This is a genomic window from Pseudarthrobacter sp. YAF2, from assembly GCF_052113345.1.
Classification (GTDB): domain Bacteria; phylum Actinomycetota; class Actinomycetes; order Actinomycetales; family Micrococcaceae; genus Arthrobacter.
Map to the genome: position 1 here is coordinate 1 of NZ_JBFRDA010000024.1, position 49,477 is coordinate 49,477.

General features: G+C 64.8%; 47 protein-coding genes and 1 pseudogene. 25 read left to right on the forward strand and 23 right to left on the reverse strand.

Going from position 1 to position 49,477, the window contains the following annotated elements; translation table 11 throughout:
* Positions 1-272: aldolase/citrate lyase family protein (locus AB4Y79_RS19900; RefSeq protein WP_441865566.1), on the forward strand; the 272-nt coding region annotated here is incomplete at its 5' end.
* Positions 273-297: 25 nt separating this feature from the next.
* The gene (locus AB4Y79_RS19905; RefSeq protein WP_441865569.1) at positions 298-1,806 is read left to right on the forward strand and encodes an NAD-dependent succinate-semialdehyde dehydrogenase; all 1,509 of its coding nucleotides are present in this window, start codon (positions 298-300) and stop codon (positions 1,804-1,806) included.
* A 609-nt stretch (positions 1,807-2,415) separates the two neighbouring features.
* Here the strand turns inward: AB4Y79_RS19905 and AB4Y79_RS19910 are convergent.
* Entirely contained in the window at positions 2,416-3,009 is a 594-nt protein-coding gene (locus AB4Y79_RS19910) for a TetR/AcrR family transcriptional regulator (protein WP_441865572.1), read from the reverse strand.
* A gap of 385 nt (positions 3,010-3,394) precedes the next feature.
* Here AB4Y79_RS19910 and AB4Y79_RS19915 point away from each other — a divergent pair, with 385 nt between their 5' ends.
* The 3 genes from AB4Y79_RS19915 to AB4Y79_RS19925 are packed head-to-tail and all read left to right on the forward strand — an operon-like array spanning position 3,395 to position 6,510.
* Positions 3,395-3,730, forward strand: coding sequence for a cupin domain-containing protein (locus tag AB4Y79_RS19915; RefSeq protein ID WP_441865575.1), 336 nt, complete (start codon positions 3,395-3,397; stop codon positions 3,728-3,730).
* Between the two features lie 23 nt (positions 3,731-3,753).
* Entirely contained in the window at positions 3,754-5,049 is a 1,296-nt protein-coding gene (locus tag AB4Y79_RS19920) for a flavin monoamine oxidase family protein (protein WP_441865577.1), read from the forward strand.
* A gap of 51 nt (positions 5,050-5,100) precedes the next feature.
* Complete coding sequence (locus AB4Y79_RS19925) at positions 5,101-6,510, forward strand: aldehyde dehydrogenase family protein (RefSeq protein ID WP_441865580.1); 1,410 nt, start codon at positions 5,101-5,103, stop codon at positions 6,508-6,510.
* Between the two features lie 1,684 nt (positions 6,511-8,194).
* On the opposite strand, the gene AB4Y79_RS19930 is transcribed toward AB4Y79_RS19925, so the two are convergent.
* Genes AB4Y79_RS19930 through AB4Y79_RS19940 form a run of 3 tightly spaced genes read right to left on the reverse strand, consistent with a single transcriptional unit; the run spans position 8,195 to position 10,687 of the window.
* A complete protein-coding gene (locus AB4Y79_RS19930) occupies positions 8,195-9,088 on the reverse strand; it encodes a TrmH family RNA methyltransferase (RefSeq protein ID WP_441865583.1) in 894 nt (297 codons plus the stop codon).
* 7 nt (positions 9,089-9,095) lie between these two features.
* Positions 9,096-9,881, reverse strand: a complete 786-nt coding sequence (locus tag AB4Y79_RS19935) for a sulfite exporter TauE/SafE family protein (RefSeq protein WP_441865585.1) — start codon at positions 9,879-9,881, stop codon at positions 9,096-9,098.
* A gap of 20 nt (positions 9,882-9,901) precedes the next feature.
* Positions 9,902-10,687, reverse strand: coding sequence for an ABC transporter ATP-binding protein (locus tag AB4Y79_RS19940; RefSeq protein WP_441865588.1), 786 nt, complete (start codon positions 10,685-10,687; stop codon positions 9,902-9,904).
* Between the two features lie 125 nt (positions 10,688-10,812).
* Here AB4Y79_RS19940 and serB point away from each other — a divergent pair, with 125 nt between their 5' ends.
* The gene (gene serB / locus AB4Y79_RS19945) at positions 10,813-11,706 is read left to right on the forward strand and encodes a phosphoserine phosphatase SerB (protein WP_441865592.1); all 894 of its coding nucleotides are present in this window, start codon (positions 10,813-10,815) and stop codon (positions 11,704-11,706) included.
* Between the two features lie 73 nt (positions 11,707-11,779).
* On the opposite strand, the gene AB4Y79_RS19950 is transcribed toward serB, so the two are convergent.
* Positions 11,780-12,532, reverse strand: a complete 753-nt coding sequence (locus AB4Y79_RS19950; protein WP_441865595.1) for an SDR family oxidoreductase — start codon at positions 12,530-12,532, stop codon at positions 11,780-11,782.
* A gap of 140 nt (positions 12,533-12,672) precedes the next feature.
* On the reverse strand, positions 12,673-13,398 hold the full coding sequence (locus AB4Y79_RS19955) for a beta-ketoacyl-ACP reductase (protein ID WP_308930987.1): 726 nt from the start codon (positions 13,396-13,398) through the stop codon (positions 12,673-12,675).
* A gap of 153 nt (positions 13,399-13,551) precedes the next feature.
* Between AB4Y79_RS19955 and AB4Y79_RS19960 the strand changes: the two genes are divergently transcribed.
* From AB4Y79_RS19960 to AB4Y79_RS19970, 3 genes are read left to right on the forward strand one after another with little or no spacing between them, the layout of a single operon-like run.
* Positions 13,552-13,986, forward strand: coding sequence for a DUF3099 domain-containing protein (locus tag AB4Y79_RS19960; RefSeq protein ID WP_441865598.1), 435 nt, complete (start codon positions 13,552-13,554; stop codon positions 13,984-13,986).
* Positions 13,983-14,243, forward strand: coding sequence for a hypothetical protein (locus tag AB4Y79_RS19965; RefSeq protein ID WP_441865600.1), 261 nt, complete (start codon positions 13,983-13,985; stop codon positions 14,241-14,243). The genes AB4Y79_RS19960 and AB4Y79_RS19965 overlap by 4 nt, the downstream gene beginning before the upstream one ends.
* Positions 14,244-15,122 carry an SURF1 family cytochrome oxidase biogenesis protein gene (locus tag AB4Y79_RS19970; protein WP_308930990.1) on the forward strand — a complete coding sequence of 293 codons (879 nt, stop codon included), beginning with the start codon at positions 14,244-14,246 and terminating at the stop codon, positions 15,120-15,122.
* A gap of 38 nt (positions 15,123-15,160) precedes the next feature.
* On the opposite strand, the gene AB4Y79_RS19975 is transcribed toward AB4Y79_RS19970, so the two are convergent.
* The 5 genes from AB4Y79_RS19975 to AB4Y79_RS19995 all read right to left on the reverse strand — a co-directional run bounded on the left by AB4Y79_RS19975 (position 15,161) and on the right by AB4Y79_RS19995 (position 21,350).
* Positions 15,161-16,759, reverse strand: a complete 1,599-nt coding sequence (locus AB4Y79_RS19975; protein WP_308930991.1) for an ABC-F family ATP-binding cassette domain-containing protein — start codon at positions 16,757-16,759, stop codon at positions 15,161-15,163.
* Positions 16,760-16,945: 186 nt separating this feature from the next.
* Positions 16,946-17,950, reverse strand: a complete 1,005-nt coding sequence (locus tag AB4Y79_RS19980; protein ID WP_441865605.1) for a DUF808 domain-containing protein — start codon at positions 17,948-17,950, stop codon at positions 16,946-16,948.
* Between the two features lie 96 nt (positions 17,951-18,046).
* Positions 18,047-18,484 (reverse strand): VOC family protein, encoded by a 438-nt coding sequence (locus AB4Y79_RS19985; RefSeq protein WP_441865607.1) that lies wholly within the window; start codon positions 18,482-18,484, stop codon positions 18,047-18,049.
* Between the two features lie 1,150 nt (positions 18,485-19,634).
* On the reverse strand, positions 19,635-20,111 hold the full coding sequence (locus tag AB4Y79_RS19990) for a MepB family protein (protein ID WP_441865609.1): 477 nt from the start codon (positions 20,109-20,111) through the stop codon (positions 19,635-19,637).
* Positions 20,112-20,180: 69 nt separating this feature from the next.
* Entirely contained in the window at positions 20,181-21,350 is a 1,170-nt protein-coding gene (locus AB4Y79_RS19995; protein WP_441865611.1) for an IS30 family transposase, read from the reverse strand.
* A 92-nt stretch (positions 21,351-21,442) separates the two neighbouring features.
* Between AB4Y79_RS19995 and AB4Y79_RS20000 the strand changes: the two genes are divergently transcribed.
* From AB4Y79_RS20000 to AB4Y79_RS20010, 3 genes are all read left to right on the forward strand, one after another.
* Positions 21,443-22,183 carry a helix-turn-helix transcriptional regulator gene (locus AB4Y79_RS20000; protein WP_441865614.1) on the forward strand — a complete coding sequence of 247 codons (741 nt, stop codon included), beginning with the start codon at positions 21,443-21,445 and terminating at the stop codon, positions 22,181-22,183.
* Between the two features lie 43 nt (positions 22,184-22,226).
* Complete coding sequence (locus AB4Y79_RS20005) at positions 22,227-22,601, forward strand: VOC family protein (RefSeq protein ID WP_441865617.1); 375 nt, start codon at positions 22,227-22,229, stop codon at positions 22,599-22,601.
* Positions 22,602-22,724: 123 nt separating this feature from the next.
* Complete coding sequence (locus tag AB4Y79_RS20010) at positions 22,725-23,180, forward strand: GNAT family N-acetyltransferase (RefSeq protein WP_441865620.1); 456 nt, start codon at positions 22,725-22,727, stop codon at positions 23,178-23,180.
* Between the two features lie 492 nt (positions 23,181-23,672).
* Here AB4Y79_RS20010 and AB4Y79_RS20015 read toward each other — a convergent pair whose 3' ends face one another.
* Positions 23,673-24,248, reverse strand: a complete 576-nt coding sequence (locus tag AB4Y79_RS20015) for a dihydrofolate reductase family protein (RefSeq protein WP_441865622.1) — start codon at positions 24,246-24,248, stop codon at positions 23,673-23,675.
* A gap of 292 nt (positions 24,249-24,540) precedes the next feature.
* Between AB4Y79_RS20015 and AB4Y79_RS20020 the strand changes: the two genes are divergently transcribed.
* On the forward strand, positions 24,541-24,702 hold the full coding sequence (locus AB4Y79_RS20020; protein WP_441865624.1) for a hypothetical protein: 162 nt from the start codon (positions 24,541-24,543) through the stop codon (positions 24,700-24,702).
* A gap of 80 nt (positions 24,703-24,782) precedes the next feature.
* On the opposite strand, the gene AB4Y79_RS20025 is transcribed toward AB4Y79_RS20020, so the two are convergent.
* Positions 24,783-25,715 carry an NADP-dependent oxidoreductase gene (locus AB4Y79_RS20025; protein WP_441865626.1) on the reverse strand — a complete coding sequence of 311 codons (933 nt, stop codon included), beginning with the start codon at positions 25,713-25,715 and terminating at the stop codon, positions 24,783-24,785.
* Between the two features lie 91 nt (positions 25,716-25,806).
* Between AB4Y79_RS20025 and AB4Y79_RS20030 the strand changes: the two genes are divergently transcribed.
* The 4 genes from AB4Y79_RS20030 (at position 25,807) to AB4Y79_RS20045 (ending at position 28,448) form a co-directional block, all read left to right on the forward strand.
* A complete protein-coding gene (locus tag AB4Y79_RS20030) occupies positions 25,807-26,307 on the forward strand; it encodes a MarR family winged helix-turn-helix transcriptional regulator (RefSeq protein ID WP_441865629.1) in 501 nt (166 codons plus the stop codon).
* Between the two features lie 133 nt (positions 26,308-26,440).
* Positions 26,441-27,085, forward strand: a complete 645-nt coding sequence (locus AB4Y79_RS20035; RefSeq protein WP_441865632.1) for a biotin transporter BioY — start codon at positions 26,441-26,443, stop codon at positions 27,083-27,085.
* Positions 27,086-27,096: 11 nt separating this feature from the next.
* A complete protein-coding gene (locus AB4Y79_RS20040; RefSeq protein WP_441865635.1) occupies positions 27,097-27,828 on the forward strand; it encodes an energy-coupling factor ABC transporter ATP-binding protein in 732 nt (243 codons plus the stop codon).
* Positions 27,825-28,448, forward strand: a complete 624-nt coding sequence (locus AB4Y79_RS20045; RefSeq protein WP_441865638.1) for an energy-coupling factor transporter transmembrane component T family protein — start codon at positions 27,825-27,827, stop codon at positions 28,446-28,448. Before AB4Y79_RS20040 ends, AB4Y79_RS20045 begins: the two co-directional genes overlap by 4 nt.
* A 21-nt stretch (positions 28,449-28,469) precedes the next feature.
* On the opposite strand, the gene AB4Y79_RS20050 is transcribed toward AB4Y79_RS20045, so the two are convergent.
* Together AB4Y79_RS20050 and AB4Y79_RS20055 are read right to left on the reverse strand one after the other, a co-directional pair.
* Positions 28,470-29,654, reverse strand: coding sequence for a thiolase family protein (locus AB4Y79_RS20050; protein WP_441865641.1), 1,185 nt, complete (start codon positions 29,652-29,654; stop codon positions 28,470-28,472).
* Positions 29,644-31,050: a class I adenylate-forming enzyme family protein gene (locus tag AB4Y79_RS20055; RefSeq protein WP_441865644.1), complete on the reverse strand. Its 1,407-nt coding sequence runs from the start codon at positions 31,048-31,050 to the stop codon at positions 29,644-29,646. Before AB4Y79_RS20055 ends, AB4Y79_RS20050 begins: the two co-directional genes overlap by 11 nt.
* Before the next feature lie 58 nt (positions 31,051-31,108).
* Between AB4Y79_RS20055 and ypfJ the strand changes: the two genes are divergently transcribed.
* The gene (gene ypfJ / locus AB4Y79_RS20060) at positions 31,109-31,990 is read left to right on the forward strand and encodes a KPN_02809 family neutral zinc metallopeptidase (protein ID WP_441865647.1); all 882 of its coding nucleotides are present in this window, start codon (positions 31,109-31,111) and stop codon (positions 31,988-31,990) included.
* A gap of 176 nt (positions 31,991-32,166) precedes the next feature.
* Here the strand turns inward: ypfJ and AB4Y79_RS20065 are convergent, their stop codons facing one another.
* Genes AB4Y79_RS20065 through AB4Y79_RS20090 form a run of 6 tightly spaced genes read right to left on the reverse strand, consistent with a single transcriptional unit; the run spans position 32,167 to position 37,220 of the window.
* The gene (locus tag AB4Y79_RS20065; protein ID WP_018761278.1) at positions 32,167-32,499 is read right to left on the reverse strand and encodes a metal-sulfur cluster assembly factor; all 333 of its coding nucleotides are present in this window, start codon (positions 32,497-32,499) and stop codon (positions 32,167-32,169) included.
* A 12-nt stretch (positions 32,500-32,511) separates the two neighbouring features.
* Positions 32,512-33,306 (reverse strand): Fe-S cluster assembly ATPase SufC, encoded by a 795-nt coding sequence (gene sufC / locus AB4Y79_RS20070; RefSeq protein ID WP_441865650.1) that lies wholly within the window; start codon positions 33,304-33,306, stop codon positions 32,512-32,514.
* 42 nt (positions 33,307-33,348) lie between these two features.
* Positions 33,349-33,705, reverse strand: a complete 357-nt coding sequence (locus tag AB4Y79_RS20075) for a non-heme iron oxygenase ferredoxin subunit (protein ID WP_441865653.1) — start codon at positions 33,703-33,705, stop codon at positions 33,349-33,351.
* 19 nt (positions 33,706-33,724) lie between these two features.
* Positions 33,725-34,966, reverse strand: a complete 1,242-nt coding sequence (gene sufD, locus AB4Y79_RS20080; protein ID WP_441865656.1) for a Fe-S cluster assembly protein SufD — start codon at positions 34,964-34,966, stop codon at positions 33,725-33,727.
* Positions 34,966-36,429, reverse strand: a complete 1,464-nt coding sequence (gene sufB, locus AB4Y79_RS20085; RefSeq protein ID WP_441865659.1) for a Fe-S cluster assembly protein SufB — start codon at positions 36,427-36,429, stop codon at positions 34,966-34,968. The genes sufD and sufB overlap by 1 nt, the downstream gene beginning before the upstream one ends.
* On the reverse strand, positions 36,429-37,220 hold the full coding sequence (locus tag AB4Y79_RS20090) for a helix-turn-helix transcriptional regulator (RefSeq protein WP_441865662.1): 792 nt from the start codon (positions 37,218-37,220) through the stop codon (positions 36,429-36,431). Before AB4Y79_RS20090 ends, sufB begins: the two co-directional genes overlap by 1 nt.
* Positions 37,221-37,374: 154 nt before the next feature.
* Here AB4Y79_RS20090 and AB4Y79_RS20095 point away from each other — a divergent pair, with 154 nt between their 5' ends.
* From AB4Y79_RS20095 to AB4Y79_RS20105, 3 genes are read left to right on the forward strand one after another with little or no spacing between them, the layout of a single operon-like run.
* On the forward strand, positions 37,375-38,343 hold the full coding sequence (locus tag AB4Y79_RS20095) for an ABC transporter ATP-binding protein (protein WP_441865665.1): 969 nt from the start codon (positions 37,375-37,377) through the stop codon (positions 38,341-38,343).
* Positions 38,340-39,107 carry an ABC transporter permease gene (locus tag AB4Y79_RS20100; protein WP_308931012.1) on the forward strand — a complete coding sequence of 256 codons (768 nt, stop codon included), beginning with the start codon at positions 38,340-38,342 and terminating at the stop codon, positions 39,105-39,107. Before AB4Y79_RS20095 ends, AB4Y79_RS20100 begins: the two co-directional genes overlap by 4 nt.
* A 7-nt stretch (positions 39,108-39,114) precedes the next feature.
* Complete coding sequence (locus AB4Y79_RS20105) at positions 39,115-40,059, forward strand: COX15/CtaA family protein (protein WP_441865669.1); 945 nt, start codon at positions 39,115-39,117, stop codon at positions 40,057-40,059.
* A gap of 88 nt (positions 40,060-40,147) precedes the next feature.
* On the opposite strand, the gene AB4Y79_RS20110 is transcribed toward AB4Y79_RS20105, so the two are convergent.
* Positions 40,148-42,415: a SulP family inorganic anion transporter gene (locus tag AB4Y79_RS20110; RefSeq protein ID WP_441865671.1), complete on the reverse strand. Its 2,268-nt coding sequence runs from the start codon at positions 42,413-42,415 to the stop codon at positions 40,148-40,150.
* A gap of 212 nt (positions 42,416-42,627) precedes the next feature.
* A complete protein-coding gene (locus tag AB4Y79_RS20115) occupies positions 42,628-43,587 on the reverse strand; it encodes a heme o synthase (RefSeq protein WP_441865674.1) in 960 nt (319 codons plus the stop codon).
* Between the two features lie 515 nt (positions 43,588-44,102).
* Between AB4Y79_RS20115 and tkt the strand changes: the two genes are divergently transcribed.
* The 4 genes and pseudogenes from tkt to AB4Y79_RS20135 all read left to right on the forward strand — a co-directional run.
* Positions 44,103-46,220 (forward strand): transketolase, encoded by a 2,118-nt coding sequence (gene tkt / locus AB4Y79_RS20120; protein WP_441865683.1) that lies wholly within the window; start codon positions 44,103-44,105, stop codon positions 46,218-46,220.
* Between the two features lie 26 nt (positions 46,221-46,246).
* A complete protein-coding gene (tal, locus tag AB4Y79_RS20125; RefSeq protein ID WP_441865677.1) occupies positions 46,247-47,362 on the forward strand; it encodes a transaldolase in 1,116 nt (371 codons plus the stop codon).
* A 6-nt stretch (positions 47,363-47,368) separates the two neighbouring features.
* Complete coding sequence (locus tag AB4Y79_RS20130; RefSeq protein ID WP_441865680.1) at positions 47,369-49,000, forward strand: glucose-6-phosphate isomerase; 1,632 nt, start codon at positions 47,369-47,371, stop codon at positions 48,998-49,000.
* 15 nt (positions 49,001-49,015) lie between these two features.
* A pseudogene (locus tag AB4Y79_RS20135) lies at positions 49,016-49,477 on the forward strand (glucose-6-phosphate dehydrogenase); the annotation flags it as partial.

The following is a 49,477-nucleotide window of genomic DNA, read 5'->3' on the forward strand; positions in this document are numbered from 1 at the left end:
CGTCCATGGGCCTGCTGGGACAGCAGGAACACCCCGAAGTGCGCGCCGCCGTCGAACACTGCCTGTCCGCCGCCAAAGCGGCCGGCAAGCCCGCCGGCGTCAACGCCTTCAACCCGGACACCGCCCAGCACTACCTCGCGAACGGCGCCAACTTCATCCTGGTGGGCGCCGACGTCGCCCTCCTGGCCCGCTCCTCAGAAGCCCTCGCCGTCCAATACACCAAGGCCAGCGGCATCCAGCCATCCCACGGCGGCACCCCCGCCAGCTACTGAAACACACTCTTTTAGGACTCTTCTTATGACTGCTACATCTGCTGCGATCACCTCGTCCGCCTCGCCTCAGCTTGAAGCGGCGCTGCTTGCTTCCGTGCCGACCGGCCTGTTGATTGGCGGGCAGTGGCGTGAGGCTTCTGACGGCGGTACGTTCGACGTGCACGATCCCGCCACCGGCAAGGTGATTGCCACCCTGGCCTCGGCGACCAGTGAAGATGCGGTTGCTGCGCTCGACGCCGCAGACGCCGTGCAAGCTTCGTGGGCGCGGACCCCACCCCGGGTGCGGGCAGAGATCCTGCGACGGGGCTTCGACCTGGTCACTGCGCGTGCCGAGGACTTTGCCCTGCTGATGACCTTGGAAATGGGCAAGCCGTTGGCTGAAGCCCGCGGCGAGGTCGCCTACGGGGCGGAGTTCCTGCGCTGGTTCTCGGAAGAAACCGTCAGGGACTACGGCCGCTACCTCACCTCCCCGGAAGGGAAGAACAAGATCCTGGTCCAGCACAAACCGGTGGGACCGTGTCTGCTCATCACCCCCTGGAACTTCCCGCTGGCGATGGCCACCCGCAAGGTCGCACCCGCCGTCGCGGCCGGTTGCACCATGGTCCTCAAGCCCGCGAAGCTGACACCACTAACGTCCCAGTTGTTCGCACAGACGATGATGGAGGCCGGGCTTCCCGCCGGCGTCCTTAACGTCGTATCCTCCTCCAGCGCTTCCGGGATCTCCGGGCCGCTGCTGAAGGACTCCCGGCTGCGGAAGGTTTCCTTCACCGGCTCCACCCCGGTGGGTAAGCGGCTTATGGCAGACGCGGCGCAGAATGTGCTGCGGACCTCGATGGAGCTGGGCGGGAACGCGCCGTTCATCGTCTTTGAGGACGCGGACCTGGACCGAGCAGTTGAGGGGGCCATGGCAGCCAAGATGCGGAACATGGGCGAAGCCTGCACCGCAGCCAACCGGTTCCTGGTCCAGGAATCCGTAGTTGCAGAGTTCACCGAAAAGTTCGCTAGCGCCATGGCCGCTCTGACCACCGGTAGGGGCACAGAGCCCACCACTCAAGTAGGTCCGCTTATTGACGCCGGAGCCCGCGACGACGTCCACGCACTGGTAAGTGCCGCCGTCGACGCCGGGGCCGTTGCCGTGACCGGCGGCGGACCTGTTGACGGGCCCGGCTACTTCTACCAGCCAACGGTGCTGGGCAACGTGCCAAACGGTGCCGCGATCCTGGGTCAGGAAATCTTCGGACCCGTCGCCCCGGTGACAACCTTCGCCACAGAGGCGGATGCGATCCGCCTGGCTAATGCCAGCGAGTACGGCCTGGCTTCCTACGTCTACAGCCGCGACTTCAACCGCCTCCTGCGCGTGGCCGAGCAGATCGAATTCGGCATGGTCGGCTTCAACGCCGGCGTCATCTCCAACGCCGCAGCCCCCTTCGGCGGGGTCAAGCAGTCCGGACTCGGCCGCGAAGGCGGCACCGAAGGCATCGCCGAATACACCACCACCCAATACATCGGCATCGCGGACCCCTACGCACGCTGATTCAGGCGACGAGGCCGCTGCCTGGGTGAGGGTTCATGGGGACGGGCGGCTGGCTCGTCCCCATGAACGAAGCCACAAGTGCCGGCCTGTCGGCAAGCTACTGCGTCGTCCCCGACAGACAACGACGCAAGAACAATTGGAGGACTACATGGCCCGTGGCCGACCACTGTTGAAGTCCCCCGTACAGGCTAAAGCGGAGGATCAACAGTTGAATTTCTTACCCCCAAATTACGCTGAGTACGTTCGCGACTGGACAATCCTGGCAGCAGGAGAAGAGGTCTCTATCGTTCAGGAGAGCGGTGCGGAATTGTCTGGGCGGGTTGATGCTGTGACAGCGGACGGGGCAATCCTCTGGGTGCACTTGGCGGGAGGCGCCGGACGGAGATTATTTACCCGCTCGGAAAGCGCCTACGTTTGGCGTGTCCCGGCGGGCGCTGACTGATCTGGACGATTCGGCGGTGGTAATGCATGCCGGATGTATGCGCCATCGAGCTTCGCAGAAGCAGTTTCTTAAGCTCAAGAGCACACATGCAGGATCGCGTTGCTGAAGAAGCAGCACTTTGGGCGACGGGCTGTCGTCGATTGTTTCCTTGCAGTAGAGGTCTAAACCTACTGAGACGGAAGGGGCGTCAGAGTCCGGGTATTAGCGGGCTGGGCCAGAATGCCCCACAGCGTGCGAATGGCGCGTTCAACTGCCTGCTCGTCCACGCCGGCGATAAGTTGGAGTACCAGCCCGTCGAGGGCAGCGAAGGCAGCCTGCGCTAATCCAGGTTCAGAGGAGAATCCAAGGCTGTCCAGCCCGGCGGCAAGCGTGGAAATGTAACTTTCATAAAGGTTCTTGACGGCACCGGCAAGTTCCGGCCGTCGTCTGGCCTCCAGAATCATCTCGTACTGGAACGTCTGCATGTCCGGGTTGTCACGAATCAAAGCCATGATGCTGCGGCAGAAGTCGTCCTCGCCAGCAGGCAGGTTTTGCAGCCCCGACAAACCTATTGACTGAGCTACTGACCACTGCAGCGCAGCCTCGATCAGGGCGTCCCGCGTGCCGAAGTGGTGGGCCACCAGAGTGTTATTGACACCTGCAACCTCAGCAACTGCGCGATAGGTCATACCACGCAATCCTTTGCGGGCCACTACGTGTACGGTGGCCGCGAGCAGCGCTTCCCGGCCTGTCCCATATCCGCTATGTGCAAAATCCATCATGTGCTGAGTTTAGTGGTTCAGACTTCCCGCAGGCGGACGGTTCGTGTCAGTCTCACTTCACTCGAAGTAAGACTTGACGAAAAAACTAAGCAGGTGCATAGTTGTCTATACGTGTTCCACTTCACAGCCTCCGCGTCCTAGACGCCATCGTTTTTTTCCTTTGAAAGGTTGCTCAGATGGCTGCTTCCACCTCAGCTGCCATCGCGGCACCGGCGCCGGAGTGCACACAACTCAATAAGACCCTGCACTGGCAGAGCTCCCTCGCCGTCCGGGGCAGGCCGGCCAGCCATGACCCCCTCCCCCACGCCGGTTCTGGTCGTCTGCTGGCACTGACGACTCTGCTCCAACCCACCAGTAACCCGAATCAATTCCCCTAGGAGAACCCATGAACGCAAACGTCTTCCACGGCCACCACAACGCAGCCAGTTATGAACCGTTCGAGGTCGGTCAAGTTCAGTGGCTGCGCCGCAACGGCGACGGCGGCAACGAGGCCCTTGCCTCCGGCGTCTGGTCGGTCACCCCCGACGACGCTCCCGAACCCTTCGACTTGACCAGCGAAGAAGACGAGACCATTTACATCGTCTCCGGGCACCTTCGGATCGAGGTGCTGGACGGTGAAACCCTCAACCTTGTTGCGGGTTCCATGGCGTCCTTCTCCAAAGGCGCTAAGACCCGTTGGACGGTCATTGAGCCAACCATCGAATTCTTCGTCTACAGCTAATCACCGGAAAGAATAAAACGATCATGACCACCGACAACGACGTCATCGTCATAGGCGCCGGCTTCGCCGGCCTGACAGCTGCCCGGGAACTGACAGCGAAAGGACACAGCGTACGGATCCTGGAAGCCCGTGACCGCATTGCCGGCCGAACCTGGCTCGACAACAGGATGGGACGCAACCTCGAACTCGGTGGGACCTGGGTCCACTGGGTGCAGCCGCATGTCTGGGCTGAAATGTCCCGTTACGGCATCGGAGTCGTCCCCGGACCTGAGTTTCAGACGGCCTACTGGTGGGCAGATGGGCAGCGTCATCAGGGTCCGGCCGAGAAGATCCTGGAAATTCTCGACGAACCAAACAAGTTGCTGCTGGGGCAGGCACGGGAACTCATACCCCTTCCCTATCAGCCTCTAAGCAATCCGGCCGTCAAAGGCGTGGACCACGAGAGCGTCTCAACCCGCATCGACCAACTCGGATTGGACGAAGAAACGCGACAGTTGCTGCGCACGTTCTGGTCCTTGAATTTCAACGGCCGCATCGAGGAAGCTGCTTTCACGCAGGCCTTGAGGTGGTGCTCTGCTGCCAGCGGTGACTGGATGCTGATGTTCGAAGCGTGCGCTACATACAAAATCCAAGGCGGAACTTCCGCTCTTGCCGAGGCCATGCTGACTGACAGCAAAGCGGAAGTGGAACTCAATTGCGTGGTCAAAAGGATCGACCATCACGAAGGGGGCGTCACCGTCACGACGGATGACGGAACCACATACGACGCCAAGGCTGTGATCGTCACCCTGCCACTAAATGCCCTGAACTCGATCGAATTTTCACCCGCCCTCTCGGAAAGCAAACAAGCTGCCGCGTCCCGCGGCCAGGCCGGACTCGGCGCCAAGCTGTGGATCAAAGTCAAAGGCAAATGGGACCGCTTCGTCGCCTTCGGCGGAGAGGACTGGCCGCTCAACTTTGTCCAATCCGAATACTTCGACGAAGATTCCACGACTCTGGTGGCCTTCGGTCCTGACGGCACGGCCGTCTCTGTTGAAGACACAGCAGCTGTCCAGGCCATCCTCGAACGGCTGGTTCCCGGAATTGAAGTCCTGGAAATCGCCGGCCATTCCTGGGTTGAGGACGAATATGCAAAGTCCACATGGCCGATGCATTACACAGGGTATCTCTCAGAGAACCTTGAAGAAATGCAGCGCCCGGAAGGGCGGATTTTCCTCGCTGGGGCAGACTACGCCAACGGTTGGGGCGGCTTCATTGACGGCGCCATCGAGAGCGGTCTTACAGCTTCACGCACCGTCCACGACGTTCTGACCTTTTAGAAAGAAACTACAGGGCTAGCCGTTCAGGTTCTGGCCCCTTAAGGAGTACCCATGGAATCGTATGATGCGCTTTTGGCGTCCATTACCCCCGCGTCCGGCCCCACGAAGACCATCCTGAACCCTGCTACGGGTGAGCCGGTAGGTGAGGCGCCCCTGCATGATCTTGAGTACCTGGAGCGGGTTGTTGCCGCTGCTGTCGCGGCGCAGCCAGCATGGGCTGCGCTGGGACATGAGGGCCGGTCCGCTGCGCTCCTTCGGGCCGCGGACGCGGTTGAACGCAGCGCTGAGGAACTTGCCCAGTTGCTTTCCCGGGAGCAGGGCAAGCCGCTGAACGGGCCCAACGCCCGTTTCGAAGTCGGCGCCTGTGCTGCATGGCTTCGGGCCGCGGCGACCATCCGCCTGGAGCCGGAAACCATCGTCGATGACGGTGAAACCCGGGCCGAACTGCACTACAAGCCCATCGGCGTTGTCGGCGCCATCGGACCGTGGAACTGGCCGATGATGATCACGATCTGGCAGATCGCCCCCGCCCTGCGCATGGGCAACGCCGCGGTCGTCAAGCCCTCGGGCAACACCCCGCTGAGTGTCCTTGCCCTGATCAAGGTCATCAACGAAGAACTCCCCGACGGCCTGCTCTCGGTGGTCTCCTGCGGCCGGGAGGTCGGCGCCCGTCTGACCAACCACCCCGCCATCGGAAAGATCATGTTCACCGGCTCCACCGCCGCCGGGAAGGCCATCATCAAATCCTCCGCGGACACCGTCAAGCGGCTAACCCTCGAACTCGGCGGAAACGACGCCGGCATCGTCCTGCCCGACGCCGATCCCAAGGCCATCGCCCAGGACCTCTTCTGGGGCGCCTTCATCAACACCGGCCAAACCTGCGCGGCCCTGAAGCGCCTCTACGTGCACGAAGACATCTACGACGCCGTGTGCGAAGAACTCACCGCCGTTGCCGCGGCGATGCCGATGGGCAACGGCCTGGACGAAAACAACGTCCTGGGTCCGCTGCAGAACAAGTCCCAGTACGACATCGTGGCCAACCTCGTGGACGCAGCCAAGGAATCCGGGGCACGCGTGCTGCTCGGGGGCAACCCCGACACCAACCAGCCCGGCTACTTCTACCCCACCACCCTGGTCGCGGACATCGACAACGACAACCCTCTCGTCGCCGAGGAACAGTTCGGCCCCGCACTGCCGATCATCAAATACAGCACCGTGGACGAGGCCGTCGAAATGGCCAACGCCCTGGACGTTGGACTGGGCGCCTCGGTCTGGTCCTCGGACCTGCCCGCCGCCCGCGAAGTCGCAGCCCGCATCCAGGCCGGCTCCGTATGGATCAACAAACACGGCGTCGTAGACCCCCGCATCCCCTTCGGTGGAGCCAAGCAATCCGGCTACGGCCTCGAATTCGGTGTCGAAGGCCTCAAAGCCCTCGGCATCCCCCAGGTCATCAACGGCTAAAACCATTCCAAAAAAGGGGCACTACATGCAGCCGCGTGCAGTGCCCCTTGCTTCTTGTTGGAACGGGAAGACGATCGAGCGGTTGCAATGTATGCCAGCTGAAGCCGACCGAGCACGTCGACAACTAGCGGCGCGGGGCCTTCCGTGTCGGTAGTTCAATGTGCGAAATGGACGCCAGAACTGCACGGTATTTACCTGCATAAGATCGACCGCACCAGGAACCGCAACCAACGGTCACCGGCCCAACGACAGATGGCTACCTTGCGTCATAGTGCGCAGACACTCCTCTTACCCGATGAGCACACATTGTTCCCAAGAAATTATCTCGATTTTCCAGTCTTCGAAAGGTCACCAGTGCTTCAGCCCTTAGTCCAAACCCACTCCGAATTTCGCTTGGCCATTTTTGTCGATGATCCACATAATCTGTGTCGGCTTTTGGAGCAGGCAGTACAGCGACTGATCCCAGCAGCTCTAGAACGCAGGCAGGGCATTCTCGTTACCCAAGTCTTTCCGCGCAACTACACCGCTGAAGTCCATCAAGACGTCCTGTGTGGGAAAGTCCAAGAAAGACGAAGCGACCCAAACGAGTTGCAGACCAACAGCATGACCTGAAAAGACACCCGCCGATCATTCATGCGGGGGCGGTTATCAGGGCTGGAGGCTCTAGTGAGGAGACTCGGGTCGCCTCCTCACCGGGCGGCCCCACTCTTGGTCCTCTCAGCGCCCACTCTCGCGCCTGCGCTGGCCTTTTTTGGTTTGGCTGCCCCTTGTCGATGGTTATTCTGCCCTGGGGCCGGTGCCCTCGCTGCGCTCGGCAGCGATGCATCCACGCCGCGAGTTCGTGAGACCAACGTCTGGTTGATAGTGCGATGAGAACCCACTCGTCCTGCCTCTATTGCCCCGATGTCTCCTCGAACCGGAGCCCTCGGATCCCGGCTGCAGCTCTTGCTCGATGCAGTCGGTGTCTGCAGTTAGCTTGAGCTACACCCAACCTGACGTCGGCGCCCCACCCGGGTCCTGTCACAACAGAGTCCATTCATTCTTTCCTGACAAGGTTACGGGTGGGTCATGGAACTCAACCTGACACGTGGGGGCGAAGACCCTGGGGGTCGATGCAGACGTGCGGAAGGTCGGGCCGAGGCCCAGGGCTGATTGAGTTCAGGACCATCTGAAGACTGGAGACTGCGGTGAGATGGCTTAGGTCCTCTGGCCCTCACGGCAGCGTCGAGGTCCGCGTTCACCGCTCGCACGTCGCCCACGACGAACCCGGGCAGCAGCTCGGAGCCAGGCTCGGGGAGGCGCTGCATCCGCGCGATGAATACTGCCCAGGTTTGACGGCAAATCGGCCATCGCTCGGTTGCCTCACGCATACACGGTTAAGGACATAGACCCGGAGGGCCGACGACGAGCAGGTGATGCCCTCCTGCGCCTCCTTGAGCGCAGAGCCCGGCAGGCCCAGGACCATGGAAGCCCGGCAGGGTCTGCTGGATGCCGGCCCCGACATCAATTAGGTAGCCGTTGAGGCTCAGCGCTCGCCCGCTCATGCCACACCCTGCAGGTGCCCGGTGGGGGCGGTGGGTGGCAAATAGTACTCTGACTCGCGGTTCGCCCCGGAAATCAGAATATTCTGGCCTAGTACCTGCCTCTGACACCGCGGTCAGATGGTTGCAGTCACGCTCAGCCGCTACCTGGTCGCGTAAAACGCAACAGCCGACGAGGCAGCGACGTTGAGCGAGTCGACACCGTTCATCATCGGAATTGTTACGCGCGCGTCGAGCGCCTGATCGGTCTCAGGCCTCAATCCTTCACCCTCGGTGCCGAAGACCAGCGCGAGGTTCTGATGGTCCTGCGCTACCAGCTCATCAAGCGTGATGGCACCTTCACCGAGCGACATACCGGCCACGAAATAGCCCGCTTCCTTGAGTACCTCAAGGTCCCCAGGCCAAGACTCGATCCGCGTCCACGGGACCTGAAACACCGTGCCCATCGAGACGCGGATGGAACGTCGGTACAGCGGGTCGGCGCACTGTGGCGAGACCAGGACAGCATCGACGCCGATGGCTGCGGCGCTCCGGAAAATCGCCCCAACGTTCGTGTGATCGGCAAGGTTCTCAAGTACCGCGATCCGTGATCGTCCTCGTAGCTGAGCGGTTTCCTGCCCTTGCACTTTGGAAGCACTGACCTTGGTGTGGTCCACGATGTCCTCCAACACGGCCACGCGGCGCGCACCGGCGAGGAGTTCCGGCAGTGGCACCGGGGCGGGCCGCTGCATCGCCGCCATCGCCCCGCGGTGCAGGTGGAAGCCGGTGATTTCCTCCAGCAACGCAGCCGAGCCAATATAGACGGGAACGTCAGGGTAGTCCCGGAAGACGTCGTCAAGGTCCGCCATCCACTTCTCTGCCAGGAAGAAGGACCGGGGCTGGTGGCCGGCCGCCAGGGCCCGGCGCAGGACCCGCGACGATTCGGCGATGTACATCCCCTCGGCCGGCTCGCGGAGCTTGCGCAGGTGGACGTCGGTCAGCGTGGTGTAGTCGCTGACGCGCGGGTCATCGGCGGATTCGAGGTAGTGGAAGGTCACCGGGTGATTATTTCAGCAGGTTGGCGATCATGACGCCCAGGGCAACGATGCCCAGGCTGAAGATGACCGCCCGGAGGACGCGCGGCGAGAGCTTCCGGCCAACCTTGGATCCCATCAGGCCGCCGATGGTGGAACTAATGGCGATCAGCAGCACCACCAGCCAGTTGATCCGGTCAAAGGCGAAGACCAGGTAGGAGACGGCGGCCACCATGTTGACGCCGAGAACCAGGATGTTTTTCATGGCGTTGGCGTTCTGGATGGTCCCGGTGAGGAACACCCCGAGGATGCCCACCAGCAGGATTCCCTGTGCGGCAACAAAATATCCGCCGTACACGCCGGCCAAATACACCAGCACCACCAGGAGGAACCCGTGGCGCTTGTCCCGTACGGCGTGCTCCGGATTGGCCTCGCGGTTGCGGACCCAGTCCTGGAGCCTGGGCTGGAAGACCACCATCAGCAGCGCCAGTACCAGGAGCACGGGTGCGACGTAGTGGAAGACCTGTTCGGGCAGGTGGAGCAGCAGCCAGGCCCCGGTGATGCCGCCGAGGACCGACGCCGGCAGGAGGCGGAGCACCTGGCGGCCCCGGCCTGCGAGCTCCCTGCGGTAGCCGAACGCACCCGCAGCGGTACCCGCCACGAGTCCCATGGCGTTGCTCATGGAGGCCACGACCGGGGCCACCCCCAGGGCGATGAGGACAGGGAAGGTGACAAGAGTCCCGGAGCCAACTACTGCATTGATGGTGCCGGCCCACAGGCCGGCAATGAACACAACGGTGCTGCTGAAGAATTCCAAAACGGTGAGTCAGGCGTGTTCTAGCGGCGCGCTGTTGCGGTGTAACGGCCTGCGTTTTCAGACACGTCCAGGGGAAGGCCGAAAGTGGTGCTCAGGTGTTCTTCGGTCAGGACCTCGGTGATGGGCCCGGCGGCCACCACGCCACCGTCCCGCAGCAGCATGGCGTGCGTGAACCCGGGGGGGACTTCTTCAAGATGGTGGGTGACCAGGACCATGGCCGGAGCTGCCTCGTCGCGGGCAAGCTCGGCAAGCTTGTGGACCAGTTCTTCGCGGCCGCCGAGGTCCAGCCCGGCGCCGGGCTCATCCAGCAGGAGCAGCTCGGGATCCGTCATCAGGGCGCGGGCGATCTGGACGCGCTTCCGCTCCCCCTCGGACAGGGTGGCGAAAGTCCGGTTGAGCAGCGGTCCCATGCCCCAGTCGTTCAAGAGCCGGAAGGCGCGCCGTTCGTCGTCGCGTTCATACCCTTCCCGCCAGCGGCCGGTGACACCATACGCCGCGGTGACCACCACGTTGAGGACGTTCTCATGCTCGGGGATATGGGTTGCAAGGGCTGCCGAGGAAAGGCCAATGCGAGGCCGGAGCTCGAAAACGTCCACCCGGCCCAGGACTTCGTCAAGGATGCCTGCGGTGCCGCTGCTGGGGTGGAGACGGGCTGCCGCAATCTGGAGGAGAGTGGTTTTACCGGCACCGTTGGGGCCTAGGATGACCCACCGTTCGCCCTCGTTGACCTGCCAGTCAACCTTGTCCAGCAGGGTTTTCTTACCTCGGACAACGCTGACGGAGTCCAGTTCCAGAACATCACTCATAGGAATAGACACTAGGACAAAAAAGATGATGACTGATAACCGGTGTGAAGCTCCCCCGGAGCCCCTGGAGGGCGGGCGCGCAATGAATTCAGGGTACCCCGGTGCCGCTCGATAAGATTGCAGGCATGACTTCGAACGTGACTGCGGTCAGCTATGGCCAAAATTTGACCTCCAACGGGCTGGAGCAGCTGCGTTCCGTCCTTGCCTCGCAGGGCGCCGAGGTGCTGTCCGAGACTGGGCTGGGTGATGGCCGCTACCAGGTGTCCGTGGCCGAACTCACCCTTCCCGACGCCACGGCAGCCGGGCTTGCGGCCCTGCGGCGGGCAGTGGCGGAGTCCGCGATCGAGGGTTTTGACACCGCACTGGTGCCGGCAAGCCTGCGCGCCGCCGAGCGGAAGCTGCTGATCATGGACGTCGATTCCACCCTGATCCAGCAGGAGGTCATCGAGCTCCTGGCCGCCTACGCCGGCAAGCGGGAGGAAGTGGCCGCCGTGACCGAAGCCGCCATGCGCGGGGAACTGGACTTCGCCCAGTCCCTCCACGCCCGGGTGGCCGTCCTCGCGGGGCTGCCGGCCGACGTCGTCCATTCCGTCCGCCACGAAGTGAAACTCAGCGAAGGCGCCGCCGAGCTGGTGGCCGCGTTCAAGGCCGCAGGCCACGTGGTGGCCGTGGTATCCGGCGGCTTCAACCAGATCCTCGCGCCGATCGCCGCGGACCTTGGCCTGGACTACTGGCAGGCCAACGAACTGGAGATCGTGGACGGCGCGCTGACCGGGAAGGTGCTCGGCGCGGTGGTGGACCGGGCTGCGAAGGAGAAGTACCTGCGCGAATGGGCCGCGGCTGAGGGTATCGCCCTTGAACACACCGTGGCCGTGGGCGACGGCGCCAATGACCTGGACATGCTCGGCGCCGCCGGCATCGGGGTGGCCTTCAACGCCAAGCCGGCCGTGAGGGCGGTAGCGGACGCCGCAGTGAACATGCCCTACCTGGACGCCGTCCGCTACGTCGCTGGCGTCTGAGACACTGTTAACCAACTGATGGGCCCCGCTTGGCGGGGCCCATCAGTTGGTTAAGGGGTGCAGCACCTGACGGTTACTGGGCGCCCTTGCCGAAGTAGTCCGCGCCGCCGGCGTACTCGGTGTGGCCGGACTCGACGTCGGCCGTTGCCATGCCGGCCACAACCTGGGCGAATTCCTCCACTGAGTACAGCTTCCCGGCTTCGGCGCGGCGCGCCTCGATGGCACCTGGCGTGGAGCGGTCCAGGAGCGTGGCGGTGACGGTGCCCTCGATCATGTCGCCGGAGACCACCACCAAGGAGATCCCCTTCTCCGCGAGGTTGGGGATCAGCTCGCGCAGGGCGTCCTCACCGGCGCGCTTGCTGCGGGCCACGGGCTCGTAGGCTTCCATGGTGGGCACGGTGTTGATGAAGTGGGCCTGGTGGCTGGTGACGAACACCACGCGGGAGCCTTCCTGCATCAGGGGCACTGCGGCATTGAGCATGTTGACCTGCGCGTCACGGTTCAGCTTGAGCGCGTAGTCCTCCCCCATCCCCGTTTCCATGCCGCCGGAGGCATTCAGGACCAGGATGTCCAGGGACCCGAAATTCTCCATGGCTGCGCTGGCCAGCGCCTGCACGCCTTCCTGTGTGGTGAGGTCGGCGCCGACGGCTACCGCACGGCCGCCGTCAGCCTCGATTCCCTGCACCACTTTGTTGGCGCGGGGCGCCTTCTGGCGGTAATTTACGACGACGGCGGCGCCTTCCGAGGCGAGGATCTTGGCTACGTCGGCGCCGATGCCCCGCGATGATCCGGTGACGATGGCCGTCTTGTTGTCCAGCAGTCCCATACGAGCTTCCTTTGTTCGAAACATCCAAATCGTTGTGGCCTGCAGTCCATCATGCCAGCGGCTGTTCCCAATGCCTTTGTCCGACGTCGACAAATAAGGGCCACCGGGCTAGTGCACTGCAGGGCCGTGGGCAGGACCAGTCAGTGTCCCATGCCCAGGCCGCCGTCCACCGGGATGACAGCTCCGGAGATGTAGGCGGCTTCGTCGCTGGCGATCCAGCGGACCACATTGGCAACTTCGGAGGCTTCGGCGAAGCGGCCGGCGGGAATGCTGGCCAGGTAGTCCTTCTGGGTGGCTTCGGGGAGTTCGGCGGTCATGTCAGTGTTGATGAAGCCGGGGGCCACAACGTTGGCGGTGATTCCGCGTGAGCCAAGTTCGCGGGTGAGGGACCTGGCGACGCCCACCAGGCCCGCCTTGGATGCGGAGTAGTTGATCTGCCCGGGAGCGCCGTAGAGGCCGGACACCGAGGAAATCAGGACAACGCGGCCTTTGCGGAGCCGGATCATTCCCTTGGACGCGCGCTTGATGACGCGGAACGCACCGGTCAGGTTGGTGTCGATGACAGAGGTGAAGTCGTCCTCGCTCATGCGCAGCAGCAGGGTGTCCTTGGTGATGCCGGCGTTGGCCACCAGTACCTCCACCGGACCGTGCGCGGCTTCCACTTCCTTGAAGGCGGCGTCCACGGAGGCCTCATCCGTCACGTCGGCCTTGACGCCGAGGATTCCGTCCGGAAGCTGCGATTCGCTGCGGTAGGTCACGGCCACTTTGTCGCCGTTGGCCAGGAATGCCTGCGCGATGGCCAGGCCGATACCCCGGTTTCCGCCGGTGATCAGGACGCTGCGGGCTGCGGAAACTGCTTCAGTCATAGAGGGGCTCCGGTTTTCTGCGGCAGGCTGCGCCGCGGTTGCAGTGAGTGGTTTGGGCTGCCTCCGATCTTAGCGGCAGGCCCGGTACGGGTTTGGGCAGCACTGCCGATGGTGCGAGAATTGAGGGAAGCCTTTGGAGCGTGATTATTCACCGTGACCCTTGAAAACCATGCGGGACATTCCGCGCCCGAAGAACCGGGCCGGTTCTCCGGCGATGCCGAGGTACACAGCATTACCGAAGCTGCTGGAGCGCACTCGGAGGATATGCGCCAGCGGATGATCAAGTACGCCCTGGCGATGGGCATCCGCATGGTGTGCCTGGTCATGATTTTCGTGGTGGACGGCTGGTTCAAGATCATTGCGGTGGCCGGTGCGGTCTTCCTGCCCTGGGTGGCGGTGGTCATAGCCAACGGCAACGACAAAGCCGAAGGGCACAGTGACCTGCTGATCGATTCCGCGCCGCTGGCCGAGCTCGAAAGCCCGGCTCCCCCGGCCGAAGATGAAGAAGCAGGAAGTGCCGTGCTTCAGGGTGAACTGGTAACAGACGACGAGGAACAGGGACACGGAGAGGAGCGGCAGGGGCCATGAGCATTTTCGATTTCGCAGCAGGATCGGATCTGGCATCGGAGGCAGCTGCACTCTGCTCACGCAAAGCCTGCAGGGCTGAAGCGTCCTGGCAACTCCTCTGGAACAACCCCAAGATCCATGCTCCCGAACGGCGGAAGACCTGGCTAGCCTGCGCCGAGCATAGGGAATGGCTGGAGGACTATCTGCAAACCCGGGGCCTCTGGAAGGAAACCCTTCCCCTGCAGGCGGACGCCGGCCCACTGGAGCAGGACATCTGAATGTACCGTTTCCTCTTCTCCAGCAAGTGGCTGGGCTATCTCCTGCTGGCCGCCATCTTTGCCACGGCGTGCGTCTTCCTTGGCCGCTGGCAGATGGACCGCCGCGCCGAGACCTTGGCTGAAATCAACCGCGTGGTCAACAACTACTCGGCAACGCCCATCCCGTTCTCCCAGGCGAAGGACCAGTTCGCCCAGCTGGACCCGGCCAAGGAATGGACCCAGGTTGAACTCAAGGGAACGTACGATGCCGCCGGCCAGCGGGTGGTGAGGAACCGGCCCCTCAACGGCCAACCCGGTTACGAGGTTGTTGTCCCGTTCCGGCTGGACAGCGGTGAAACCGTGGTGATCGACCGCGGCTGGCTGCCCATCGGAAACAAGAATCCCGGCAGTCCGGATTCGGTGCCGGCTCCTCCGGCCGGTGAGGTCACCGCCGTCGTGCGTTTGAAGCATGGCGAGCCGGAACTGCAGCGCGGGGCACCCACGGGACAGTTGGCGTCCATCGACCTGCCCACCTATGCATCGCAGCTGGGCTACCCGCTGTTCACGGGGGCGTATGGGCAGCTGGCCTCGGAAACTCCTGCTGCGGCTGACATGCCGGTCGCGTTCCCCAAGCCGTCAACGGACGAAGGGACCCACCTGTCCTACTCCTTGCAGTGGTTCGCCTTCGGTGTGCTCATGTTCGTCGGCTTCGGTTATGCGGCGCGGCAGCAGGCGCGCAACGCCGCGATCGACGCCGAGGATGATGAGGAGGCGTTCGCTGACGGGGCCGTCCATTCCGCTGTCCCCGCCGCCCGCCGTCGGCCGGCACCGCCGCGGAAGCGCACCAAGGCGACGGCCGAGGAAGAGGAAGACGCCCTCCTGGACGCGCAGGGGTTCTAGGGCATGGAGTACGACGCCGGCCCGGTCGCCGGGGCAGGCTAAGCCAGGGTGATCAGGTCCAGGTAGTCCTCGTTCCAGAGGTCTTCCACGCCGTCGGGGAGCATGACGACGCGTTCCGGGTTGAGGGCTTCCACCGCGCCTTCGTCGTGGCTGACCAGGACGACGGCGCCGGTGTAGTTGCGCAGCGCGCCCAGGATTTCGGCGCGGCTGGCGGGGTCCAGGTTGTTGGTGGGTTCGTCGAGGAGGAGGACGTTTGCGCTCGAGGCCACGATGGTGGCCAGGGCCAGGCGGGTCTTCTCGCCGCCGGAGAGCACGCCGGCGGGCTTGTCGACGTCGTCTCCGGAGAACAGGAACGAGCCCAGGATGCCGCGGACCTCCGCGTCCTTCATGTCCGGCGCAGAGGAACGCATGTTCTCGAGCACGGTGCGGTCGTGGTCCAGGGTTTCGTGCTCCTGGGCGTAATAACCCACCTTGAGCCCGTGGCCGGGGATGACCTCGCCGGTGTCTGGCGCGTCCACGCCGGCGAGCATGCGCAGCAGCGTGGTCTTGCCGGCGCCGTTGAGCCCCAGGATGACCACCTTGGAGCCGCGGTCGATGGCCAGGTCCACATCGGTGAAGATTTCCAGTGAGCCGTACGACTTGCTGAGTCCGTCCGCGGTGAGCGGGGTCTTGCCGCAGGGCGACGGATCCGGGAACCGCAGCGCTGCCACACGGTCCTGCTCGCGGACCGCTTCCAGGCCGCTGAGCAGCCGTTCGGCACGCTTGGCCATGTTCTGCGCGGCGACGGCCTTGGTTGCTTTGGCCCGCATCTTGTTGGCCTGGTCCATGAGGACCTGTGCCTTCTTTTCGGCGTTGGCCCGTTCACGCTTGCGGGCGCGTTCGTCCGTTTCGCGCTGCTGGAGGTAGCGCTTCCAGTCCATGTTGTAGAAGTCGATCTGGGCGCGGTTGGCGTCCAGCAGGAACACCTTGTTGACTGTGGCTTCGAGCAGGTCGGTATCGTGGCTGATGACGATCAGGCCGCCCTGGTGGTTCTTCAGGAAGTCACGGAGCCAGGCGATGGAGTCGGCGTCGAGGTGGTTGGTGGGTTCGTCCAGGAGCATCGTCTCGGCGTCGGAGTACAGGATGCGGGCCAGCTCCACACGGCGCCGCTGTCCGCCGGAGAGCGTCTTCAGCGGCTGGTTCAGCAGGCGGTCCGGGAGGGCAAGGTTGGAACAGATCGACGCCGCTTCAGCCTCGGCCGCGTATCCGCCGGCGGCCAGGAATTCCGATTCCAGCCGGTCGTAGCGGTTCATGGCCTTCCGCTGGACATCGGCGTCCTCGCTGGCCATTTCGTCGTGGGCCTTGCGGAGCTTGCCGACGACGATATCAAGGCCGCGCGCGGAGAGGATCCGGTCCCGGGCCAGTTGTTCCATGTCCGGGGTGCGGGGGTCCTGGGGCAGGTAGCCGATTTCACCGCTCCGGGTGACTTTGCCGGCAGCCGGCAGACCCTCCCCTGCAAGCACGCGCGTCAGCGTGGTCTTGCCGGCTCCGTTCCGGCCCACCAGGCCGATCTTGTCCCCTTTGTCGATGCGGAAGCTCACCTGATCCATGAGGAGCCGGGCGCCGGCACGCAGTTCAAGATCCTGGACAGTAATCACAGCAGGTAAGGCCTTTCACAAACAGGGATAAGCCGCAGCCCGGGGCGTCTGTGGTTGGGCGGGGCGGTAAATGGCCGGAGAACGGCACAGTCCAGTCTACCGTCCAGCGGGCCGCCGCGATTTCAACGGGCACTCGCCACAGCCGCCACTGCCTGTTTAGGCTGCATTCCGTACTTCCGGCAGGACTCAGCCTTGGTGATTCTCCGGCAGCCGGCCGCCAGCCTCGCTTCGTTCTTCGGGGCCGTCTTTGGACTTGCCGAACGGCAGCAACTTCATCACCGGGCCCACGACGGCCATGACGGCCAGGCCCCAGGCAAGTCCCAGCACGGCAGAGCAAAGGGTGTTGACGGTCCAGGCCAGCAGGCCACCGACGGCGGGGACGGTTTCCACCGGGTGCTCAAGGGCGTGGACCAGGTCGTAGGGCGCGTGCCATCCGAGATCGTGGGCACCCTGCAGCATGATGTGGCCGCCGACCCAGAGCATGGCGATTGTTCCGACGAGGGTGATCGCGGCGAGGACGGCCGGCATTCCCTTTACCAGCAGTTCACCGATGCGCTTGGAGCGTGCCGAGTCCCTGGCCATCAGGTGCAGGCCGATATCGTCCATCTTGACGATGAGTGCCACTGCGCCGTACACCAGCACCGTGATGGCGAAGGCGACCAGGACGAGGATGAATGCGCGGACCCAGATGGACTCGGTTGCTACCTCGTTCATCGAAATGACCATGATTTCGCAGGACAGGATGAAGTCGGTGGTGATGGCCCCCTTGACCACCTTCGCCTCGGCATCGTGGCCGCGCTCAACAGCCGGCGCTTCCTCTGCCTCGTGGTGGCCGCCGCGGAACTTGTGCCAGACCTTCTCTGCGCCTTCGTAGCAAAGGTAGGAGCCGCCGAGCATGAGGATGAACGGGATGATTCCGGGTACGAACGCGCTGACGAGCAGCAAGGCCGGGAGGATGATCAGGAGTTTGTTCCGGATGGAACCCCAGAAGATCCGCTTGATCATGGGCAGTTCCCGGGCCGGGTCCGCGCCTGACACGTACTGCGGGGTAACGGCGGCGTCGTCGATGACGACGCCCGCGGCCTTTGCCCCCGCCTTGGCGGCGCCGGCTGCGACGTCGTCCACCGAGGCGGCCGCAATGCGGGCCAGGGCCGCCACGTCATCCAGCAGGGCGACCAGGCCGCCGCTCACAGCCGGCCCCCGCACAGCATGTGATCGGAGCGTTGGGTATTCAGGGCAGGGTGCGTGATGGGCATGTTCGGAGTATATTGCAGCCCGCCCGCACGCTCAGCCCTCCTGCAGTTCCTCGGCGAACATCACAATGATCCCGCTGGGGCCACGGACGTAGGAGAGTTTGTAGACGTCACCGTACGTGGCCACCCCGCGCAGGGGGTGGCAGCCGTGCCTGGCAGCAATCTTGAGGGCATCATCGATGCTGTCAACGGAGAAGGCCACACGGTGCATGCCGATCTCGTTGGGCAAGGTGGGGTCAGTGGGGATCGCATCGAGGTGGATGTACTCGAAGAGTTCGAGGCGGCCGTTGCCGTCCGGCGTTTGGAGCAGGGCTATTTTTGCGTGGTTACCGTCGAGGCCCACAGCGGTGTCGGCCCACTCTCCGCTGACAGTATCCCGGCCTAGGACGGTGAGTCCGAGGTCGGTGAAGAAGGCGATCGTTGCTTCCAGGTCGCTGACGGCGATGCCAACGTTCTCCAGTTTGATGGGCATGGGCCCACGCTACCAAGCCGAGCGATTCGGGTGTACCCGAATTGCCGGTCGGTTGCCCGCTGCCGGGCCTACACGTCTGTGAAGCCGACACGGTCACGATGCCGGCCTGATAAGGGTTCCCCCATCCCGGAGGCGGATTGCCTTGACCGTCATCCAACGATGTTTCGGCAATGAAGAACGTGTTGTCGACGCGCAATTCCTCGATCCCGCGGTGCGTATAAAGCACGATTGGCATTCCGGAAACAGTAGGGGTCAGTGCTTCCGGGCGAGCTTCGGTCATCGGCGTGGCGGGATCTGCGCAGGCACATAGGACGGCCAATAGCGTAACGGTCAATGATGTCAGCCTGATTTTCTCGGCCATTCGACCGCACCCCAATTCCCGATCAGGCACACAGAGGATGCCCTCGGAAAGGGCGCCACAATAGTAGAGGCGTCACGTTTTCCTTACGCTTTCGGTGAGGGATCCCTTGCCGGGCGCAGCGGGAAAGAGGACTAACGACGTTGCTCAACCTTGCCAGTATCCAAACCCGATGCTTAGTGCTCTCGAGGTCCCTCTAATGGAGGCTCTGCTTCCGTGAGATCGACGCGTTGCTCGGGCTGCGGAGTCGTGGCATGGGCCGAATCAGCGGGCGCAGCATCAGCGCGCTTCAGCCAAGCGTAGGATTCCGCATCTCCGTGCGCGACAACCTCGACAGCCACAGAATCCCAGCGATAGACGATGGGTCTGACTGTCCTCCCGCGGGGGGTTTCCCCAGCGCAGCCACGAAGTATTGATTGCGCCTGGCATCGGTGGGGAACATCGCCCCTCCACTGATGGCGTGACCTCCGAGTCGATTCCAGTGCCCGACGGCGTCCGGCTACGCTCGGACCCGCTGGCCGGGGCGGAGCCGCCTGCTCGGGACTCCAGGTTCCAGCAACGTCAAGATCGGCTACCTGTCCGTCCCGAACCCATTCGAGTTGCGGACCCTCGGACTCTAGCGTTGCCAGTCAGGACTCGCCATTACCCCGACGCTTCCTAAGGTGAGCGTAACCGCTGCTTCACCAGGACTTGTCAATGGGCGATGCAAGGCCCGTAAACCGATCCCCCAGCGGACATGCGGCATCCGTTGATCCACCGGCTTACGGGCGCCGTTGAAGGGCACGATCGCTTTCAGTTAAGGTCCTCGACCGCGTTACTCGGAGAAAGATCGGAGAACGCAGCCCCCTGCGCGCGCTGAGTGCGTGACGCTTGAGGATTCAGGTCGGTGCACCATGCGGGATAGACGCGGAAACCGCGCTTGCCAGGATGCAGCTCGGAGCTGACGTATCCGAGCGAGGTCAGTTGCGCCGTGGTGAATCGGAAGACCCCGAACCGTTCCTGCTCCTCTACGAAGACGAGCAGTCCAGACATCGACTCGTCAGCCGTGAAGGGCCTGGTCGATCCACCTTCGTCGCGCTTCCAGACCGCGACGAAGGCGCCCGGCTTCGTCGGTGTGATCTGGGCGGTGCGGATTCGCCACTGCTCCTTCCCGATGAGTGCGACCCCAGATTCGTAGTCGCTGTTCTGTTCATCAACCTGGATGACAGGCTGTGCATCGGCAGGAGCAGGCGCAAGGTCGATGAAGCGTTTGAATGCGTGGAAATTCACTCTCAAACCCTATTCGCTCAAGAATCCGGCCTGAAACCTGTCCGGTTGACGATCGGCGGATTCAAGCGGTCATTGCAACAGGAGGTTTTCGATCAGTTCGATCGGTTTCTTGAACTCTAGTCTTTTGCGCGGTCGGTCGTTGAGTTCCTGGGCAACCCAGTCGAGGTCTGCGGGGCTGTGGATGCTCAGGTCGGTGCCCTTGGGGAAATATTGGCGCAGTAGGCCATTGGTGTTTTCGTTGATGCCGCGCTGCCAGGGCGAGTGCGGGTCGCAGAAGTAGATGTCGATGCCGGTGTCGATCTTCACGGTTTTCCAGTCCTGCATCTCGATGCCCTGGTCCCAGGTCAGGGAATGCCGCAGCGACTCGGGGAGTGTCTTGATCTTCGCGGTCAGTGCATCACGCATCTGCTCGGCCTTGTACCCGTCCGGCAGGTGTACGAGCATCGTGTAATTAGTGGTCCGCTCGACCAGCGTCCCAATCGCGGACTGATTCCCTTTACCGATGATTAGATCGCCTTCCCAATGCCCTGGCACGGCCCGGTCCTGAACTTCGGGGGGACGTTCGGAAATGTTGATCATTCCCGGGATCCGGTTCTTGCGCTGGCCGGCCTTGCGGCACGGCTGCCTGATAGCCCGCCCGGTACGCAGACACACGGTCAGATCACGCTTCAGCGCCCCGCGGGACTGCACGTAAAGGGACTGGTAGATCGTCTCGGGTGACACCCTCATCTCCAGCTCATCGGGGAACTCAACCCGGATTCGTCCTGCGATCTGCTCGGGTGAGAACTTCTTTTTCAGGTCCTCTTCCACCTTCGCACGCAACACCGTGTTCGTGTGCAGTTTCGCCGGTTTCGGCCGCGAAGCCCGCTCATACGCCAGTGCGTGCGCTGAGGTCGCCCGGTAGGGCATCCCTGCCACCGAGTTACGCCGCAACTCCCTGGAAACCGTGGAGGCCGCTCTGCCGACCACGGCTCCGATCTGCCGCAGAGATTGACCCTGGGCACGCAGTATTGCGATCTCCTCCCGCTGGGCGAAGGTCAGACACCGGCCCTTCAGATCACGGCCCCGCCGGGGCCTGACACCACCGGCCTCAAGCAAGACCCTGCGCCCGGTACGCCGGCTCGTATTGATCGGAGCCACGGCATCGGTGATGAAATCACCCGCCTGCATCCCGGCCCAAAAAACCTGCAAGAGATCAGGCCTCAAATGAATTGAATACCCCGCCATAACAACACCCATCCGCTAAGTGTTGCAATCACCGCGAGAACCCAAGGATCCTCTACCGGGCGCTGCAAATGGAGGTTCAGCATCCTGGGAATTAGGATCGAGACGTGACTCGCACAGACCGGCTCTATGCACTCGTTGAGGAGCTGCGAGCTGTGGCACCGCGCCCAAGGAGTGCCCGATGGCTTGCCGAGAAATTTGGTGTCAGCGCCCGCACAATCGAGCGGGACTTGTCGGCGCTGCAACAGAGTGGTGTCCCTATTTGGGCAGAACCTGGCCGTTCCGGAGGCTACTGTCTAGATACGGCGCACACCCTGGCGCCCCTCGGGTTCACCGTCGACGAAGCTCTCGCGGTAACGATCGCGCTTGGGATGCTGGCGACGTCTCCGTTCGGTGACGCGGCGAGTTCCGCGCTGCGGAAAGTCATTGCCGTCATGGAAGATCGAAGTCTTAGAGAGACTGCGGGACTCGCGACGCGCATCCATCTCCTCGACGAGGATCGTACGGCAGTAGTGCCTGACGAATTCGCGAAAGCGCTCCGATCTGGGCAGGTGCTTCGCATCGCCTACGTCGACAGGAACACCATCGTGACCTCACGAGAAGTCGAACCTATGGGCTACATCGGCAAGGGCCGCGACTGGTACCTGATTGCCTGGTGCCGCCTCCGAGACGGCGTTCGTGCGTTCCGTGGCGATCGCATCACGACGGCTGAACCGACCGGAGAAAAGCCGCCACGGCGTCCACTGCATCCAGAGGACCTCGGCATCGTCCACGGGGTTCTCCGCGCGGTCAGCCCGGGCGGAGAAGTCGCTAAACACCGACACTACGGTGTCGGGACGTCAATTTAGGCTGGATGGGTCGAGGCAAATGGCCCGACAGACTGGAGCAACCATGGACTTCGCATCAATCCGCATCATCACCCACGACGTGGAGCGGCTCACCCGTTTCTACGAGACAGTCACGGGCACGTCCGCCACGAGGCGAGCACCCGTGTTCGCAGAGATCCGTACCGGGACGGGCGTCATCGCGATCGGGAGCACAGCGACCGTGACGATGCTTGGCGACCACGCTCCGATGCCCGGTAGCAATGACAGTCTCATCATCGAGTTCCTCGTGACGGACGTTGACGCTGATTTTGCTCGGCTCCGCGCTGCACTCGAGGACGTCGTGCTCGAACCGACCACCATGCCGTGGGGAAACCGGTCGACGCTGTTCCGCGATCCTGACGGAAACCTTGTCAACCTGTTCTCGCGCCCGGCCAACTGAGCTCGATCACCTCTTCGACCTCGGCAGATCGAATCTGCAGCGCAATCACCGCGAGAACCCAAGGATCCCTCACCGGGCGGGCACCTAAGAGGCTCAGCTGAGCCTGCTCCGTAAACTCTATGCATGCAGATACGCGAGGCGACCCTGGATGACCTGCGCTATGTCGAGGCGATCTGCGAGGCTAGTGACCGCAGGCCCTGGACACCAGATATGGTGGCCCCGACAGGCGATCGGGTCGTACTGATAGCGGCCAGACAAGATGACATCGTCGGCATCGCCAAGACCCATTTCCATAGCGAACCGGATATCACAGCACCTGCCGGCCATTATCTAGGGGGTATCGTCGTCTCTCCGAATTTTCGGCGGCGGGGAATCGGTTCTGCTCTCACCCGCGCGCGAATGGAGTGGGCATGGTCTCGGTCTTCGACCGTTTACTACTTCGCGAACGAATACAACACGGCGTCCATCAAAATGCACGAGACTCTGGGCTTCCAGTCCATCGGCCGGTTCGCAGAGATCCGTGGGGTAACAGCCGACGAGGGGCGATCAGAATTGGTCCTCTTTCAAGCGTCTCGATAACCGATCCTTTACCGGCACCTGTCGGTCGCGATCTCCAGACCCGTTGAAGATCGAAGCACAAAATTAGGGGATGTCTGTCAGCCGCAAGCCTCTACGCCGGCTGCCGTAGTCTGCTCACCTGACCCCGGCAAAGCTTCGTGCTCTCGAAATCCTCGGAATTGGACTGATGATGCTCGCGGTCTATCTCACGGCAATCTTGGTCATCATGCTCGTATCGATGGCACGAGGGAACACCGTAACTACCTTGGCGATAACAGCCATTGGAGCGGCAACAGCAGGAGCAGTGTCCCTGGGCCTTCGTCGATATACCAGAAGGTTGCGCAACACCACCTGACGGCGTGTCGAAAGTTCCGGCCCTCTTCGCTATCACGGGCTCCACAAGTGTCAGGCATTAGCCATCCGGCTCAATCCATTGGCTGGGATTTCAAGCGCCCGGAGAAGGATCCCGCTGTAGACCAAGTGGCAGGAAAGCGGGAAGGCGAGGGAAGGCATTCAGAGGCTCTCCGGACTCGACGGCCCGGATAGAACGGTCGGGACGTATTCAAGCAGCTGGATGCGTCCATCGAAGGTCCGGCTACTGATCATGTCGAGGCTAACGTCGGGGTAGCCGTCGTAGATCCGCTCCCGGCCGGTGCTCCCGGTGATGACTGGGAAGATGACCACACGGAAGCGGTCCACGAGACCAGCTTTCAACAGCGACCGGCACAGGGAGAGGCTGCCAATGGTACGCATCGGCTTCGACGCGGTTGCCTTCATCTCCCGCACGGCCTCAACGGCGTCCCGGGCGACGAGTTGTGCGTTCGCCCACGCGAGAGGCTCGCGCAATGTCTTCGAGAAGACGATTTTCGACATTCCCGCCAGGGGCTCCGTACCCGGTTCACCTGCAGCCGAGAATTCCGACATGACGCGGTAGGTCCTTGCCCCCATCAACACGGTGTAATCGGCTTCGGGGGCATCTCCGAGCCATGCCAGGTATTCGGGCCCTTCAAGCCCCCACCAGCCGGGCCAGCCCTCTGCCGCCGCGTAGCCGTCGAGCGAAGTGATGAAGTCGATGAGGAGTTCGGGCATCGTCGATTCCTTCTCGTGAATTTCGGGTCGAGCGTTCATCCTCTCTCCGATGCAGCATCGCGGCAACCTGTGGTGCGAACCATTTCCGGGCCCGAATTGCCGTAAGTGCTCGTTCGCGTCGTGCAAACATCCTGCTGCTCGCGCCTTCGGCCACGTCATAGGGGAGGTTCGCTGGAGTTTAGGCCCTGCCGCCACCGGCCAACTGGGGGGAACAGCCGGTGACGGGGGCATTCCGATTTTACCGCGGCAAGGACTGTTTCCGCTGCGCCCAAGCACATGTTGGGTGTCCTCAATGAAGCCGTTCCCAGCCGCGGTGCACTACGGCGGGCTCCGCATCGAGCCAGACCAGCTGCCTTTTATGGAACCTGCCAAGGAAACCGTTGAGCGGTGGGAAATGAAGCATGAGGCGTCGTCGCGCCGGTACACGAACGAGACGCGCCGTTGCCTGAACTAGCAGCACTCCTGCCTGTAGGCGGGAGAGCAAGGAAATGGTCCGGCAGTCGTGCACAGGTGACCGATTCCCGCCCCATGTGATCAACCGGCAAGAACGACGACCTTTCCGGGCACGCGGCCAACGCTGGCCTCGGCGTGGAGGGCAGGCAATTCCGCGAGAGGGATGCGTCGGGTGACTTCGACGGTGAGTCTTCCGTTGTCGACGAGGGACACCAGTTCGGTGAGGCGTTCGCGGTTGGGGCGGACGTAGACGGTGGCAGCACGCACACCACGCTTCTCGTCGCCCGGCGTCGGCATGAAGGCCGTGGTGCTGACCACCGCGCCGCCATCGCGTACGAGAGCAACCAGCGCGGCAAATTGCCCCGGCTCGATCGGAGCGAGGTTGAGCAGCACGTCGACCTGCCCATCAACGGCGCTCAGCAGGTCGGCGCCGGTATGGTCGATGATCTCGTCCGCACCTGCAGCCCGGACAGCGTCGATACTGCGCGGGCTCGCGGTCGCCACCACCTCCACCCCGGCGCGCTTCGCGAGCTGGATGGCGTATTTGCCCACCACCCCGCCTGCCCCGACAATGAGCAGCCGCTGCCCCGCTTCGAGCCGCCCTTCGTCAACAAGCGCCTGCCAGGCGGTCAACGCTACCGATGGCAGTGCTGCGGCATCAGCAAGCGGGATGCTCGTGGGGGCGGCAACAACGGCATCCGCAGGAGCGATCACATACTCCGCCGCGCCGCCATCCTGCTCCATGGGCAGGAACCCGATAACCCGATCCCCGACCACAACACCCTCGACTCCCCCGCCCACAGCATCGATGATCCCGGAGACGTCGTAACCGGGCACATGCGGCAGCACCACCGGGATCGGCAAGAACCCTGCCCGCATTCCATTGTCAGCCGCATTGAACGCGGACGCCGCCACACGCAGCCGAACCTGCCCTGCCGCCGGCACCGGCTGCTCGACCTCGCCGAACTGAAGTACTTCGGGGCCGCCTACTTCGTGAAAGTGCACTGCCTTCATGATCTTCTCCTTGAACTGATGCTTCGAATTCGAAGCAATAAGCCTAAGATAGCATTGCTTCGAACTTGAATCAACCCTTTAGGATGGCACCATGACCGAAACACCCCCGGACCTGACCCCCACACAGCTCGGTGCGTACTTCGCATTCACGGAAGTGAGCAGCCTGCTGCGCCACGCAGTGGAGAAACAGCTCCGCGATGCCGGTGACCTCAGCTACGTCCAGTTCCAGCTCCTGGCCCGCCTCGGAGACGCCCCGGACGGGCAGCGGCGCATGACCGATCTCGCCGACGGTGTGGTCTACAGTCGCAGCGGACTGACCTACCAGGCGCATTCGTTGGAGCAGCGCGGGCTCGTCGCCCGCTCCCCCTCACCCGATGACGAACGCAGCACCGTCCTGACACTCACCGACGCCGGCCGCGCCGTGCTCGCGGCAGTGTTCCCCGGCCATATCAACGCCGTACACAGCCTGCTGTTCGCGTCTCTTTCCGACAATGATGTGGACGATCTCGCGCGCATCCTTGGCCAGGCCGCCGCCCATCTCCGTGCGGCTCCGCCGCGTTCAGCGGCACCCCGCCGCCGGAAGGCTTCATAAACAAGGCCCATTGTGCCCAGCCCAACGCAGCCGGGACCAGGCTTAGTGGATCCCCTACAAAATGGGCTCCGTTCCACCCCGGTAACGTCGGCGGTACATTAGATTCCGCTTGTACAACCCCGACAGGACCGCCATGAGCAACACCGAGACCACCACAACGAAGAACCAACGGACAGAGCGCCGCCGCTGGAACGGCACCGACCTTGGCCTGATCGCCGTCTTCGCCGCCCTCGTAGCCGGCGCAGCACTCGTGCCGGGGCTGGCCCTGAACGGCTTCGGCGTCCCCATCACCTTCCAGACCTTGGCTGTGATGCTCACCGGCCTGGTGCTGGGACCTGGCCGTGGACTCGCCGCCGTCGGGCTCTACACGCTCCTGGGGCTCGCCGGCCTGCCCATCTTCAGCCAGGGCCGCAGCGGCCTGGGCATCCTTGCCGGCCCCTCAGCCGGTTACATCATCGCCTTCCCCATCGCCGCGGGCGTCGTGGGATGGCTGGCAGCAATCGTCATCAATCGCATCACCAAAGCCCGCGCCGTCTGGTTCTTCCTCGCAGCCACAGCCACCAGCGTTGTGGTGGTCCACACCCTGGGCATCCTGGGCATCGCGCTGAATTCCAAGGCAACCCTGGAGCAGGCCTTCCTGAGCGACCTGATCTTCTACCCCGGAGATATCATCAAGAACATCCTTGCGGCGGCCATCGCCGTCGCGCTGCACCGCGCCTTCCCCGACGTCCTGGTGCGCCGCGTGCGACGCCAGGCCGCCACGGCCGGGAAGGCCTAGGACCCCACGCCATGCCTGCCGTGACTTTTGACCAAGTAACCGTTGCGGTCGAACAGGAGGATTCTCCGGACCCCAAAATCCTCCTGGATGCGGTCAGCCTCCGGCTGGATGAAGCACGGGTGGGCGTCATTGGTGCCAACGGCTCCGGCAAGTCCACCCTGTTGCGCCTGGTCAACGGGCTCGTCCAGCCCACCTCGGGCACGGTAGAGGTCGACGGCGACGACACAGTACGTGCCGTCCGGAAAGTCAGGCGGAACGTGGGCTTCGTCTTCACCGACCCGCTGTCCCAGCTGGTCATGCCCACCGGCAGGGAGGACGTGGAACTGTCGCTGCGCCGTTCAGTGAAAAACGGCACGGAGCGGCGCAGCCGGGCCGAGGCTGCCCTGGAGCGGCTGGGACTCCTGAAACTGGCAGACCAAAGCATCTACGAACTCTCCGGCGGGGAACGGCAGCTGATGGCCCTGGCCGCCGTCCTGGCTGTCGACCCGCACGTCCTGGTCCTGGACGAGCCATCAACCCTGCTGGACCTGCGCAACCGCGAACTGCTCCGCAGGACCCTGGCGGGCCTGGACCAGCAGATCATCATGTCCACCCACGACCTTGACCTGGCCCTGGAAATGGACCGGGTCCTGGTCATCGAACAGGGTCGCGTCGCCTTCGACGGCGCCCCGGCCGCAGCCGTGGCGGCCTACCGTTCCTGGTGCCTGGACGGGCTCAAACCCGCCTCGCGGGACACCCCGTGAGGGGTCACGGCTTCCTCCTGGCCAACTATGTGCCGGGCACCTCGCTCCTCCACCGGTCACCCCTGGCCTTGAAGTTCCTGCTGGTGCTTGCCTGCGGCCTGGCATCCTTCATTATCGTGGACTGGCGCCTCTCCGCTGCCGTCCTGGCAGTACTTTGCGGACTCTTCCTGCTGACGGGCGCCGGAGTGAAGAGGCTCTGGGGTGCTGTCCGCTCCTTGGTCCCGGTGCTCCTGGTGGTCGGGCTCTTCCAGGGGTGGCAGCTGGGGGCGCCCACCGGCGCGCGGATCGTCCTGAACATCCTGGTGTGCATCGTCGCTGCGTCCCTGCTGACCGCCACCACCCCCGTCCAGGAGCTGCTCGACGGCGTCGTCCAATTGGCGCGCCCCTTCGAGCGGTTCGGCGCCGACCCTGAGCGCTTCGCCCTCACCATTGGCATCATGCTGCGCAGTATTCCGTATATCGCGGGAACGTTCGCGGACGTACGCGATTCCGCGCGGGCCAGGGGTTTGGAACGCAATCCCCGGGCCCTTATCCTGCCGGTCTTCATCACCTCAGTGGCGTACGCCCGGCAAACGGGCGAAGCGCTCGCCGCCCGCGGCCTGGGCGAAGCCGAGGACTGACGCAGCCCCCGATGACAACCGTCAGCGGCCCAGGCGCCGGTACTCCAGGAGCGCGGCGGTTCCCATCCCGCCCGCCATGCTGATCATCGCCATCGCCAGGGTTCCGGGGATACCCGTCCTCCGGGCCTGCGAGAACAACCGTGTTACCAGGACGGCCCCGGACGCGCCGTAAGCGTGCCCCAGGGCCAGCGCCCCGCCGTCCAGGTTCGCGCGCGCCGGATCGATCCCTAGCTCGTCAAGGCATGCGAGAGTCTGCGAGGCGAACGCCTCGTTGAATTCCACCAGGTCCAGCTCTCCGGCGGTAACGCCGGCACCGGCCAGTACGTGGCGTGCAGCGCTCGCGGCACCGATCCCCAGCACCCCCGGAGCAACGCCGGCGGTGTGGGTACCGCGGACCAGCAGCGCGTCACTGGCGCCAAGTTCGCGTGCACGCTGCAGTGAGGTCATGACGACGGCGGCTGCGGCGTCCGCGTCGAAGCACGAGTTTCCGGCGGTGACGGTGCCCCCCGGGACGAAGGCGGCAGGGAACCGTGCCATGACCGCCGGGGTGAGGCCGGCCCGCGGTCCGTCATCAATGGCGACGGCCCCCGTGGGGGTGGGCAGCGTGACGACTTCTCCGTCGAAAAGCCCGTTCCGCATCGCTGCGAGGGCTTTCCGGTGGCTGCCCAGCGCGAAGGCATCCTGGCGGTCCCGGCCCACGCCGTATTCCTGCGCCACCGTTTCGGCGGCCACGCCCATGTCCGGATCGCCAAAGGTGTGCGGCACAAACTGGGCGCGGCGGTAGAACTCCGGGACGCCGTCGTCGGTCCGGTGCGCACGCAACGGCGCCGTGCTGGTGCTCTCCACTCCCCCGGCCAGGTACACCTGGTTGCCGCCGCCGGCCACCAGCCCGGCGGCGAGCACGATGGCGTCCAGCCCGGAACCGCACTGCCGGTCCACGGTGAGCCCGGGAACGGTGACCGGGAGGCCTGCCTCCAGCAGGGCCAGGCGGGCCACGTTTCCGCCGCCGCCCACGGCGTTGCCGATGATCACGTCGTCAACAGAGGACGGATCAAGGGCGGCGCCGGTGACCAGTTCCCGCAGGACCGGCGCCAGGAGTTCATGGGAGCGCAATGTCCGCAAAGGGCCGTTGATGCGGCAGACCGGTGTCCGGAGCGCGGCGATGATGACCGGCTGCCGTTCCGCCGGGAGGTGTTCAGCCACCAAGGGTGCGCACCCTTGGGTCCCTGGCGTTGATCCACTCCAGCAGCAGGCTGCGGCTTACCTTGCCCCGGTCGGTGGTGGGGAGTTCGGGGAGGAGGTAGTACTGCAGCGGCCGCTTGTCCCTGGACAGGATGTCCTCCAGCCCGGTCCGCAGTTGGGTGGCGGTGATCCCGCCATGGGACGGGACCACACCGGCCACCACGCGCTGGCCGCGCAAGTCGTCCGGCATGCCGGCAGCCACCGCGGCCGCCACCCCGGGAACGGCGGCCAACGCCAGTTCAACCTCGTGCGGGTAGACGTTCCGCCCGGCGGTGAGGATCATGTCCGCGCGCCGGCCCAGGATATGCAGCTCCCCGTCCGCCAGATATCCTTGGTCCCCCACCGTGTACCAGCTTCCAAACGAGCGCAGGGCCTCGCCGTCGTCTCCCCACAGGTATCCGTTGCTGACCATGCGGCTGCGAACACAGATGTTGCCGTAGCCGCCGTCCGGCACACCGGCACCGGAGTCATCCAGGATGGTGACCTCGACGCCGGGAAAGGGCCGGCCAATTCCGCTTCCACCCGGCGTGGCGGCTTGCCCGGCTGCCAGTCCGAGCCCGGAGACGAAGCTCAGCTCGGACGCGCCGTAGTACTCGTAGATCGTCGCGTTGGGCGCCCAGCGGCGGGCAGCTTCGAGGGTCCTGGCATCGAGTTTGGAGCCGGCGCAGATGATGGTGCGGATCCCGGATGCGTCAACGCACCCTGTCATGCCGCGTTCACTGAGCATCCGCAGCATGGTGGGCACCAGCACCAGGCGGGTGACCCGGTCGTGGGTGATGGCTGCGTGGACGTCGCCGACGTCGAACGACTCCACCGTTTGGAACTCGGAACCGGCGTAAAGGCATTCGGCCAGGGCGTACAGGTTCAGGCTCGCGGCCAGCGGGCCTGGGGCGAGCGTGACGTCATCCTGGCGGAGGCCGAAGAACTCGATGGAGGCGTCAAAGGACTGCTGCCAGGACTGCCGCGAACGGGTGAAGGCCTTGGGGACCGATGTGGTTCCCGACGTGAGTCCAATCAGGAATTCGGTGTCCGGCGGCCCGTCGGTCAAGGTGTCGTCCGGGGAAACCTGAGCCGGAGCAGCGCACGCCTCAACCCGCCGGACAATGTCCTCCTGCAGGGCGGCAGGCCAGGAAGGATCGAGGACCGCGCACTGCCGGCTGCCGGCAACCGCGGCCGCAAACTGCACCGCGAAATGAACGGAATTGGCCTCGCAGAGGGTGGTCACCGACTTTGTGTCCGCCACCAGTGCCTCTGCAGCATCCCGCAGATCCGCCCAGTCCAGCCGGCGCCCGGCGATCACGACGGCGGTGTGGTGCGGCCGTTGCTCCGCCCAGCGCTGGATCTTGTTCAGGAATGGCACGGACCAACTTTACCGGCCTGGACGGATTGAGCTCCCGGGCCGCGGGTAATGTGACGTTATGAGTTTCAACGACAACGCGCAGCTGGATCCGTCCCAGGTCCAGGACCGGCGGGGCATGGGCACAGGCGTTAAGGTTGGGGGCGGGATTGGCGGCGGCCTGGTGCTGCTCATCGCGCTCCTGCTGGGCGTCAACCCGAACCTCCTTGGCGGATTGACCGACGGCGGCTCCGCCGGGCAATCCCAGGGCACCGCGCCCGCCTGCACCACCGGCGCGGACGCGGACGCCCGGCTGGACTGCCGGATCACCGGCACGGTCAACAGCCTCAACGCCTTCTGGCCCGGCTATCTCAAGAAGTACAACGTGCAGTACCCCCGGCCGGAAGCGGTGATCTTCAGCGGCGGCACCAATACCGCATGCGGCGCCGCCACCTCGGAGGTGGGTCCCTTCTACTGCCCGACTGACACCACAGCGTATTTCGACCCCGGGTTCTTCCAGGAACTGGTGGACCGGTTTGGTTCTTCAGGCGGTCCGCTGGCGCAGGAATACGTGGTTGCACACGAGTTTGGCCACCACGTCCAGAACCTGCTCGGCGACCTGGGGCGCGCCCAGCAGGATCCCCAAGGACCCGAGTCCGGCTCCGTCCGGACGGAGCTGCAGGCTGACTGCTACGCAGGGTTGTGGGCCAAGTACGCATCCAGTACTCCTGACCCGGCCACCGGCCAACCCTACCTGGAACCGCTCACCCAGCAGGATGTCAACGATGCGCTCTCGGCTGCTGCGTCCGTGGGTGACGACCGGATCCAGAAGGCCGCCACGGGACGGGTCTCCCCCGAAGGCTGGACGCACGGTTCCAGCGAGGAGCGCCAGCGCTGGTTCGCCCGCGGCTACCAGTCCGGCGACATCAAACAGTGCGATACGTTCAGCGCCGCCACCCTCTAACCGCATCCATTGCTCCGTAGTTGTCGTTTTGAAGCTCCAAAACGACAAGTACGGAGCAACCGATGGGCAGGGTTCCCTGGCCGAGCGAAGCGAGGTTAGGGGGCCGGTGGGGACGACGACGGCGGGCCACCTTCCCAAGGAAGGTGACCCGCCGTCGTCGTACTTTGCGGTGGGGATCAGATGTTGAAGCCGAGGGCCCGCATCTGGTCCTTGCCGTCATCGGTGATCCGCTCGGGACCCCATGGCGGCATCCATACCCAGTTCAGGCGCCAGTCGTCCACAACGCCGTCCAGGGCCTGTCCCACTTGCTCCTCGAGCACGTCGGTGAGCGGGCAGGCGGCGGTGGTAAGCGTCATGTCGATCAGCAGCGCACCGTCGTCGTCGGAGTACTTGAGGCCGTACAGCAGGCCCAGGTCCACCACGTTGACGCCAAGCTCAGGGTCGATGACGTCCTTGAGCGCCTCTTCGACGTCCTCCAGGGCCGTACGGCCCGGCTTGATTTCGGTCATGACAAGTCCTTACTAGGCCTGTGCTGCGGCGGCAGCCGCGATGGTGGCTGCACCGGCGCCCGTGGCGTAACGGTCGTAGCCCTCTTCCTCGAGGCGGTCCGCGAGCTCGGGGCCGCCTTCCTCGACGACCTGGCCGTCCACGAACACGTGCACGAAGTCAGGCTTGATGTAGCGCAGGATGCGCGTGTAGTGGGTGATGAGCAGCGTGCCCATGTTGCCCTCGGCGTGGGCGCGGTTGACGCCCTCCGAGACGATCTTCAGCGCATCAACGTCCAGGCCCGAGTCGGTCTCGTCCAGGACGGCGAACTTCGGCTTGAAGAGTTCCAGCTGCAGGATCTCCACCCGCTTCTTCTCGCCGCCGGAGAAACCTTCGTTGACGTTGCGCTGGGCGAAGTCAGCGTCGATGCGCAGCTTCTCCATGGCGGACTTGACGTCCTTGGTCCAGGTGCGCAGGGCCGGCGCCTGGCCGTCAATGGCGGTCTTGGCGGTCCGCAGGAAGTTGGTCATGGTGACGCCGGGAACCTCCACCGGGTACTGCATGGCCAGGAAGACGCCGGCACGGGCGCGCTCGTCAACACTCATGGCCAGGACGTCTTCGCCATCCAGGGTGATGGTGCCGCTGGTAACGGTGTAGCGGGGGTGGCCGGCGATGGTGGACGCCAGGGTGGACTTGCCGGAGCCGTTGGGCCCCATGATGGCGTGCGTTTCGCCGGTCCGGATGGTCAGGCTGACGCCCTTCAGGATCTCCTTGGTGCCCTGCTCCGTCTCAATGCTGACGTGCAGGTCCTTGATCTCAAGAGTTGACATGCTCTTCTTTCTTTTCGTTCGTAAGTCTGGTGCTGCGGGCGCTCAGTAGTTGTTTACTGCCGCGCCGTTCAAAACGTTGGTGACGTCCACGTAGACGTCGTCGCCGTCAAGTTCAATGGCGAAGACCGGCACGGGGTCGTAGGCAGGGAGCTGGAGGGGCTGGCCACTGCGCAGGTCGAACTGGGAGCCGTGCCCCCAGCACTCGATGGCACAGCCTTCCACGTCGCCTTCGGACAGGGAAATGTCCGCGTGCGAGCATGTATCGCCGATGGCGTGGATGTCGCCCATCGAGTCCCGGACCACGGCCACGGGATAGCCGTCCACCAGGATGCGCAGCGCCTGCTTGACCTGGATGTCGCTGGCGCTGCACACCAGCTCGCCCTTGGGAGTCCCGTTCATGCGTTCGTGCCTGTCCGTCCTAGTAGTCGATCGCGGTGAGTTCGCGTTCCACGGCCTCGGTCAGGCGCTCTTCGAGGGCCGGAACCTTGATCTGCTGGATGATCTCGTTCAGGAAGCCGCGCACCACCAGGCGGCGGGCAACGTCCTCGGGGATGCCGCGTGCCATCAGGTAGAACAGGTGCTCATCGTCGAAGCGGCCGGTGGCACTTGCGTGCCCGGCGCCTTCGATCAGGCCGGTTTCGATCTCGAGGTTCGGAACGGAATCCGCGCGGCAGCCCTCGGTCAGGACCAGGTTCTGGTTCTTCTCGTAGGAGTCGGTGCCTTCGGCCTGCTTCTGGATCAGGACGTCGCCAACCCAGACCGTGTGCGCACCCTTGCCCTGCAGCGCGCCCTTGTACAGGACGTTGGACTTGCAGTTGGGCACGTTGTGGTCCACGAACGACCGGTGCTCAAGGTGCTGGCCTGCGTCGGCGAAGTAGAGGCCCAGGAGTTCGGCCTCGGCACCTTCACCGGCGAAGCGGACGTTGGAGTTCATCCGCACGATCTTGCCGCCGAGGGAGACGGCAATGTGCTTGTAGACGGCGTCCTTGGCAACCTCGGCGTCATGCTGGGCCAGGTGCTTTGCGTCGTCACCCCACAGCTGCAGCGATACGACCGTGAGGTGGGCGCCCTCGCGGACCAGGATTTCCACGTTGCCGGTGTGGTCGGCTGAGCCGTCGTGTTCGATGATCACGACGGCCCGGCTGTTCGCCCCGGCCTCGATCACGTGGTGGGAGTTGGTGCGCCGTCCCGCCCCGTTGCCGGTCAGGACCAGCCGGACGGGGGCGTCCAGCTCGGCGTTGGCCGGGATCGAGATGAGTTGGGCTTCCGCCGAGTTGGCGGAGGCGACGACGGCGGCCCGGTCGGCAGGGACCAGCGTGGCGCCGCGGGGAGCCTCACCGGCGCGCAAGGTTCCCTGGCGGACGCCCTCGGGCGCCTCCAAGGACACGCCCAGGGCGCCGGCTTCAGCCGCCGTGTCGGAGAGCAGGTTGGCCAGTTCGCGGACCGGGGTGAAGCGCCATTCCTCTTCGCGGCCGTTCGGCAACGCGAAATCGGCCACGTTGTGGCTGGTGAGGCGTTCCGCGCGGGAGGCCATGACCTGTACGCCGTGGCTGTGGTGGCGGTCCACCTTGGAGGCAACGAGATGTTCGCCCTCCTCGGTGAAACCGGCGATCGACGGTGCGCCGATGCGCGCCTTTTCAGTAGTAGCTTCGGCAGTCATTAACCGACGGATCCTTCCATCTGGAGTTCGATGAGGCGGTTCAGCTCAAGGGCATATTCCATGGGCAGCTCGCGGGCGATCGGCTCAATGAAGCCGCGCACGATCATGGCCATGGCCTCGTCCTCGCGCATGCCGCGGGACATGAGGTAGAACAGCTGCTCCTCGCTGACGCGGGAGACAGTGGCCTCGTGTCCCAGCTGGACATCGTCCTCGCGGATGTCGATGTACGGGTAGGTGTCAGAACGGGAGATAGTGTCCACCAGGAGGGCGTCGCAGCGCACGGTGTTGGCCGAGTGCTTTGCGCCTTCCCGGATCTGGACCAGGCCGCGGTAGGCGGCGCGGCCGCCACCACGGGCAACTGACTTGGAGATGATGGAGCTCTTGGTGTTCGGCGCGATGTGCACCATCTTCGAACCGGTGTCCTGGTGCTGGCCTTCGCCTGCGAACGCAATGGACAGGGTCTCGCCCGTGGCGTGCTCGCCCACCAGGTAAACGGCCGGGTACTTCATGGTGACCTTGGAGCCGATGTTGCCATCGATCCATTCCATGGTGGCGCCCGCTTCGCAGATGGCGCGCTTGGTCACCAGGTTGTAGACGTTGTTGGACCAGTTCTGGATGGTGGTGTAGCGGACGCGGGCGCCCTTCTTGACGATGATCTCCACGACGGCGGAGTGCAGCGAGTCCGAGGTGTAGATCGGCGCGGTGCAGCCTTCGATGTAGTGGACGTAGGAGTCCTCGTCGGCGATGATCAGGGTGCGCTCGAACTGGCCCATGTTTTCCGTGTTGATGCGGAAGTATGCCTGCAGCGGGATTTCCACGTGGACACCCTTGGGCACGTACACGAAGGAGCCGCCCGACCAGACTGAGGTGTTCAGCGAAGCGAACTTGTTGTCGCCCACCGGGATGACGGTTCCGAAGTACTCCTGGAAGATCTCCGGGTGTTCCTTCAGGGCGGTGTCGGTGTCCAGGAAGATGACGCCCTGCCGCTCAAGATCCTCGCGCAGCTGGTGGTAGACCACCTCGGACTCGTACTGGGCGGCGACACCGGACACAAGGCGCTGCTTTTCGGCCTCGGGAATGCCCAGCTTGTCGTACGTGTTCTTGATGTCCTCGGGCAGGTCATCCCAGGTGGCAGCCTGCTTCTCGGTGGAGCGCACGAAGTACTTGATGTTGTCGAAGTCGATGCCCGACAGGTCCGCACCCCAAGTGGGCATGGGCTTGCGGTCGAAGTACTTCAGGCCCTTGAGGCGCAGGTCAAGCATCCATTCCGGCTCACTCTTCTTCGCCGAAATGTCCCGGACTACCTCTTCGCTGAGCCCACGGCGTGCATTGGCGCCGACATCGTTCTTGTCAGCCCAGCCATACTCGTAGTTGCCGATGCCGTGGAGCTCGGGATTCTTTTCCAGAATCTCCGAGATCACAGTGTTTTCGGCTACTGCTTTCTCTGATAGTTGGTCCGTCATCACGGCCTTTCTTGCTGATGGTTGATTACTTCGTCCAGGCCGGCGGGGGCTGCGTCCGGCACGGTGGCCGGTTTGGCAGGCAGCCTGCCTGTAGGAATGTGGGTGGTGCAGACGTGGCCGCCGCGGGCCAGGGTGGAGAGGCGGCGTACGTCCACTCCCACCAGTCGTGAGAAAACTTCGGTTTCGACGTCGCAGAAGACGGGGAAGCGGGCAGCGAGCTGCTGGATGGGGCAATGGCCTTGGCAGAGTTGGACGCTGGAGAGAGCCGCGGGCAGCGGCGCCTTTGCTTCGATGGCAGCGGCGGAGGCTACGAAGTTGTCGCGGCTCAGTGCGGCCGAAAGAGCAGTTGCCCGGTCCCGGATGTCCGGGCCGGCCTGCTCGATTTCGGGCGCGTAGCGCCGTTCCATATCCGCGAAGCGCTCCTCCGCGAAGGCCCGGACCGCGTCCGGACCGGCAACCTTCTGCAACTGCTGGAGGGCCAGGGCAGCAATGTCCAGGTAGTCGTTGCCCAGGCTCGACTGGCCCTGTGAGCTCAGGACATAGCGGCGGGCGGGACGGCCGGCACCCGCGCCGGGCTTGGCAACCCGCTTGACCTCGATGACGCCTGCACGCGAAAGGTGGTCCAGGTGGCGCCGGACAGCTGCCGGGGTGAAGCCCAGGAAGTCTCCGAGTTCGGCCGCACTGACAGGTCCGTGTTCCAGGACGGCAGCGAGGACCCGGTCCCGGGTCCGCTCGTCGGCATCAGCCACAGGACCCGGCCCGGCCACGGGCACGGCAGTAGCGTTGGTCATGGAATACACAACACAATCATGTCGTAATTTAGTCCGTGACTCCAGTAAGGGCAGGCTGACCTTGGGTCCACGCCGAATATGACCGCAGCCACCACAGTCCGGCGGCGCCGCCGGCCGGGACTGCACTGAATACTACATCCCGTAGAATACTGTGGTGCGATCCCCAAAGTCCCCTGTCCTGTCCATTAATGGGCTCATCAAGGACGTCGGCCCCCTGTCCAGCCTGGACGGAAAGATGCTCCGGGTTGTGAGCGGCGTTTCACTCATTGCCGAGCGGGGAGAAGTGACCGCGTTGCTGGGCGCCAACGGTGCCGGCAAGACAACCACGCTCGAATGCGCCCAGGGCCTGCAAAAGCGCAGCGGCGGCAGTATCTCGCTGCTGGACCAGGACCCGGCGACGGCCGTCGCCGGCCTGCGTGCCCGCGTTGGTGTCATGCTCCAGGACGGCGGGCTCCCGCCGTCGGCAAGGCCCCTGCCGCTGCTGCGCCATATCGCCGGCCTGTACGCCAACCCCTGGCCGCTTGAGGACCTGGTGGGCCGGCTGGGCATTGATACCTTCAGCCGGACCAGCGTCCGCAGGCTGTCCGGCGGCCAGAAACAGCGGCTGGCCCTTGCCGCCGCCCTGATCGGCCGGCCCGAAGTACTGTTCCTTGACGAGCCAAGTGCCGGCCTGGACCCCCAGTCCCGGCAACTGGTGTTTGACCTGATTGCCGAACTCCGGGACGGCGGTATGGGCATCATCCTCACAACGCACCTGATGGACGACGCCCAGCGGCTTGCCGACTACGTCTACATCATCGACGGCGGCCGCAACGTTGCGGAGGGCACGGTCCAGGAACTGCTGCAGCGCAGCCCGGTGGCGGACCAGGGCGCCGAGCACATCCGGACGCTGGTGTTCGAGGCCCCCGCCGGCCTTGACGTGGCCGCCGTCCTGCCGGCCGGCGTCGACGTTTCCGAAGCCCGCGCCGGCAGTTACACCGTGACCGGCGCCCTGACGCCGCGCCATCTTGCCGCCTTGGCCCAATGGTGGGACGCGAAGGGCATCATGCCGGCATCGATGAGCCTTCAGGCGCGTAGCCTTGAAGACGTCTTTTTGGACATTTCGGGAAAGGACATCCGATGAGTGCCGCAGCACTGCAGGACCAGCAGCAGCCCGCCCCCCTGCTGCGCCGTGTCCTGCTGCAGGGCAAGTACGAGGCACTGACGATGCTCCGGAACGGCGAGCAGTTGATCCTGGCGGTGGTGCTTCCGCTGCTGGCCCTGGTCGGCCTGACGGTGACCCCTTTCCTTGACGGGATGGGTTCCAGCCGCGTCAACGTCGCGGTTCCCGGCATCCTTGCCCTCTGTGCCATGTCCACCGCATTCACCGGCCAGGGCATCGCCACCGGGTTCGACCGCCGTTACGGGGTGCTGCGGTTCCTGTCCACCACGCCGCTGGGCCGCGGCGGCCTGATCGCCGGGAAGGTGCTCTCGGTCCTCGTGGTCCTGTGCCTGCAGGTGGTTGTGGTGGGCCTGGTGGCGCTGGCACTGGGCTGGCAGCCGACGGCGGCGGGCTGGCTTCCCGGCCTGGGACTGCTCGCGCTGGGTGCGGCGGCCTTCACGTCCCTGGGGCTGCTGGTGGCCGGCACCGTGCGGCCGGAAGCAACCCTGGCCATCACCAACCTGCTGTGGATCCTCCTGGGCGCCATGGGCGGCATCGTCATCCCGGCCGAACGGCTGCCTGCCGCAGCGCAGGCCGTCATTCACTTCCTGCCATCCGGCGCACTCGGCGAGTCCATGCGCGCCGCATTCCTGGGCGGAGCCGTCAATGGCGGCGCCGCCCTCATCCTGCTGCTCTGGACGGTCATCGCCGGTGCCGCAGCCATCCGTTGGTTCAAGTGGAATTGAGATAATCGTGACCACGGCTTCACGCCTCCCGCAGTTCGCCAGCCGCCTGGCGTCCCGGCTCCCCCGCGCCGTGGACGTCCGCGTCCGCCGCCTCGCCGTCGCCTCGCTGATCGGTCAGACGCTCCTGGTGGTCACCGGCGGCGCCGTCCGGCTGACGGCGTCCGGACTTGGCTGCCCCACGTGGCCCCGCTGCACCTCTGATTCGCTGGTGAACACCCCGGAAATGGGAATTCACGGTTTCATCGAGTTCGGCAACAGGCTCCTGACGTTTGTCCTGGCCGCCGTTGCCGTGCTGTTGCTGGTCTACCTGTGGAACCTGCGGAAGGAACGCAAAGACCTCTTCCTGCTGGCCCTGGGCCTGCTGGCCAGCATCCCGGCCCAGGCAGTGATCGGCGGCATCACCGTCCTGACCAACCTCAACCCGTGGGTGGTCGGGCTGCACTTCCTGGTCTCGATGGCCCTGGTGGTGTTCTCCACCCTGCTGGTGAACCGCGCCTTCGGCCGCACGGGCCGTTTCCCGGCGACCCCGCCCGCTGCCCTGCCCGCCGTCCTGCGACCGGTGACGGCCGCCGTCGCCCTCTTCTCGGCCGTGGCCGTCATGCTCGGCGTCGTGGTCACCGGAGCCGGGCCGCACGCCGGCGACGCCGATGCGCCCCGCAACAACCTCGACTGGGACCTCGTTTCGCACATCCATGCTGTGCCCGCCTACCTGGTAACTGCCGGCACCGTGGTGGCGCTCGTCCTGGTCATCCGCCGCCGGATCACCGGCCCGTTCCGGACTGCTGTCCTGGCCCTCCTCGGAGTGACGCTGCTGCAGGCGGTCATCGGTTTCACGCAGTACTACAACGGCATTCCCGCGTTGCTGGTGGCAGCCCACATGCTCGGGGCGGCGCTGCTCATGGCCGCATCGACGAACGCCTGGGACATCGCCCGCTCAAGCACGGCCAAGTAACGGCAAGCCACGCCACGCAGCAGGCGCCCCGGTCGTAAAGGACCGGGGCGCCTGCCCGTTTTCCGGGGCCCTGAGGCCGGTTCCGGAATTACCGGGAGGCCAGGACGCTGCCCTGCAACCGGGATCCGAGCGCCGGATCAAGGTCCGCTATGCCGTCCGGAGTCACTTCCAGGACCCGGGCGGTGGCAATGTCGTAGAACAGGCCCGTTGCCTGGACCCGCCGGTCGGCAAGGGCCGGGCCCGCGTACGGATGGTTCCGCAGCTTGCCCAGCTGCACGGCCACATTGACCATCGCCAGCTGGTCCACCGTGTTGTAACCGGCGGCCGCGGCCTGCCTGCCCACGGGGTGGCCCGCCAACAGTTCGGCATGGCTTTGCCGCGCATGCCCCAGCCAACGCCCAAAGGCCGGGCCCAGGGAACTGTTGTCCCCGCCGTCGGCCTCGGCAACCAGCGCCTTCATGGCGCCGCAGTTCGAGTGTCCGCAGATCACGAGCGACCGCACACCCAGGCCGTTGACGGCGAAGGACAGCGCCGAGTCGATCGAGGCATCCTGGCCCTGGTTGCAGACCACGTTGCCGATATTCCGCAGGGTGAGGAGGTCGCCCGGACCGCTGCTGGTGATCAGGTTGGGGTTGACGCGGGAGTCGACGCAGGCCACGAACAGGCTGTCCGGGTTCTGGCCTTCGGTCAGGTCGTGCACCAGCGGACGCACCTGGTCCGCGAACCGGCGGTGGTACTTATTGATGCCCTCCAGCAGGGATTCCTTTCGCGGCGGCAGCGGCAGCTCACTGGCTCCGCTGCGCCGGGGCGATTGGTGCGCCGCGTCCCGGAACAGGGTATTTCCGTGCTCCTCGAGGTTCACGGTGCCGCCCGAGGCCTGGTGCTGGACCTGCCAGGCCAGCAGGGCTTCGCGGAACGAATGGTCCACATAGTCCGCATTCAACTCCACCATGACGTCCGTGCCCGAGGGAATGGACTGCAGTGTCCCGTTCAACCGTGGGAGGGCGAAGAAACTGCAGGATCCGGCAACAGTCACCCGCCAGGGCGAGGACGGCCCCGCCGGCGGGTGGGATTGGATCGGGGCCCGCAGGACCCGCCACAGCACGCACGCGGCGGCCAGGGCAAGCCCGATCATGACGCCCTCCAGCAGGTTCAGGAAGACGACGGAGCCCAGGGTCACGGCATAGATCAGGAGGTCACCTGTCCGCAGGCTGGTGCGGATATCGGCCACCTTGATCAGCCGCGCGCCGATGACCACCAGCAGGCCGGCAAGGACGGCCAGCGGAATCAGCTGGATCAGCCCGGCGAAGAGCGCCGAGAAGGCAAGGACCCAGATGCCGTGCAGTACGGCGGATGCCCTCGTGGCCGCGCCGGCTTCCACGTTTGTGGCGCTGCGGACGATGACTCCCGTGACGGGAAGGCCGCCAAGTGATCCCGAGACGATGTTTGCGGCGCCCTGGCCGACGAGTTCCTTGTTGAGGTTGGTGCGGGGGCCGGTGTGCATCTTGTCCACGGCGACCGCGGACAGGAGGGATTCGATGCTGGCGATCAGGGCCATGGTCAGGACCGCGAAGGCGAAGGCGCGCCAGTTTCCGGCGGGAAGCTGCGGCAAGGCAATGGCATCGAAGATCGAGCCGTCGAGGGAGATCCGTTCAACCCCCGGGGCAAAGGCAACCGCCAACGCGGTGCCCGCCGCAACGGCTGCCAGAGGGCCTGGCACCCGGCGGACAACGGGGGGAAGGAACCGCCAGCACAGCAGGATCACGATGACCGCCAGTCCCAGCAGGGCCGCATGCAGTTCCAGGTTGGTGATGGCCGCAGGCAGTCCTGCGAGGTTCTCAAGGGCAGAGCCCGCGGGCTGCGATCCCAGCAGCACGTGGAGCTGCTGCAGGATGATGGTGACGCCGATGCCTGCGAGCATGGCCTTCACCACCACAGGGGAAACGGCCAGGGCTGCCCGGCCGACGCGGCTGATGCCCAGCAGCAATTGCACGACGCCGGCCGCCACGGTGATGGCGCACGTCACCTGCCAGCCGAACTCCTGCACCAGGCCGGCCACGACGACGGTCAGCCCGGCTGCCGGTCCACTGACCTGGAGCGGTGAACCGCCCAGGCTGCCGGCCACTATGCCGCCGACGGCGGCGGCGATGAGTCCGGCCATGATCGGTGCGCCGGATGCTGCCGCGATTCCGAGCGAGAGCGGGAGTGCCACGAGGAACACCACCAGGGATGCGGGGATGTCGGCGCTGAGATGGGAGGCCAAGCCCGGGAGGCGGAGTCTGTTCCGGCCTTGGTTCCTGTTTCCTCCCGGTGGACTGTGGCTGGGCGCGGGGACGGCTGAGGGACGGGCTTCCATGGGCTTTTTCCTTTGCTTGCGGGAAGGGTCCGCTCCACCGTAAGCAGGCCGTCATGGTCAATGACAGTTAAAGTGACAGACATGACAAAGATGTCATACGGTTCGCCCAGGCAACGAAACGGGCGTTTGCCTGTCGACGTTTGCTGCGCGAAGAAAGAAGGCGGCCTCCACCTTGAGGTGGAGGCCGCCTGGGGCTTCGTGGGGCTGGACGGTCAGCCGCCCGCCACCGCACGCCCGATGAAAGGGTCCACGGCCAGGGCGATGAAGAGCAGCGTCAGGTAGCTGATGGAACCATGGAACACCTTCATGGCCCGCTTGTCCGGAATGTCTTCACGCTGCGCGCGGGCATACAGGGCATGGGACTCATAGAGGAACCAGGCGCCCGCCAGGACCGCGGTGACCGTGTAGACCCAGCCGGCGCCGCCCGCCGGAATCATCAGCAGCGAGCAGGCAACCATGGCCCACGCGTAGAGGACCACCTGGACAGAGACCACCTTGGCCCCGGCGATGGCGCCAAGCATGGGGACATTGGCGTTGCGGTAGTCCTCTCCGTAGCGCATCGAGAGCGGCCAGTAGTGCGGCGGGGTCCACAGGAAGATCACCATGAAGAGGATGATGGCGGGCCACTCCACCGAATTGGTTACCGCGGCCCAGGCAATCAGCACCGGGAAGCAGCCTGCGGCGCCGCCCCACACAATGTTCTGGGCGGTGCGGCGCTTCAGGATCATGGTGTAGATGACTACATAGAAGAAGATGGCGCCGAGGCCAAGCCATGCGGAGAGCGGGTTGGCTCCAAACCAGAGGATCACGATCGCGGCCGCACCGAGCAGCCATGAGAAGACCAGGGCTTCGCGGGGCGTGACCTCACCGGTCACCAGCGGCCGGTTCTCGGTGCGGTGCATCAGCTTGTCAATGTCCCGGTCGATGTAGCAGTTGAACGCCCCGGCACTGCCGGCAGCGAAGGCGCCACCCACCAGCGTGGCAAGGATCAGGCCAATGGAAGGGAAGCCCCGCTCGGCGTAGATCATGGTGGGCAGCGTACTCACCAGGAGCAGCTCGATGACACGCGGCTTGGTGAGGGCGAGATACGCCTTTGCCTTGCGGGCAAACCCGGCACCGGAGGCCCGGGATGCGTTTAGCGGCGTATCAGTTGTGCTCACGGTGGCAGTCACCCGTTCTGTGTGGCAGTTGAGGCTGGCTGTGCAGCTCTGGTCGTGCGGCCCGGTCCCGGGCACGGCACGGCGGAAGGAAATTGCCATGTACCTGCATCAGCCGGGAAACTCCGGGCGGCGTTGGGTGCCCACCGGTGTTGGCCTCTGAATATCATACCGCGCCGGCGCCCCCGCCCGGGGCCCGCCGTATGCGCAGTTGATCGCTCGCAGGCCCATTCGAGCAGATTAACTCAGCCCTCCGCCGGAGTCATTCACAAAAGGGGAAATTGCGTCCAAAACGTGAGATTTGGGCCGCCCGGACTATGGATAAGAGCTAAGCTGTCACCAGATCAGCACGCAGCAAGAAAGCGGTGGAAAACGCATTCCCGTTTGCTGTTCGTGACTGAATGCAAAGATCAACGTTTCGATGGTGAACGGCTGGTACACACCAAAGCGGCGCCACACAGCGCGCCCTTAGCCGGATCCGGTGTACCACTGCCACCAGCACAGAGAGGGGCCCGGTTTTCGTGCCACATTTGGAAGAGCAAGAACTGTCATGGACCAGCCTGGACCAGCGCGCCGTGGATACCATCCGCGTGCTGGCCGCAGACGCCGTAGAGAAGGTGGGCAACGGCCACCCCGGTACGGCGATGAGCCTGGCCCCGGCCGCATACCTTCTCTTCCAGAAGCTGATGCGCCACGATCCGCGTGATCCGCACTGGCTCGGCCGCGACCGTTTCGTCCTGTCCCCCGGCCACACCTCCCTCACGCTCTACATCCAGTTGTTCCTCTCGGGCTACGGGCTGGAACTGAAGGACCTGGAGGCACTGCGCACCTGGGGTTCACTCACCCCGGGCCACCCTGAGTACAAGCACACCGCCGGCGTGGAAATCACCACCGGGCCGCTCGGCCAGGGCCTTGCCTCCTCCGTGGGCTTCGCTTACTCCCAGCGCCGGATGCGCGGCCTGTTCGACGCCGACGCTCCCGCGGGCGAATCGCCCTTCGACCACACCATCTGGGTCATCGCCTCCGACGGCGACCTCCAGGAAGGCGTCACCTCCGAGGCCTCCTCGCTGGCCGGCCACCAGGAGCTCGGAAACCTCGTGGTGATTTACGACGAGAACCACATCTCGATCGAAGACGACACCGACATCGCGTTCACCGAGGATGTCCTGAAGCGCTACGAAGCCTATGGCTGGCACACGCAGCGCGTGGACTGGACCCGCACGGGCGAATACAAGGAAGACGTCCAGGAGCTCTATTCGGCCCTGCTCGCCGCCAAGGCTGAGACGTCCAAGCCGTCCATCATCTCGCTGCGCACCATCATCGGCTACCCGGCACCCAAGAAGCAGAACACCGGCAAGATCCACGGATCCGCCCTGGGCGCCGAGGAAGTCGCGGCACTGAAGGAAGTACTGGGCTTCGACCCCGCCAAGTCCTTCGACGTGGACCAGGAAGTGCTCGAGCACGCCCGCTCCGTGGTGGAACGCGGCGCTGCCGAACACAAGGAATGGGAAGAGTCCTTCAACGCCTGGCAGGCAGCCAATCCGGAAGGTGCAGCCCTCCTGCAGCGCATCGAAGCCAAGGAACTTCCCGAGGGCCTCGACGCAGCCCTGCCGGTCTTCCCTGCCGGCAAGGACGTTTCCACCCGCGCGGCTTCCGGCAAGGTCCTCAACGCGCTGGGCCCGGTTATGCCCGAGCTCTGGGGCGGCTCCGCCGACCTTGCCGAGTCCAACAACACCACCATCGAGGGTTCGCCGTCCTTCGTGCCGGCCTCCAAGCAGACCGGTGCCTGGTCCGGCAACCCCTACGGCCGGGTGCTGCACTTCGGCATCCGCGAGCACGCCGCCGCATCGATCGTGAACGGCATCAGCCTGGCAGGAAACACCCGCGCGTTCTCGGGCACCTTCCTGATCTTCAGCGACTACCAGCGCCCCGCCATCCGCCTCGGCGCCCTGATGGGCGTGCCTTCCCTGTACGTCTGGACGCACGACTCCATCGGCCTCGGCGAGGACGGCCCCACCCACCAGCCGGTGGAACAGCTCGCCTCACTGCGCGCCATCGTGGGCCTGGACGTGGTCCGCCCCGGCGACGCCAACGAAGTTGCCGCCGCCTGGAAGACCATGCTGGAAAACCACGCCAACCCGGCAGGCATCGTCCTGACCCGCCAGAACATCCCCACGTGGGAACGCGGTACGGGCGACGCCGAGGGCGACACCTTCGCTTCCACCGCCGGTGTCGCAAAGGGCGGCTACGTCCTGGCTGAGGCTTCGAAGGACGGCGCCACCGTACCGGCCGACGTGATCCTCATTGCCACCGGTTCCGAGGTCCAGCTCGCCGTGCAGGCCCGCGAAGCCCTGCAGGCCGACGGCATCGCGGCCCGCGTTGTCTCCATGCCGTGTGTTGAGTGGTTCAAGAAGCAGGACGCCGCCTACCGCGAGTCCGTCCTGCCGTCCACCGTCAAGGCGCGCGTCTCGGTGGAAGCCGGCCTGGCCCTGGGCTGGCGGGAATTCGTCGGCGACGCCGGCCATTCCATCAGCCTCGAGCACTACGGCGCCTCCGCAGACTACAAGCGCCTCTTCCAGGAGTTCGGCATCACCGCAGAAGCCGTGGCCGCTGCCGCCAAGGACTCCCTCAACAGCCTCCAGGCCTAAAACCTCATCTTTTAGGAGATACCAAAATGACTACTCCCACCCAGCAGCTCTCCGACGCCGGAGTCTCCATCTGGCTCGACGACCTTTCCCGCGGACGCCTGGAAACGGGCACCCTCCGCAAGCTCATCGAGGAAAAGAACGTGGTTGGCGTGACCACCAACCCCTCCATCTTCCACGCCGCCATCACCTCCGGCACTGACTACGACGCCACCATCGCAGCCCAGGCCGCAGCCGGCGCCAGCGTTGAGGATACGATCTTCGAGATCACCACCACCGACGTCGCCGACGCCTGCGACCTCTTCGCACCCGTGGCGGCGGCCACCAAGGGTGTCGACGGCCGAGTGTCCATCGAAGTCGACCCCCGCCTGGCCTGGGACACCGCAGGCACCATCGCCGAGGCCAAGCACCTGTACCAGCGGGTCAACAAGGACAACGTGCACATCAAGATCCCGGCAACCCTTGAGGGCCTCGAAGCCATCACCGCCACACTGGCCGAGGGCATCAGCGTCAACGTGACCCTGATCTTCTCGCTGGAGCGCTACCGCGCGGTCATCAACGCCTTCCAGTCCGGCCTGGAGCAGGCCAAGGAGAACGGCCACGACCTCGCGAAGATCCACTCCGTGGCATCGTTCTTCGTCTCCCGCGTGGACACCGAAATCGACAAGCGCCTGGACAAGATCGGCACCGAGGAAGCCAAGGCCCTCAAGGGCAAGGCCGGCGTTGCCAACGCCCGCCTGGCCTACCAGGTCTACGAAGAACTCTTCTCCACCGAACGCTGGGCACTGCTTGCCGACGCCGGGGCCCTCCCACAGCGTCCGCTGTGGGCCTCGACCGGTGTGAAGGACCCGGCCTACCCGGACACCCTTTACGTCACCGAGCTCGTTGCCCCCGGCGTCGTCAACACCATGCCGGAAAAGACGCTGGATGCCACCTTCGACCACGGCGTGGTCACCGGCGATACCGTCACCGGCACCTACGCCGAAGCAAACGCAACCCTCGACGCCCTGGAAAAACTCGGCATCTCCTACAACGACGTCGTCGCGCTCCTTGAGACCGAAGGCCTGGACAAGTTCGTGTCCAGCTGGAAGGAACTGCTGGCCGACGTCGAAGGTGCCCTCGCCGCTGCACGGAAGGCTTCCTAACACACAATGAGCACACTCAGCTTCGACGCCACCGGCGCTGCGCAGCAGGCCCTGGAACAGCACCTTCCCGCCCTGGTCGAGGACCGGATCGCCACCCGGATCTTCGCGAAAGACCACACCTTGTGGGGTCCTGACGCCGAGTCCGAGTCGGCCATCCGCCTCGGCTGGGTGGAGGCGGCCACCGTTTCACAGCCCTTGGTCAAGGACATCCTGGAACTCCGCGACGCCCTGCGCGCCGAGGGTGTCACCCGGATCGTCCTTTGCGGCATGGGCGGATCCTCGCTGGCCCCCGAGGTCATCGCCGGCACGGCCGGCGTCGAGCTGACGGTGCTGGACAGCACGGACCCCGACCAGGTCCGGGCTGCCCTTGAGGACCGGCTGGCCGAGACCGCAATCGTGGTCTCGTCCAAGTCCGGCTCCACCCTGGAAACCGACTCGCAACGCCGCATCTTCGAGCAGGCCTTCACCGAGGCCGGCCTGGACGCCAAGAGCCGGATCATCATCGTGACGGACCCCGGTTCCCCGCTGGACAAGTCGTCCCGCGAAACCGGGTACCGCGCAGTGTTCAATGCCGACCCCAACGTCGGCGGCCGCTACTCGGCATTGACGGCGTTCGGTCTGGTGCCTTCCGGCCTGGCCGGCGTGGATATCCAGGGTTTCCTGGACGAGGCCGAGGAAGCGGCCGAAGTCCTCAACGACGACGCCCCCGAAAACATCGGACTTGCCCTGGGCGCGGCCCTGGGCGGAACCAGCCCGCTGCGCAACAAGGTCGTCATTGCCGAGGACGGCTCCGGCATCGTCGGCTTCGCCGACTGGGCCGAGCAGCTCATCGCTGAATCGACGGGCAAGCTGGGTACGGGCATCCTGCCCGTCGTGGCGGGCCCCAACGCACCCGAGGTCAGCTCCGGCGCTCCCGACGTCCTGGTGGTACGGCTCGTAGCCGCGGATGCCGACGTCGAACTTGGCGGTAACCAGGTGGCCATCGCCGGCGGCCTCGCCACCCAGATGATGGTGTGGGAGTTCGCCACCGCCGTTGCAGGCCGGCTGCTGGGCATCAACCCCTTCGACCAGCCGGATGTGGAGGCCGCCAAGGTTGCAGCGCGCGGTCTGCTGGACGCCCAGCCGGAGCCGACGCCCGCCGCTTTCGTGGACGGCGCAATCGAGGTCCGCGGTGGCGACTGGCTCGGCGACGCCACCACGGCCGGGGACGCCGTCAAGGCACTCCTTGGCACGTTGGCTGCCGACAGCTACCTGAGCGTCCAGGCATACTTCGACCGTCTGGCCTTTGCCGGGCTCGAGGGAATCCGTGACGACCTCGCTGCGGCTACCGGCCGTCCGGTGACATTCGGCTGGGGCCCGCGTTTCCTGCACTCCACCGGGCAGTTCCACAAGGGCGGCCCCGCAATCGGCGTGTTCCTGCAGGTCACCGCTGCTGCGGCAGAGGACCTCGCGATCCCGGACCGGCCGTTCAGCTTCGGTGAGCTCATTGCCGCCCAGGCTGCAGGCGACGCCCAGGTCCTGGGCCAGCACGGCCGACCCGTGCTGCGCCTCCACCTCACCGACCGTGCCGCCGGCGTGGCGCAGCTGCAGGACCTTGTCGCTGCCCTGTCCACCCGCGCATCCGCAACCGAGAGCTAAGGCGCAGAACCAACCATGCCAGAAACTGAATACGGCAGGAAGGGTGCGGGCCGCGGGCGTAATCCGTTGCGGGATCCGCGTGACCGCCGTTTGAACCGGATTGCGGGTCCGTCGTCGCTTGTGTTGTTTGGGGTGACGGGTGATTTGGCCCGGAAGAAGTTGATGCCGGCGGTGTATGACCTGGCGAATCGTGGGTTGTTGCCGCCGAGCTTCGCGTTGGTCGGTTTCGCCCGGCGTGAGTGGGACAAGGAGGATTTCGCCGCCGAGGTGAAGGCCTCCGTGCAGGAGCATGCGCGTACCCCGTTTGATGAGGCGGTGTGGAATCAGCTGTCCGAGGGTATCCGGTTTGTGCAGGGTGAGTTCGACGACGATGCGGCGTTTGAGCGTCTTGGCGAGACGATCAAGGAGCTCGACGACGTCCGGGGTACCCGGGGGAACCACGCGTTCTACCTGTCCATCCCGCCGAAGGCGTTCGAG

Coding starts and splice junctions, on each gene's coding strand:
- AB4Y79_RS20090 (WP_441865662.1), bottom strand. CDS start 37,220: ATGACCAACGCTACTGCCGTGCCCGTGGCCGGGCCGGGTCCTGTGGCT.
- AB4Y79_RS19950 (WP_441865595.1), bottom strand. CDS start 12,532: ATGGGACTGCTGGACAACAAGACGGCCATCGTCACCGGATCATCGCGG.
- sufD (WP_441865656.1), bottom strand. CDS start 34,966: ATGACTGCCGAAGCTACTACTGAAAAGGCGCGCATCGGCGCACCGTCG.
- AB4Y79_RS20110 (WP_441865671.1), bottom strand. CDS start 42,415: ATGGAAGCCCGTCCCTCAGCCGTCCCCGCGCCCAGCCACAGTCCACCG.
- sufB (WP_441865659.1), bottom strand. CDS start 36,429: ATGACGGACCAACTATCAGAGAAAGCAGTAGCCGAAAACACTGTGATC.
- AB4Y79_RS20065 (WP_018761278.1), bottom strand. CDS start 32,499: ATGACCGAAATCAAGCCGGGCCGTACGGCCCTGGAGGACGTCGAAGAG.
- AB4Y79_RS19995 (WP_441865611.1), bottom strand. CDS start 21,350: ATGGGTGTTGTTATGGCGGGGTATTCAATTCATTTGAGGCCTGATCTC.
- ypfJ (WP_441865647.1), top strand. CDS start 31,109: ATGAGTTTCAACGACAACGCGCAGCTGGATCCGTCCCAGGTCCAGGAC.
- AB4Y79_RS20025 (WP_441865626.1), bottom strand. CDS start 25,715: ATGAAGGCAGTGCACTTTCACGAAGTAGGCGGCCCCGAAGTACTTCAG.
- AB4Y79_RS19920 (WP_441865577.1), top strand. CDS start 3,754: ATGACCACCGACAACGACGTCATCGTCATAGGCGCCGGCTTCGCCGGC.
- AB4Y79_RS19970 (WP_308930990.1), top strand. CDS start 14,244: ATGTACCGTTTCCTCTTCTCCAGCAAGTGGCTGGGCTATCTCCTGCTG.
- AB4Y79_RS19925 (WP_441865580.1), top strand. CDS start 5,101: ATGGAATCGTATGATGCGCTTTTGGCGTCCATTACCCCCGCGTCCGGC.
- AB4Y79_RS19910 (WP_441865572.1), bottom strand. CDS start 3,009: ATGATGGATTTTGCACATAGCGGATATGGGACAGGCCGGGAAGCGCTG.
- AB4Y79_RS20040 (WP_441865635.1), top strand. CDS start 27,097: ATGCCTGCCGTGACTTTTGACCAAGTAACCGTTGCGGTCGAACAGGAG.
- AB4Y79_RS20075 (WP_441865653.1), bottom strand. CDS start 33,705: ATGAACGGGACTCCCAAGGGCGAGCTGGTGTGCAGCGCCAGCGACATC.
- AB4Y79_RS19915 (WP_441865575.1), top strand. CDS start 3,395: ATGAACGCAAACGTCTTCCACGGCCACCACAACGCAGCCAGTTATGAA.
- AB4Y79_RS20100 (WP_308931012.1), top strand. CDS start 38,340: ATGAGTGCCGCAGCACTGCAGGACCAGCAGCAGCCCGCCCCCCTGCTG.
- tal (WP_441865677.1), top strand. CDS start 46,247: ATGACTACTCCCACCCAGCAGCTCTCCGACGCCGGAGTCTCCATCTGG.
- AB4Y79_RS19955 (WP_308930987.1), bottom strand. CDS start 13,398: ATGACTGAAGCAGTTTCCGCAGCCCGCAGCGTCCTGATCACCGGCGGA.
- AB4Y79_RS20130 (WP_441865680.1), top strand. CDS start 47,369: ATGAGCACACTCAGCTTCGACGCCACCGGCGCTGCGCAGCAGGCCCTG.
- AB4Y79_RS19905 (WP_441865569.1), top strand. CDS start 298: ATGACTGCTACATCTGCTGCGATCACCTCGTCCGCCTCGCCTCAGCTT.
- AB4Y79_RS20010 (WP_441865620.1), top strand. CDS start 22,725: ATGCAGATACGCGAGGCGACCCTGGATGACCTGCGCTATGTCGAGGCG.
- sufC (WP_441865650.1), bottom strand. CDS start 33,306: ATGTCAACTCTTGAGATCAAGGACCTGCACGTCAGCATTGAGACGGAG.
- AB4Y79_RS20015 (WP_441865622.1), bottom strand. CDS start 24,248: ATGCCCGAACTCCTCATCGACTTCATCACTTCGCTCGACGGCTACGCG.
- AB4Y79_RS19940 (WP_441865588.1), bottom strand. CDS start 10,687: ATGAGTGATGTTCTGGAACTGGACTCCGTCAGCGTTGTCCGAGGTAAG.
- AB4Y79_RS20030 (WP_441865629.1), top strand. CDS start 25,807: ATGACCGAAACACCCCCGGACCTGACCCCCACACAGCTCGGTGCGTAC.
- serB (WP_441865592.1), top strand. CDS start 10,813: ATGACTTCGAACGTGACTGCGGTCAGCTATGGCCAAAATTTGACCTCC.
- AB4Y79_RS20005 (WP_441865617.1), top strand. CDS start 22,227: ATGGACTTCGCATCAATCCGCATCATCACCCACGACGTGGAGCGGCTC.
- AB4Y79_RS19985 (WP_441865607.1), bottom strand. CDS start 18,484: ATGCCCATCAAACTGGAGAACGTTGGCATCGCCGTCAGCGACCTGGAA.
- AB4Y79_RS19965 (WP_441865600.1), top strand. CDS start 13,983: ATGAGCATTTTCGATTTCGCAGCAGGATCGGATCTGGCATCGGAGGCA.
- AB4Y79_RS20035 (WP_441865632.1), top strand. CDS start 26,441: ATGAGCAACACCGAGACCACCACAACGAAGAACCAACGGACAGAGCGC.
- AB4Y79_RS20020 (WP_441865624.1), top strand. CDS start 24,541: ATGAAGCCGTTCCCAGCCGCGGTGCACTACGGCGGGCTCCGCATCGAG.